The 57,671-nt window shown below is 69.3% G+C and carries 51 protein-coding genes and 2 pseudogenes (1 of these 53 running past the window's edge); 29 read left to right on the top strand and 24 right to left on the bottom strand.

The genetic code is table 11. From position 1 onward, the window contains the following. The 7 genes from IEZ04_RS24290 to IEZ04_RS24260 all read left to right on the top strand — a co-directional run. A protein-coding gene (locus IEZ04_RS24290; protein WP_189219180.1) for an SCO family protein crosses the window boundary here: on the top strand, window positions 1-252 show its 3' portion. The gene continues 444 nt to the left of window position 1, outside the view; 252 of the gene's 696 nt are visible here — the last part of the coding sequence; the start codon falls outside the window, past its left edge; it ends in the stop codon at window positions 250-252. Further along, window positions 249-809, top strand: a complete 561-nt coding sequence (locus IEZ04_RS24285; protein ID WP_189219066.1) for a copper chaperone PCu(A)C — start codon at window positions 249-251, stop codon at window positions 807-809. Before IEZ04_RS24290 ends, IEZ04_RS24285 begins: the two co-directional genes overlap by 4 nt. Window positions 810-841: 32 nt before the next feature. Then, window positions 842-2,773: a copper resistance CopC/CopD family protein gene (locus tag IEZ04_RS24280; protein WP_189219179.1), complete on the top strand. Its 1,932-nt coding sequence runs from the start codon at window positions 842-844 to the stop codon at window positions 2,771-2,773. Window positions 2,774-2,781: 8 nt separating this feature from the next. Then, window positions 2,782-4,080, top strand: a complete 1,299-nt coding sequence (efeB, locus tag IEZ04_RS24275) for an iron uptake transporter deferrochelatase/peroxidase subunit (protein WP_189219065.1) — start codon at window positions 2,782-2,784, stop codon at window positions 4,078-4,080. 61 nt (window positions 4,081-4,141) lie between these two features. Further along, window positions 4,142-5,077: a prephenate dehydratase gene (pheA, locus tag IEZ04_RS24270; RefSeq protein WP_189219064.1), complete on the top strand. Its 936-nt coding sequence runs from the start codon at window positions 4,142-4,144 to the stop codon at window positions 5,075-5,077. Window positions 5,078-5,682: 605 nt separating this feature from the next. Further along, a complete protein-coding gene (gene serS / locus IEZ04_RS24265) occupies window positions 5,683-6,960 on the top strand; it encodes a serine--tRNA ligase (protein ID WP_189219063.1) in 1,278 nt (425 codons plus the stop codon). Beyond that, window positions 6,957-7,784: an HAD family hydrolase gene (locus tag IEZ04_RS24260; protein ID WP_189219062.1), complete on the top strand. Its 828-nt coding sequence runs from the start codon at window positions 6,957-6,959 to the stop codon at window positions 7,782-7,784. The genes serS and IEZ04_RS24260 overlap by 4 nt, the downstream gene beginning before the upstream one ends. Window positions 7,785-8,245: 461 nt before the next feature. Here IEZ04_RS24260 and IEZ04_RS24255 read toward each other — a convergent pair whose 3' ends face one another. The 5 genes from IEZ04_RS24255 to IEZ04_RS24235 all read right to left on the bottom strand — a co-directional run bounded on the left by IEZ04_RS24255 (window position 8,246) and on the right by IEZ04_RS24235 (window position 12,222). Continuing rightward, window positions 8,246-8,518 (bottom strand): SGM_3592 family protein, encoded by a 273-nt coding sequence (locus IEZ04_RS24255; protein ID WP_373296357.1) that lies wholly within the window; start codon window positions 8,516-8,518, stop codon window positions 8,246-8,248. A 154-nt stretch (window positions 8,519-8,672) separates the two neighbouring features. Beyond that, window positions 8,673-9,392 (bottom strand): ABC transporter permease, encoded by a 720-nt coding sequence (locus tag IEZ04_RS24250; RefSeq protein ID WP_189219061.1) that lies wholly within the window; start codon window positions 9,390-9,392, stop codon window positions 8,673-8,675. A 10-nt stretch (window positions 9,393-9,402) separates the two neighbouring features. Then, window positions 9,403-10,314, bottom strand: coding sequence for an ABC transporter ATP-binding protein (locus IEZ04_RS24245; protein ID WP_189219060.1), 912 nt, complete (start codon window positions 10,312-10,314; stop codon window positions 9,403-9,405). Next, a complete protein-coding gene (locus tag IEZ04_RS24240; RefSeq protein ID WP_229821248.1) occupies window positions 10,311-11,252 on the bottom strand; it encodes an ABC transporter permease in 942 nt (313 codons plus the stop codon). Before IEZ04_RS24240 ends, IEZ04_RS24245 begins: the two co-directional genes overlap by 4 nt. After that, complete coding sequence (locus IEZ04_RS24235) at window positions 11,242-12,222, bottom strand: ABC transporter ATP-binding protein (protein ID WP_189219177.1); 981 nt, start codon at window positions 12,220-12,222, stop codon at window positions 11,242-11,244. Before IEZ04_RS24235 ends, IEZ04_RS24240 begins: the two co-directional genes overlap by 11 nt. 316 nt (window positions 12,223-12,538) lie before the next feature. Between IEZ04_RS24235 and IEZ04_RS24230 the strand changes: the two are divergent. The 4 genes and pseudogenes from IEZ04_RS24230 to IEZ04_RS24215 all read left to right on the top strand — a co-directional run. Next, a pseudogene (locus IEZ04_RS24230) lies at window positions 12,539-13,465 on the top strand (alpha/beta fold hydrolase); the annotation flags it as partial. Window positions 13,466-13,643: 178 nt separating this feature from the next. After that, window positions 13,644-14,192, top strand: coding sequence for an RNA 2'-phosphotransferase (locus IEZ04_RS24225; RefSeq protein ID WP_189219059.1), 549 nt, complete (start codon window positions 13,644-13,646; stop codon window positions 14,190-14,192). Window positions 14,193-14,225: 33 nt separating this feature from the next. Further along, complete coding sequence (locus IEZ04_RS24220) at window positions 14,226-15,128, top strand: LLM class flavin-dependent oxidoreductase (RefSeq protein WP_189219058.1); 903 nt, start codon at window positions 14,226-14,228, stop codon at window positions 15,126-15,128. A 116-nt stretch (window positions 15,129-15,244) separates the two neighbouring features. Next, the gene (locus IEZ04_RS24215) at window positions 15,245-16,132 is read left to right on the top strand and encodes an HAD family hydrolase (RefSeq protein ID WP_229821247.1); all 888 of its coding nucleotides are present in this window, start codon (window positions 15,245-15,247) and stop codon (window positions 16,130-16,132) included. Window positions 16,133-16,184: 52 nt separating this feature from the next. Here the strand turns inward: IEZ04_RS24215 and IEZ04_RS24210 are convergent, their stop codons facing one another. From IEZ04_RS24210 to hisC, 5 genes are all read right to left on the bottom strand, one after another. Beyond that, window positions 16,185-17,276 (bottom strand): M23 family metallopeptidase, encoded by a 1,092-nt coding sequence (locus IEZ04_RS24210; RefSeq protein WP_229821246.1) that lies wholly within the window; start codon window positions 17,274-17,276, stop codon window positions 16,185-16,187. A gap of 123 nt (window positions 17,277-17,399) precedes the next feature. Next, window positions 17,400-20,933, bottom strand: a complete 3,534-nt coding sequence (gene cydD / locus IEZ04_RS24205) for a thiol reductant ABC exporter subunit CydD (protein WP_189219056.1) — start codon at window positions 20,931-20,933, stop codon at window positions 17,400-17,402. A 111-nt stretch (window positions 20,934-21,044) separates the two neighbouring features. Then, window positions 21,045-22,049, bottom strand: a complete 1,005-nt coding sequence (gene cydB, locus IEZ04_RS24200) for a cytochrome d ubiquinol oxidase subunit II (protein WP_189219055.1) — start codon at window positions 22,047-22,049, stop codon at window positions 21,045-21,047. A 20-nt stretch (window positions 22,050-22,069) separates the two neighbouring features. Continuing rightward, window positions 22,070-23,578 carry a cytochrome ubiquinol oxidase subunit I gene (locus IEZ04_RS24195; protein ID WP_189219054.1) on the bottom strand — a complete coding sequence of 503 codons (1,509 nt, stop codon included), beginning with the start codon at window positions 23,576-23,578 and terminating at the stop codon, window positions 22,070-22,072. A gap of 379 nt (window positions 23,579-23,957) precedes the next feature. Beyond that, on the bottom strand, window positions 23,958-25,037 hold the full coding sequence (hisC, locus tag IEZ04_RS24190; RefSeq protein ID WP_189219053.1) for a histidinol-phosphate transaminase: 1,080 nt from the start codon (window positions 25,035-25,037) through the stop codon (window positions 23,958-23,960). A 417-nt stretch (window positions 25,038-25,454) separates the two neighbouring features. Here hisC and IEZ04_RS24185 point away from each other — a divergent pair, with 417 nt between their 5' ends. The 3 genes from IEZ04_RS24185 to IEZ04_RS24175 all read left to right on the top strand — a co-directional run bounded on the left by IEZ04_RS24185 (window position 25,455) and on the right by IEZ04_RS24175 (window position 28,967). Beyond that, window positions 25,455-26,567, top strand: a complete 1,113-nt coding sequence (locus IEZ04_RS24185; RefSeq protein ID WP_189219052.1) for a LacI family DNA-binding transcriptional regulator — start codon at window positions 25,455-25,457, stop codon at window positions 26,565-26,567. A gap of 239 nt (window positions 26,568-26,806) precedes the next feature. Continuing rightward, entirely contained in the window at window positions 26,807-27,901 is a 1,095-nt protein-coding gene (locus IEZ04_RS24180) for a metallophosphoesterase (protein ID WP_268245690.1), read from the top strand. Between the two features lie 193 nt (window positions 27,902-28,094). Next, window positions 28,095-28,967 (top strand): hypothetical protein, encoded by an 873-nt coding sequence (locus tag IEZ04_RS24175; RefSeq protein WP_189219050.1) that lies wholly within the window; start codon window positions 28,095-28,097, stop codon window positions 28,965-28,967. Between the two features lie 135 nt (window positions 28,968-29,102). Here the strand turns inward: IEZ04_RS24175 and thiC are convergent, their stop codons facing one another. Then, complete coding sequence (gene thiC, locus IEZ04_RS24170; RefSeq protein ID WP_229821245.1) at window positions 29,103-30,929, bottom strand: phosphomethylpyrimidine synthase ThiC; 1,827 nt, start codon at window positions 30,927-30,929, stop codon at window positions 29,103-29,105. Between the two features lie 220 nt (window positions 30,930-31,149). On the opposite strand from thiC, the gene IEZ04_RS24165 reads away from it, so the two are divergent. After that, on the top strand, window positions 31,150-32,712 hold the full coding sequence (locus IEZ04_RS24165; protein WP_189219049.1) for a YibE/F family protein: 1,563 nt from the start codon (window positions 31,150-31,152) through the stop codon (window positions 32,710-32,712). Between the two features lie 62 nt (window positions 32,713-32,774). On the opposite strand, the gene IEZ04_RS24160 is transcribed toward IEZ04_RS24165, so the two are convergent. From IEZ04_RS24160 to IEZ04_RS24145, 4 genes are all read right to left on the bottom strand, one after another. Next, window positions 32,775-33,212 (bottom strand): SsgA family sporulation/cell division regulator, encoded by a 438-nt coding sequence (locus tag IEZ04_RS24160; protein WP_189219048.1) that lies wholly within the window; start codon window positions 33,210-33,212, stop codon window positions 32,775-32,777. Window positions 33,213-33,307: 95 nt separating this feature from the next. Continuing rightward, a complete protein-coding gene (locus tag IEZ04_RS24155; RefSeq protein WP_229821244.1) occupies window positions 33,308-34,120 on the bottom strand; it encodes an IclR family transcriptional regulator in 813 nt (270 codons plus the stop codon). Between the two features lie 237 nt (window positions 34,121-34,357). Continuing rightward, window positions 34,358-34,567, bottom strand: a complete 210-nt coding sequence (locus IEZ04_RS24150) for a DUF5326 family protein (RefSeq protein ID WP_189219047.1) — start codon at window positions 34,565-34,567, stop codon at window positions 34,358-34,360. 159 nt (window positions 34,568-34,726) lie between these two features. After that, the gene (locus IEZ04_RS24145; protein WP_189219046.1) at window positions 34,727-35,044 is read right to left on the bottom strand and encodes a cupin domain-containing protein; all 318 of its coding nucleotides are present in this window, start codon (window positions 35,042-35,044) and stop codon (window positions 34,727-34,729) included. Between the two features lie 60 nt (window positions 35,045-35,104). Here IEZ04_RS24145 and IEZ04_RS24140 point away from each other — a divergent pair, with 60 nt between their 5' ends. The 5 genes from IEZ04_RS24140 (at window position 35,105) to IEZ04_RS24120 (ending at window position 38,803) form a co-directional block, all read left to right on the top strand. Continuing rightward, on the top strand, window positions 35,105-35,482 hold the full coding sequence (locus IEZ04_RS24140; protein ID WP_189219045.1) for a phage holin family protein: 378 nt from the start codon (window positions 35,105-35,107) through the stop codon (window positions 35,480-35,482). An 8-nt stretch (window positions 35,483-35,490) separates the two neighbouring features. Then, window positions 35,491-35,982: a low molecular weight protein-tyrosine-phosphatase gene (locus tag IEZ04_RS24135; RefSeq protein ID WP_189219044.1), complete on the top strand. Its 492-nt coding sequence runs from the start codon at window positions 35,491-35,493 to the stop codon at window positions 35,980-35,982. Beyond that, entirely contained in the window at window positions 35,979-37,118 is a 1,140-nt protein-coding gene (locus IEZ04_RS24130) for a cystathionine gamma-lyase (RefSeq protein ID WP_189219043.1), read from the top strand. The genes IEZ04_RS24135 and IEZ04_RS24130 overlap by 4 nt, the downstream gene beginning before the upstream one ends. A gap of 208 nt (window positions 37,119-37,326) precedes the next feature. Further along, complete coding sequence (locus IEZ04_RS24125; protein WP_189219042.1) at window positions 37,327-38,232, top strand: LysR family transcriptional regulator; 906 nt, start codon at window positions 37,327-37,329, stop codon at window positions 38,230-38,232. An 88-nt stretch (window positions 38,233-38,320) separates the two neighbouring features. Continuing rightward, window positions 38,321-38,803, top strand: coding sequence for an NUDIX domain-containing protein (locus IEZ04_RS24120; protein WP_189219041.1), 483 nt, complete (start codon window positions 38,321-38,323; stop codon window positions 38,801-38,803). A 15-nt stretch (window positions 38,804-38,818) separates the two neighbouring features. Here IEZ04_RS24120 and IEZ04_RS24115 read toward each other — a convergent pair whose 3' ends face one another. Beyond that, window positions 38,819-40,111: a globin domain-containing protein gene (locus IEZ04_RS24115; RefSeq protein WP_373296356.1), complete on the bottom strand. Its 1,293-nt coding sequence runs from the start codon at window positions 40,109-40,111 to the stop codon at window positions 38,819-38,821. Between the two features lie 167 nt (window positions 40,112-40,278). Between IEZ04_RS24115 and IEZ04_RS24110 the strand changes: the two genes are divergently transcribed. From IEZ04_RS24110 to IEZ04_RS24100, 3 genes are all read left to right on the top strand, one after another. Then, window positions 40,279-41,145: a GNAT family N-acetyltransferase gene (locus IEZ04_RS24110; RefSeq protein ID WP_189219040.1), complete on the top strand. Its 867-nt coding sequence runs from the start codon at window positions 40,279-40,281 to the stop codon at window positions 41,143-41,145. Window positions 41,146-41,268: 123 nt separating this feature from the next. After that, complete coding sequence (locus IEZ04_RS24105; RefSeq protein ID WP_189219039.1) at window positions 41,269-41,727, top strand: MarR family winged helix-turn-helix transcriptional regulator; 459 nt, start codon at window positions 41,269-41,271, stop codon at window positions 41,725-41,727. Between the two features lie 9 nt (window positions 41,728-41,736). Then, the gene (locus tag IEZ04_RS24100; protein WP_189219038.1) at window positions 41,737-42,189 is read left to right on the top strand and encodes a GNAT family N-acetyltransferase; all 453 of its coding nucleotides are present in this window, start codon (window positions 41,737-41,739) and stop codon (window positions 42,187-42,189) included. A 107-nt stretch (window positions 42,190-42,296) separates the two neighbouring features. On the opposite strand, the gene IEZ04_RS24095 is transcribed toward IEZ04_RS24100, so the two are convergent. Beyond that, entirely contained in the window at window positions 42,297-43,682 is a 1,386-nt protein-coding gene (locus tag IEZ04_RS24095; protein ID WP_189219037.1) for a serine hydrolase domain-containing protein, read from the bottom strand. A 100-nt stretch (window positions 43,683-43,782) separates the two neighbouring features. Then, entirely contained in the window at window positions 43,783-45,258 is a 1,476-nt protein-coding gene (gene dnaB / locus IEZ04_RS24090) for a replicative DNA helicase (RefSeq protein WP_189219036.1), read from the bottom strand. Between the two features lie 450 nt (window positions 45,259-45,708). Here dnaB and IEZ04_RS24085 point away from each other — a divergent pair, with 450 nt between their 5' ends. Beyond that, complete coding sequence (locus IEZ04_RS24085; protein ID WP_373296353.1) at window positions 45,709-47,055, top strand: MATE family efflux transporter; 1,347 nt, start codon at window positions 45,709-45,711, stop codon at window positions 47,053-47,055. Between the two features lie 146 nt (window positions 47,056-47,201). Here the strand turns inward: IEZ04_RS24085 and rplI are convergent, their stop codons facing one another. From rplI to rpsF, 4 genes are all read right to left on the bottom strand, one after another. Further along, window positions 47,202-47,648, bottom strand: a complete 447-nt coding sequence (gene rplI / locus IEZ04_RS24080) for a 50S ribosomal protein L9 (RefSeq protein ID WP_189219034.1) — start codon at window positions 47,646-47,648, stop codon at window positions 47,202-47,204. Window positions 47,649-47,666: 18 nt separating this feature from the next. Continuing rightward, entirely contained in the window at window positions 47,667-47,903 is a 237-nt protein-coding gene (gene rpsR / locus IEZ04_RS24075; protein WP_003949403.1) for a 30S ribosomal protein S18, read from the bottom strand. Between the two features lie 57 nt (window positions 47,904-47,960). Then, on the bottom strand, window positions 47,961-48,539 hold the full coding sequence (locus tag IEZ04_RS24070) for a single-stranded DNA-binding protein (RefSeq protein WP_189219033.1): 579 nt from the start codon (window positions 48,537-48,539) through the stop codon (window positions 47,961-47,963). 76 nt (window positions 48,540-48,615) lie between these two features. After that, window positions 48,616-48,906, bottom strand: coding sequence for a 30S ribosomal protein S6 (rpsF, locus tag IEZ04_RS24065; RefSeq protein WP_100827172.1), 291 nt, complete (start codon window positions 48,904-48,906; stop codon window positions 48,616-48,618). A gap of 263 nt (window positions 48,907-49,169) precedes the next feature. Between rpsF and IEZ04_RS24060 the strand changes: the two genes are divergently transcribed. From IEZ04_RS24060 to IEZ04_RS24050, 3 genes are all read left to right on the top strand, one after another. Next, on the top strand, window positions 49,170-49,484 hold the full coding sequence (locus tag IEZ04_RS24060) for a hypothetical protein (protein ID WP_189219032.1): 315 nt from the start codon (window positions 49,170-49,172) through the stop codon (window positions 49,482-49,484). A gap of 199 nt (window positions 49,485-49,683) precedes the next feature. Beyond that, a complete protein-coding gene (femX, locus tag IEZ04_RS24055; RefSeq protein ID WP_189219031.1) occupies window positions 49,684-50,805 on the top strand; it encodes a peptidoglycan bridge formation glycyltransferase FemX in 1,122 nt (373 codons plus the stop codon). A gap of 96 nt (window positions 50,806-50,901) precedes the next feature. Next, window positions 50,902-51,933, top strand: a complete 1,032-nt coding sequence (locus tag IEZ04_RS24050; protein ID WP_189219030.1) for an alanine racemase — start codon at window positions 50,902-50,904, stop codon at window positions 51,931-51,933. A 196-nt stretch (window positions 51,934-52,129) separates the two neighbouring features. On the opposite strand, the gene IEZ04_RS24045 is transcribed toward IEZ04_RS24050, so the two are convergent. Next, window positions 52,130-53,644 carry a glycosyltransferase family 87 protein gene (locus IEZ04_RS24045; RefSeq protein WP_189219029.1) on the bottom strand — a complete coding sequence of 505 codons (1,515 nt, stop codon included), beginning with the start codon at window positions 53,642-53,644 and terminating at the stop codon, window positions 52,130-52,132. Window positions 53,645-53,762: 118 nt separating this feature from the next. Continuing rightward, window positions 53,763-56,429, bottom strand: coding sequence for a transglycosylase domain-containing protein (locus IEZ04_RS24040; protein ID WP_189219028.1), 2,667 nt, complete (start codon window positions 56,427-56,429; stop codon window positions 53,763-53,765). 373 nt (window positions 56,430-56,802) lie between these two features. On the opposite strand from IEZ04_RS24040, the gene IEZ04_RS24035 reads away from it, so the two are divergent. Together IEZ04_RS24035 and IEZ04_RS24030 are read left to right on the top strand one after the other, a co-directional pair. Next, the gene (locus tag IEZ04_RS24035) at window positions 56,803-57,486 is read left to right on the top strand and encodes a PadR family transcriptional regulator (RefSeq protein ID WP_189219027.1); all 684 of its coding nucleotides are present in this window, start codon (window positions 56,803-56,805) and stop codon (window positions 57,484-57,486) included. 43 nt (window positions 57,487-57,529) lie between these two features. Beyond that, a pseudogene (locus IEZ04_RS24030) lies at window positions 57,530-57,671 on the top strand (inositol-3-phosphate synthase); the annotation flags it as partial.

Here is a 57,671-nt window from a genome sequence, read left to right as displayed (position 1 = left end):
AAGGGCATCGACCCCGATGTCATCGGCCTGACCGGCGACTTCGAGACGATCCAGGCCGGCGCCCGCACCCTCGGCATCACCATCGACCCGCCGACCAAGGACGCGGACGGCAAGGTCACCTCCATGCACGGCACCCAGGTCATCGCGTTCTCGCCGAAGACCGACGGGGGCTATGTGCTGTACGGGGAGGACGCGACCGTCGAGGATTACACCCAGGACCTGCCCAAGCTCCTCGAGGGGGCGAACCCGTGAGGCGTCGTGCGCTGACCCTGGGCGCCCTGCTCCTGTCGGCCGGCCTCACCCTGACGGGCTGCGGCGGGGACGGCGGGAACGGCGGCGAGGACCAGGGCGACGGGCTGCGGGTGCACTCCGCCTACATGCCCCAGCCGGTCACCGACTCGATGGCGGCCGGCTATCTGGTCATCGAGAACGACGGCGACCGGCCCGACACCCTCGAGTCCGCCTCCAGCGACCTCGCCGAGGACGTCACCATCCACAAGACGTCCGGGCAGACGATGGAGAGCGCAGGCGGCGAGGACCGCGAGATCCCCGCCCACGGCACGCTCGTCTTCGAGAGCGGCGGGATGCACCTGATGTTCGAGAAGCTCAAGCACAAGCCGGCGGAGGGCGAGACCGTGTCCGTGGAACTGCGCTTCGCCGAGGCCGGTTCCGTCACGGTCGAGATGCCGGTGGAGTCCGCCACGTACCGGCCGACGTCGCAGGAGACGTCGGACGGCATGTCCCACGACATGTCGCACGACATGTCGCACGACATGTCGAACGAGATGTCATCGTCGTCGCACCACTGAGGGAGGGAACACCGTTGAGGCCGTCGAGTGCCGTGCGGCAGACCGCCGCTGCTCGCCTCCGGGCGCTGTTGCTGTTGTTCGCCGCCGTGACCGGCGGCCTTCTCGCCGGCGCCGGGCCGGTCTCCGCGCACGCCGCGCTGACCGGCAGCGATCCCCAGCAGGGCGCGGTGGTCGACACGGCGCCGGCCCAGGTGTCGCTCACCTTCTCCGAGGCCGTCGCGCTGTCCGACGGCTCGGTGCGGGTGTACGACCCCAAGGGCGAGCAGGTCGACACCGGTACGACCACCGACCTGGGCGGCAACACGTACGCCGTGAAACTGCACGCGGGGCTCCCCGACGGCACCTTCACCGTCACCTACCAGGTGGTCTCGGCGGACAGCCATCCCGTCTCGGGAGCCTTCACGTTCTCCGTCGGCGCGCCCTCCGAGACCACGGTCACGGTCTCCGGGCAGGAGGCGGGCGGCGGCCTCGTCGGCGGGCTCTACGACGTCGCCCGCTACGCCGCGTACGCCGGTTTCATCCTCCTCGTGGGCGGTGCGGCCTTCGTGCTGGCCTGCTGGCCGCGCGGCGCCGGGGTGCGGCCCGTGCAGCGGCTGGTGGTGGGCGGGTGGCTCACCCTGACCGCGGCCACACTCGCGACGCTCCTCATGCGGGGCTCGTACACCGGCTCGGGGAAGGTCGGTGACATCTTCGACCTGAGCCTGCTGAGCGACGTGCTGCAGACCAAGACGGGCGCGGCCCTGGTCTCCCGGCTGCTGCTCCTCGCTGCGGCGGCACTGTTCATAGCGGTGCTGTTCGGAGCGTACGTACGGCAGGACGCGGACGCGGCGGACGACGACGCCGACTCGCGTGCCGGGGGCGACGAGGGCAGCACCGGGAAGCGGGACCTCACCTTCGGCCTCGCGATCGGCGGGGGCGTCGTGGCGGCGGGACTGGCCGCGAGCTGGGCCATGGCCGAGCACGCCTCGACCGGCATCCAGGCGGGTGTCGCGATGCCCGTGGACATGGTCCACCTGCTCGCCGTCGCCGCCTGGCTGGGCGGCCTGGCCGCACTGCTCGTGGCCCTGTTCCGGGCGCCCGCGGACGCGCCGGTCGAGGCCCGTGCGGTGCGGCGCTTCTCCCGCGTCGCGTTCGGCAGCGTGCTGGTGCTGACCGTGACCGGGCTCTACCAGTCCTGGCGACAGGTCGGCTCCTGGTCGGCGTTGACCGGCACGTCGTACGGACAGCTGCTCCTCGTGAAGGTCGGGCTCGTAGTGGTGCTCGTGGGCATCGCCGGGATCTCGCGCCGCTGGACCGCCCGGCTGGCCGACGCTCCCGCCGCTCCGGCCGAACAGGAGGCGCCGCCCGTCATCACGACGGTGGCCTCGGCCTCGGGTGACCCCCGGCGCGCCGCGCAGCTCGCCCGGCAGCAGGCCGCCATGTCCGCCGCGCGCGAGAAACGGATCAGGAACGCCGACGCCGGCCGTACGGGACTGCGCCGGTCCGTGCTCGCCGAGGCGGGCGTGGCCGTCGTCCTGCTGGCCGTGACGACCGTGCTGACGACGACCGAGCCCGGGCGCACGGAGGAGGAGGCGCAGGCGGCCACGTCCTCGGCACAGCAGTCCGACGGGTCCGGAGAAGCCGGGGTCCTCTCCTTGGACATGCCGTTCGACACGGGAGGCCAGAACGGCAAGGGGGTCGTACGCGTCGATCTCGACCCGGCCCGTGTCGGCGGCAACGACATGCACGTCTATGTACAGCGCCCCGACGGCAAGGCCTTCGACATCCCGGAGGTGAAGATCGCCTTCACGCTGGAGGAGAAGGAGATCGGTCCCCTGCCCGTGGTCCCCGACCACATCACCACCGGTCACTGGTCGGCGAGCGGAGTGCAGATCCCGATGGCGGGCGACTGGGAGGTCGCGGTCACCGTGCGGACGTCCGACATCGACCAGGTGACCGTCAACAAGAACGCGAAGATCGGCTGAACCACACCATGCCTGAACAGCCCACACCCGAGCCCGCGAACGACGTCCAGGACACCTCGCCGGGAGGAACCGAAGGCGCCCCCCGTCGGAGAGGCATCTCGCGACGGCGACTGCTCGGGACCGCCGGGGCGTCGGGGCTCGCGCTGGGTGCGGCGGGCGGGGCCGCCGGGTATGCGGCCGCGCCCTCGCCCGACACAGCGACGCCGCTCTCCTCGCTCGGCGCCGAGCGTGTGCAGTTTCACGTGAAACACCAGCCCGGCATCACCACGCCGCTCCAGGCCGTCGGACACCTCGTCGCGTTCGACCTGGTGGCAGGTGCCGGCCGCAGGGAGGCGGCCGCGCTCCTGCGGCGCTGGTCGGACACCGCTCGTCGGCTGATGGCGGGCGAGGCCGCCGCCCAGGGCGACACGGACGTGGCCCGCGACGCGGGGCCGTCGTCCCTGACGGTCACCTTCGGCTTCGGCCACAGTTTCTTCTCGCGTACCGGACTGGAGAGGCAGCGCCCGGACGCCCTGGATCCGCTGCCCGACTTCTCCTCCGACCGGCTCGACAAGAAACGCAGCGACGGTGACCTGTGGGTGCAGATCGGCGCCAACGACTCCCTCGTCGCCTTCCACGCCCTGCGTGCTATCCAGAAGGACGCGGGCAGCGCGGCCCGGGTGCGCTGGCAGATGAGCGGCTTCAATCGTTCTCCGGGAGCCACCGACCGTCCGATGACGACCCGCAACCTCATGGGCCAGATCGACGGCACCCGCAACCCGAAGCCGTCCGAGAGCGACTTCGAGGAGCGGATCTTCGTACCGGCGTCCGGTGACCCCGCATGGATGGCCAACGGTTCCTATGCCGTCGTACGCCGCATCCGAATGCTCCTCGACGACTGGGAGGACCTCTCGCTCAAGGAGCAGGAGGACGTCATCGGGCGGAAGAAGTCTGACGGCGCACCCCTCACCGGCGGCGGCGAGACCACAGAACCGGACCTGGAGAAGACCGGTGCGGACGGGAAGCTGATCGTTCCGATCAACGCGCATGCCCGGATCACCCGCCCCGACCAGAACGGCGGCGCGGCCATGCTCCGCCGCTCCTTCTCCTTCCACGACGGCTTCGGCTCGGACGGGGTGCCCGACGCGGGTCTGCTCTTCGTCTGCTGGCAGGCCGACCCCCTGCGCGGCTTCGTCCCGGTGCAGCGCAAACTCGACCGGGGCGACGCCCTGTCGGCCTTCATCCGCCATGAGGCGAGCGGCCTCTTCGCGGTACCGGGTGGCGCGGCGGAGGGAGAGTACGTGGGGCAGCGGTTGCTGGAGGGGTGAGGGGCGCCCGCGAAGGCGCGAAGCGGGCACCGGGCTCCGGGCGGCCCATTAGGGTGAGGCCATGCCAGCCAGCTACGTGTACCTCGGCCCCGAGGGCACCTTCACCGAGGTCGCCCTGCGCACGCTGCCGGAGGCCGCGACCCGGGAACTTGTCCCCGTGGTGTCCGTGCCCGCCGCGCTCGACGCCGTCCGCACCGGTGAGGCCGAGGCCGCGTTCGTACCGATCGAGAACTCCGTCGAGGGCGGCATTACCACCACCCTCGACGAACTGGTTGCCGGCGCCCCTCTGATGATCTACCGGGAGGTACTCCTCTCGATCACGTTCGCCCTGCTGGTCCGGCCCGGCACCGCGATGTCCGACATCAAGACGGTCACCGCGCACCCGGCCGCCCAGCCGCAGGTGCGCAACTGGATGAAGGCCAACCTGCCGCCCGACACCGTCTGGGAGTCGGCCGCCTCGAACGCGGACGGCGCCCGGCTGGTGCAGGAGGGACGGTACGACGCGGCCTTCGCGGGAGAGTTCGCGGCCGCCATCTATGGCCTGGAGGCCCTGGAGACCGGGATCCACGACGCCGAGAACGCCCAGACCCGGTTCGTACTCGTCGGCAGGCCCGCCCGGCCGGCGGCGCGCACGGGTGCGGACAAGACGTCGGTGGTCATCTGGCAGCGCGACGACCACCCCGGTGGGCTGCGCGACCTGCTGGGCGAGTTCGCCGTGCGGGGCGTCAACCTGATGCTGCTCCAGTCACGTCCGACCGGCCAGGGCATCGGCAACTACTGCTTCGCGATCGACGCCGAGGGCCATATCTCCGACCGGCGCGTGGCCGAGGCGCTGATGGGGCTCAAGCGGGTCTGCCTGGAGGTGCGCTACCTGGGCTCGTACCCGCGCGCGGACGCCGCCGAGAAGGGAGCGCCGGCCCCGTCGAAGGGAACGTCCGACGCGGAGTTCGTCGCCGCGGCCGACTGGGTGGCCCGCTGCCAGGACGGCCGCTTCTAGCGGTTCGGTACTTCCAGCGGTCCGGTGCCTCGCGCTTGTCGAGCACCAGTCCTACCTGGTGATATTCGCTTTCCACAGAAGTTATCCACAGGTGCCCTTCTCGATCTGGGGACAAGTCGACAACAAGATGCCACTCCATTGAAAAATCACCCCTCGGGCATCAAGTGCGTTCATGTTCCCTCCGATCACCCTTCGTCCACTCGTTTCCCTTCGGCAATCCTTTGGGGCGACTCGTTTCCGTCGAAAGGGGACGTACTGGTGGTTTGACCCGGGAATCCTGCACTCCACTCCTCCCCCGGAAGTGATCTCCGCCAAGTCCACAGATCTTTCGCACAGCCTGTGGATAACTTGCCGGGGCTGTGGATTGCTGTGGACAGCCGGACCTCCAAATGGCGTGTCCCGCAAGGAAGTCGGGTCAACACGAGGAGGCGGCACCGCACCCCTTCAGGGGAGTGCATGGCCCGCTCCTTGACCTGCTCCCCCTGCCTTTCGCCCTCGATCCGACCTCGGCCCTCAGAACCGACTTCTCCCGGCAGAAGCCGATGAAAGTGACGTGAAGAAATATCGGGTCGAGGGCCCGATCCGGGCACCGGTAGCCTTGTGGGGTGATTGACCTTCGCCTGCTCCGTGAGGACCCTGACCGTGTGCGCGCGTCCCAGCGCGCCCGTGGAGAGGACGTCGCGCTCGTCGACTCCCTCCTGTCTGCCGACGAGCGGCGCAGGTCGTCCGGCGTCCGCTTCGACGAGCTCCGCGCCGAGCAGAAGTCGCTCGGCAAGCTGATCCCCAAGGCGTCGGGCGACGAGAAGGCGGAGCTGCTGCAGAAGGCGAGCCGGCTGGCCGCCGACGTCAAGGCCGCCGACGCCGAGCGGGACGCCGCCGCGGCCGAGACCCAGGAGCTCCTGCTCCAGCTGGGCAACCTCGTCCACCCCGACGTGCCCGTCGGTGGCGAGGAGGACTTCGTCACGCTGGAGACGCACGGCGAGATCCGTGACTTCGCGGCCGAGGGCTTCGAGCCCAAGGACCACCTGGAGCTGGGCCAGACCCTCGGCGCGATCGACGTGGAGCGCGGTGCAAAGGTCTCCGGGTCGCGTTTCTACTTCCTGACCGGCGTGGGCGCCCTTCTGGAGCTCGCCCTGGTGAACGCGGCGATCGCGCAGGCCACCGCGGCCGGCTTCACGCCGATGCTGACCCCGGCGCTGGTCCGGCCGCAGTCGATGGCCGGCACCGGCTTCCTCGGCCAGGCCGCGCAGGACGTCTACCACCTCGACAAGGACGACCTCTACCTGGTCGGCACCTCCGAGGTGGCCCTCGCCGCGTACCACATGGACGAGATCATCGACGCCGACCGTCTGCCGCTGCGTTACGCGGGCTTCTCGCCGTGCTTCCGCCGCGAGGCCGGCTCGCACGGCAAGGACACCAAGGGCATCTTCCGCGTCCACCAGTTCGACAAGGTCGAGATGTTCTCGTACGTCGCCCCGGAGGACTCGCAGGAGGAGCACAAGCGCCTGCTGGAGTGGGAGAAGCAGTGGCTGACCTCGCTGGAGCTGCCGTTCCGGGTGATCGACGTGGCCACCGGTGACCTGGGCTCCTCGGCCTCGCGCAAGTTCGACTGCGAGGCGTGGATCCCGACCCAGGGCAAGTACCGCGAGCTGACGTCCACCTCGGACTGCACGGAGTTCCAGTCCCGCCGCCTGCAGATCCGCGTGCGCGACGGCAAGCAGGTCCGGCCCCTGGCCACGCTGAACGGCACGCTGTGCGCCGTACCCCGCACGATCGTCGCCATCCTGGAGAACCACCAGCAGGCGGACGGTTCCGTGCGCGTGCCCGAGGTGCTGCGCCCGTACCTGGGCGGTCGCGAGGTCCTGGAGCCGGTGGCCAAGTGACCGAGGCCGCCACGCCGCCCCTCCCGTACCGGCTCATCGCCACGGACCTCGACGGAACGCTTCTGCGTTCCGACGGCACCGTCTCGGAGCGCACCCGTGCCGCGCTCGCCGCCATGACGGCGGCGGGCGCCGCGCACATCGTGGTCACCGGGCGGGGCGTCCCCTGGACGAAACCCATACTCCAGGACCTCGGGTACCAGGGCCTCGCGGTGTGCGGCCAGGGCGCACAGGTGTACCACGCCGGGGAGAACCGCCTGCTGACCTCGGTGACCCTGGACCGTCAGCTGGCGACGCTCGCCCTGGCCAAGATCGAGGCGGAGGTCGGCCCGCTGCTGCTGGCCGTGAGCCGCGACGGTCTGGACGGAGAGGTGCTGGCGGCCCCCGGTTACCGCGTCCACGACGGCCCGCTGCCGTACCAGCCGATCACGGACGCCGAGGACATCTGGTCGGCGCCGCTGAACAAGGTGTACATCCAGCACCCCGCCCTCTCCGACGACGAGCTCGCCGACGTGTCCCGGCAGGTCGCGGGTGGCCTCGTCGGTGTGGTGATGGCCGGCGAGGGCATAGTCGAAATCCTTCCCCTCGGGCTGACCAAGGCCACGGGCCTGTCCCTGGCCGCGCGCCGCCTCGGCCACCGTGCTCCCGACACCATCGCCTTCGGCGACATGCCGAACGACGTCCCCATGTTCGCCTGGGCCGCGCACGGCGTGGCCATGGCCAATGCCCACAGGGAACTCAAGGACGTGGCCGACGAGGTGACGTCCTCGAACGACGAGGACGGCATCGCGGTGGTACTGGAACGGATGCTGGACCGGACGGCATAGCAGCACGTCCGGCCGACACCGCACCGTCGCGGCTCGGCGGGCCGAGAGCAAGCCGAGCCGCGACGGCGGCGACCGGGTGGGCGGCCCGCGCGGGAACGCGCGCTCGAAGCGGCCGCCCCGGACAGCGCCCTGTGCCAGGTCGGCTCGACGGAGAGGCGACGCTCCGGAGCCCAGCACGAGCTGTTCCACGGGGAACCTGTCGCACGTCGGCGACGAGCTTCCCTCCCAGCACGCGACACCGGACCGAATCCGGCGTCCGGGGACAGATCCACTGTGCCCGGGATCACAGTCGAACGCCACCGCATTTCCGTGCGCGGAGGACCGGACCGCATGCCGCGGATGTGCGGATGGACGGCACGACGCGCACCACCGGCACACCGAGGACAACCGGCAGGGTGCGACGCGCCGCGCACGGCCGGGGCACGGCGCGGCGCGGCACCGCGCACGGCGGCCCGCTACGGCTACCGTCGCCGCCGCTTCCGTCTGCGGGCCTTGCTGAAGAACCAGCCCGCGGGCGGCTCGTCGGACCGCCAGGGCTGGGGCTCGGGTGCCTGGCTCCGCCAGCGGGCCGTGAGCATCCGCGCCCGTCCGGACGGCTCGGACGCCTCCGCGGACCGTATGAAGTCCTCGTCCAGCACGACGTCGTCCCAGGTGTCACCTGTCCCGCCACCGCCCCCGGAGGACTCGGAGGACGAGACCCCGCGGGCATCGTTCTTCGGCTCCTCGGATGCCACTTCCATCCCTCCCATCCGTACATCCCTTTTGCCCAGTGTGGCCGGACCCGCGTGAAGTCACCGTCAGAACCAGGAGGGCCTACGAGGCGACTCCGCCCACGTCTCTCCGCCCGGACACCGCGCGCGTGGAGTCACCCGGCGCCGCGAGCCGCCGTCACTCCTCTCCTGCCAGCGTCAGCCGCCTCAGCTTCTGGCCGGCGTACCAGGTCGCTCCCGCGGTGACCACCAGCAGCAGGACCACCGCGGTCGGCAGGCCCACGTCCGAGGTGACGAGGTCGCCGCCCGCGACCTCCTGGGCGACCGCGAGGGCCCACTGCTGGACGCTGAGCGTGCGCGCGCCGGACACCAGGGAGCCGAAGAGCGCCTCCCAGACCAGCGCGTACACCAGGCCGAAGACGACGGCGTGCCGGGTCACCGTCCCCAGGAGCAGGAAGATCGCGGCGTACGCGATCGACGCGACCAGCGCCGCCACCGTGTAGGCGACCGCTATCTGCTGGCCGTTGCCGTTCAGGAGCAGGCCCGCGACAAGGGTCGGCACCGCCGAGAAGACCATGGTCACGGCGATCGCCACGATCAGTTTGGTGAAGATGATCGTCGGCCGTTTCACCGGCTTGGACAGCAGGTACACCACCGAGCCGTCGTCGATCTCGGGCCCGATCGCCCCGGTGCCCGCGATGACTCCGATGATGGGCACCATCGTGGCGAGCGCGAACCCGCCGAGCACGTCCGCGGCCACCTGGTCGTCGGCGCCACCGAAGCCGCGCACGGCCAGCGAGAGCACGATCAGCAGGACGGGCAGCGCGCCCAGGATGAGGGCCCGACGGCGGCCGAGCAGGCCCCGGTAGGTGAGCCGGGCGACTGTGGGGTCGTACATCTTCGGCCTCCTACGCCGCGACCAGATACGAGAAGACGGACTCGAGGGACTCGTCCGACGGCGAGACCGTCAGCAGGCGGATGCCCTTGTCCCGGGCCACCCGCGGCAGCAGGGCCGTGAACCGGCCGAAGTCCACCGCCTGGATGTGCAGCGCGCCCTCGGCGACGTCCACCTCGATGCCCGCCGTCGACGGGTCCGCGATCAGCGCGGCCGCGAGCGCGCGGTCGTCGCTGGAGCGTACGAGGTAGCGGTGCGGACGGTCGGTCATCAGCCGGCGGATGCGCCGGAAGTCGCCGCTCGCCGCGTGCCGCCCGGCGACTATCACCTCGATGTGGGCGGCGAGCTGCTCGACCTCTTCCAGGATGTGGGAGGAGAACAGCACTGTGCGGCCCTCGTCCCCCATACGCCGCAGCAGATCCATGAGCTGCATCCGCTGGCGCGGGTCCATCCCGTTGAAAGGCTCGTCGAGCAGCAGCAGGGACGGCTCGTGGACCAGCGCGGAGGCCATCTTCACGCGCTGGCGCATGCCCTTGGAGTACGTGGCCACCTTGCGGTCCTGCGCGTACTCCATCTCGACCGTGGCGAGCGCCCTCTGCGCGGCCCTCTCGCCGAGGCCGTGCAGCTCGGCGTTGGCGAGGACGAACTCGTAGCCGGTGAGGAAGTCGTACATCGCCTCGCGCTCGGGCACGATGCCGATGTGCCGGTAGATCTGCTCGTTCCCCCACACCGCTCGGCCGTCGAGTGTGACGGTGCCCGTGGAGGGAGCGAGGAAGCCGCCCATCATGTTGATCAGCGTGGACTTTCCGGCGCCGTTCGGGCCGAGCAGGCCGGTCACACCGGGACCGATGGTCATCGTGATGTCGTTGACGGCGACCACGTTGCCGAACCAGCGCGACACGTGGTCGATGGAGAGCTCGGTCACAGTCCGACCTTCCGGTAGCGGCGCATCAGCAGGCCGTAGCAGCCGGCGATGGCACCGAGAGTGACGAGGACGAAGACGACGCCCTGACCGCTCGAAGGACCGAAGCCTCCGGGGAAGGCGGAACCCGCGCCGAGGAACGCGGTCTGCACCCCGTCTATGAGGGTGATGGGCGAGAACAGGCCGAGCCACGGGACGGCTCCCGTGCTGTCCTGGGCGAAGGCGATGCCCTGGAGGGTCGACACCGCCCCGTAGGAGATGGTCAGCGCCGCGATGACGGCCGCGACACCGAAGCCGCGGCGCGGCGTGACCGCCGCGATCACCAGGCCGATACCGGCGAACAGGAGCGACAGCAGTGCCACGGAGACCAGTCCCTGTGCGAATCCCTTGGTCTGATCGGTGAAGTCCAGCTCGGCCAGCAGCGCGCCCACGTACAGCACGAGCAGCGGTGCGGCCGTCAGGACGAACAGGGCCGACGCCAGCGCCGCGTACTTCGCGCGCACGTAGTCGACGGTCTCGATGGGGCGCGAGAAGTACAGCGGAACCGTCTTGAAGCGCAGGTCCCGCGAGACGGACTGCGGTGCCTGAGCGGCGACGTACAGGCCGATGACGGCCTGCATGACGATCGCGTAGCGCGTGTAGTCCACGGGCAGGTCGCCCGCCTTGGTGGCGACCGCGACCGCCACCATGATTCCGGCGGGCAGGCACATCACCACGAAGAGCAGCATCGGCAGGACTTTGGACTTCGCCGAGCGTCCCAGCCCGTACGCCCCGCGCAGGGACTGCGAGTAGAGGGAGCGGCGGGCGTAGGCACGGCCCAGGCGGGGGCCGTCGTAGCCGCGGTAGCCGATGTTGTGGATGCGGGTCTGCTCGCCCGCGCGCGGGTCGCGTTCCGCGCCCGCGCGCGTCGCGGCCGGTGCCGCGGGCCGCTCAACCGTCATGGCCGGCCGTCTCCTTCCGTGCGTCCTGGGTGCTCGCCTGCTCGTCGCTGTCCTTGAAGACCTCGGCTATCTGGTGTCTCCGCTGTTCCATGCGGATCAGGCCGAGACCCAGGTCGGCGACCGTGTCGCGCACCAGGTCGTACGTCTCCTCGCCCTGTGAGGTGAGCAGCAGGATGTGACCGGCGCCGGGCAGTCCACCGCCTGTGTGAGTGTCCATGCCGCGCGCGTGGAGCGCGTCGCGCAGGGCCCGCGTGCCGTCGGGGTGCTCGTCGGTGTCCGTGACCTCGACGGCGAGGGTGGTCGTGGTCTGGGTGAAGTCCCGGGTGGAGCTGGAACGCAGCAGCTTGCCACCGTCGATCACGACCACGTGGTCGCAGGTGCGCTCCAGTTCGCCCAGGAGGTGCGAGGTGACCAGGACGGAGATGCCGAAGTCGGTGTGGATGCGGCGGATCAGACCGAGCATCTCGTCCCGGCCCACCGGGTCGAGTCCGTTGGTCGGCTCGTCCAGGAAGACCAGCCGCGGGTCGTGGACCAGCGCCTGGGCCAGCTTGACGCGCTGCTTCATACCGGTCGAGTAGCCGCCGATGGGGCGGTAGCGCTCCTCGTACAGGCCGACGTGACGCAACGTGTCCGCAGTGCGCTCGCGGGCCGCGGTCGGCGGGAGCCCCGACATGCGCGCCATGTGCACGACGAACTCGGTGGCCGAGACGTCGGGCGGCAGGCAGTCGTGCTCGGGCATGTAGCCGACCAGCTCGCGGATGGCGCCACCCTCGCTGGCGACGTCGAGTCCGAGCACGTCGGCGCGGCCCTCGGTGGCGGGGGACAGACCCAGCAGGATCTTGATCAGTGTGGACTTGCCGGCTCCGTTGGCCCCGACGAGTCCGGTCACACCGGGTCCGACGTCCACGGAGAGCCGGTCAAGCGCGGTCACCTTGGGGAACCGCTTGCTCAGGCTTTCGGTCGCGATCACAGTCACGTCGTCAACGCTAGTGTCGCGGACCACAGCGGTCGTCACCCCGCAGAGCTGTTCGCGTATCAGCCTCGAGTATTACGGGCCCGTAAGGGTCCACCCGCGGTCGCACCGTCCGGGTGCGGGCCGACCGAGAACGGACCTGGTCGTCACTCACGCGCATGACGCGAACCAACAGATCACCCACACACTTCACGCGCCTTTGACTTGTCCACAGGCTCACGGCATGCCGGTTGACGCGGCTGTCCGCCCTTGCCAGATTCGTCGGAGTCACGCCGCCGACACGGACGGCTGCCGGAGCGAGCGGGGGGTGCGTATGGACGAGAGGGAACAGGTCACGAAGGAACGGGCCGAGGGATGGCCCGACGGTGCGCGGGAGCGCCGGGTGCGCACGGGCGGCGTCGAGCTGTGCGTCGTGGAACTCGGTGATCCGGAGCGGCCCACCGTCGTCCTCGTGCACGGTTACCCCGATTCCAAGGAGGTGTGGTCCGAGGTCGCGCGTCGGCTCGTCGACCGCTTCCACGTGGTCCTGTACGACGTCCGGGGCCACGGCGGATCGACGGCGCCGCGACCGTTGCGCGGCGGGTTCACCCTGGAGAAGCTGACGGACGACTTCCTGGCGGTCGCGGACGCCGTCAGTCCCGGCCGGCCGGTGCACCTGGTGGGGCACGACTGGGGTTCGGTGCAGGGGTGGGAGTTCGTGACGGTCGGGCGCACCGAGGGGCGCGTCGCGTCCTTCACCTCCGTCTCCGGGCCGTGCCTCGACCACTTCGGGCACTGGCTCAGACACCGGGTGAGGCGGCCCACCCCGCGCGCGGCGGCCCAGCTCCTCGGCCAGGGCGCAAGGTCTTGGTACATCTACCTGCTGCACACGCCGGTGCTGCCCGAGCTCGCCTGGCGCGGCCCCCTCGGCAGACGCTGGCCCGCAATGCTCCGGCGGGCCGAGCGACTGCCCGCGGACGGTTACCCGACACCGTCCCTGAGCAGGGACGCCTCGCACGGCACATGGCTGTACCGGGACAACTTCCGGGCACGGCTGGCCAGGCCCCGAGAGGACGCGTACGCACATGTGCCGGTGCAGCTCGTCACGCCCCTGGAGGACGCGTTCCTGTCGGAGGAGCTGTACGACGGGCTGGAGTCGTGGGCCCCTCGGCTGATCCGCCGGACGCTTCCCGCGAAGCACTGGGTTCCGAGAACCCACCCCGACCAGCTGGCCACCTGGATCACCGAGTTCGTGACGGCGGTCTAGGCCGAAGGCCCTGGCCGCCCGATGCACCGAGGCGCTGTGAACAACCCCTCCCTGAGCGTTGGTTGTCCACAGGTTTGGCCAACTCGCTTGTGGATAACTCCACTTAGCTGTGAATTAAACATCACGCACAAAATCATGTGCGTGACCCGCGTCTCTCCGTCACGCTGACGGAATGGACGAACAACGCCTCGTCACGGTGTCGAAGTACCTGGCGAGACACCTACGACACCAGCCCGGACGCATCGGGCTCACGCTCGACGTCGGCGGCTGGGCCGACATCGACTCGCTCGTCGAGGCGGCCGCGGCGCACGGCTTCCGTTTCACCAGGGCGGACCTCGACCACGTGGTCGCCGTCAATGACAAGCGGCGCTTCGCCGTGGAGGGCAACCGGATCCGAGCCAGCCAGGGGCATACCGTGGAGGTGGACCTGGGCCTGTCCCCTGCGGTTCCGCCACCGTACCTGTACCACGGAACCGTGGCCCGCCAGCTGCCCGGGATCCGGGCGGAGGGACTGCGCCCGATGAGCCGCCACGCCGTGCACCTCTCGCCCGACCGTGAGACTGCCACTCGCGTCGGGGCCCGGCGCGGCCGTCCCGTCGTGCTCTCCGTGGACTCCGGTGCCATGCACCGGGCCGGCCATGTGTTTCGCGTCAGTGCCAACGGGGTGTGGCTGACGGACGCCCTACCGGCCGATCACCTGCGGTTTCCCGAGCCGAACTGATCTCCCGCCCGCCGCCCGCTTAGGCTCTCAGTCATGAGTCTGCGCCTGAGCACCGTCATCCTCCCGTACCTCCGGTGGCACGAGGGCGGGCGCGCGGCGTGGCAGCGCGCCGAGCAGCTCGGCTTCCACACGGCCTTCACATACGACCACCTGTCGTGGCGCAGCTTCCGCGACGGCCCCTGGTTCGGAGCGGTCCCCACCCTGACGGCCGCGGCCGCCGTGACCGAGCGGATGCGGCTGGGCACGCTCGTGACCTCGCCGAACTTCCGGCACCCGGTCACGCTCGCCAAAGAGCTGATCTCTCTTGACGACATCTCCGGCGGCCGCCTCACTCTGGGCATAGGCGCCGGCGGCACCGGCTTCGACGCCACCGCGCTCGGCCAGGAACCGTGGACTCCGCGCGAGCGGGCCGACCGTTTCGCCGAGTTCGTGCCGCTGCTCGACCGGCTGCTGACCGAGGACGCGGTGTCGTACGAGGGCGACTTCTACTCCGCGCACGAGGCACGCAACGTCCCGGGCTGCGTCCAGCGGCCCAGACTGCCCTTCGCGGTGGCCGCCACCGGCCCACGGGGGCTCAGGCTGGCAGCCCGGTACGGACAGGCGTGGGTGACCACCGGGGACCCCCGGCTGTACGAGACGGGCACCCCCGAACAGTCGGTGCGGGCGCTGCGCGGACAGATGGAGAAGCTGGCGGACGCATGCGCCGAGATCGGCCGGGACGTGGGCGGGACGGACAAGATCCTGCTCACCGGTTTCACGCCGGACCGCGACCGTCCGCTCCGTTCGCTCGACGCGTTCGTGGACTTCGCCGGACGTCACCGAGAACTGGGGTTCACGGACATCGTTCTGCACTGGCCCATCCCCGACTCGGTCTTCGCCGCGGACGAGAAGGTCTTCGAGCGAATCGCCCTGGAGGCGCCCGCGCAGCTGGGATGAGCGCGATCCGCGGGCGGAGGGAGGCGCGCCGGGGCATCGACGACGAAAGCCGTGCCGCACCTCTCGCTGTGCGCACCCTCGTACGCCAGTGCGGGCATATGCGGGAGAATAAGCCCGTGACCTCCGCGACGAGACAGCCCGAGACCCCGGCCCCGACCGTCCCGCCCCGCCTGATCGCGACCGACCTCGACGGGACCCTGCTGCGCGACGACAAGTCGGTGTCGCCGCGCACGGTCGCCGCCCTCGCGGCCGCCGAGGACGCGGGCATCGAGGTCTTCTTCGTCACCGGCCGCCCGGCCCGCTGGATGGACGTGGTCAGTGACCACGTCCACGGCCACGGCCTGGCGATCTGCGGGAACGGCGCCGCCGTGGTCGACCTGCACGGCGGGCCGGGCGCCCACCGTTTCGTCAAGGTCCGGGAGCTGGCGCGGGAGAACGCACTCGACGCGATACGGCTGCTGCGCGAAGCCGCGCCCGGCACCGTGTACGCGATCGAGCAGACGTACGGCTTTCACCAGGAACCGGAGTACCCGAAGCTGCACCTGGAGGTACCCGACGCCCTCGCGCCCGCGGAGAAGCTCCTGGCCCCGGACGGGGCCACCGTCGGCGAGCCGCTGCTCAAGATCCTCGCCTATCACCCGCGCATCGACCCCGACGACTTCCTCGCCACCGCCCGCATCGCCGTCGGTGACCGCGCCACCATCACCCGCTCCAGCCCCAGCGCCCTGCTGGAGATCAGCGGTCCCGGTGTCTCCAAGGCCAGCACGCTCGCGCTGTGCTGCGCCGAGCGCGGCATCTCCCACGAAGAGGTCGTCGCCTTCGGTGACATGCCGAACGACCTGGAGATGCTCACCTGGGCGGGCCGCTCGTACGCCATGGGCAACGCACATCCCGACGTGATCGCCGCGGCCTCGGGCCGGACCGTCGCCAACAACGACGACGGAGTGGCGGTCGTGATAGAGCGCCTGGTGGAGGAACGTCGGCAGCAGGCAGGGCGGCTGTAGCGGCAGTCCCCGACCGGGACCGGCCTGCCGCTCAGTCCCGAGGGAGTTCCGGCTAGAGCTCCACACCGTGTCGCAGCAGCCACGGCACCGGATCGATCCCCGACCCCGACTCCGCCGTGATGCGCACCTCGAAATGCAGGTGGGGGCCGGTCGAGTTGCCCGTGGTGCCCGACTGTCCGATCCACTGCCCGGCCGCCACCCGCTGACCCTGCTCGACGTTGACCGCGGCGAGGTGGGCGTACTGCGTGTAGTAGCCGCCCGTGTGCCGGAGCACGATCTCGATGCCGAAGGGCCCGCCGCAGGAGACCCGCACGACCCGTCCCGCGCCGACGGCCCGCACCGGGGTGCCGATGGGCACCGCGAAGTCCTGCCCGGTGTGCCGGTGCGCCCATCGCCTTCCCCCGCTGCCGAAGCCCGCGGAGAGCTCGTACGCCGACACGGGCGCGACCCATGCCCGCACCGACCCGCTCCCGGGCCGGTCGAGGGGGACGGCTCCGCGGCACGCGCCCGCCGCCGCCGACGCGTCAGCCTGCTCCTGCAACAGCCACCGCGCCTCCTCGAGTTTCGTCTCGACGGATCGTCTGACCTCGGCGAGTTCGGCGGTGCGCCGGTCCAGACTCTCCCTGCGTGCCCGTGCCCTCGCCTCGTCGGCCGCGAGCCTCGTCTCCGCGCGGTGGCTCCTGTCGACCGCGTTGTCGACGACGTGCTCCGCCCGCCGCGCCGCCCGGTGACCGCGCAGCAGCCCCTCCGGGTCTCCGGAGAGAAGCATCCGCGCGGTGTACGGCAGTCCGCCGCCCTGGCGGTAGTGGGCGCGCGCCAGCCGGCCTAGGTCCTCGTGGAGCACGGCGATCCGCGTCCGCTCCCGCGACAGCAGCCTCTCCAGCCGCCGCACCGCCACGCGCTGTGCCTCCGCCTCCAGCCGCCCCTCCTCGTACCGCTGTGCCGCCGCGGCCGCGTCCTCGTACAACCGCGCCACCCGCGCGCCGGCCTCGACGCCGCCGGACAGTCCCGTGCCTCCACCGCCGTCGGCCGCCACCGGCCGTGCCGTGCACGCCGCGGACATGATCACCAGAAGGAGGACGAGCAGTGCACGACGGCGACCACGAGAACGCATACCGGCGAGCGACGGACGACGTGAGCGCATGTCAGCGATCGTGTCGTGCGGACCGCCCCGAGGCCCGTTCATGTCGTACGTGCGGGGGATCCGGTGCCACGGACGGATTAATCCCCGGCGCCGACGCGTACGCCGGCGCCGGGACATGGGTCGTCAGCGTACGGACGCGCCGGCCAGCAGCTCTCCGGCCGCCTCGCGGGCGGCCATGTCCCGTAGTGGTCCCTCCACCGCCACCAGTTCCGTGTACGGACCCCGCTGGACGATCCGTCCACCGGCGAGCACGACGACCTCGTCCACGGCCTCCAGTCCGGCCAGCCTGTGCGTGATCAGCAGGGTCGTACGGCCCTCGGTCGCGGCCAGCAGATCCGCGGTGAGGGCGTCGGCGGTCGGCAGGTCGAGGTGTTCGGCGGGCTCATCGAGGACCAGGACCGGGAAGTCGGCGAGCAGCGCGCGGGCGAGAGCGAGGCGCTGCCGCTGACCGCCGGACAGCCGGGCCCCGTGCTCACCGACGAGCGTCGCGAGTCCGTCCGGCAGACCGTCGGCCCAGTCGAGCAGCCGCGCCCGCGCGAGCGCGTCCCGGAGGTCGGCCTCGGTGGCGTCCCGCCGTGCCAGGAGCAGGTTCTCCCGCACGGAGCTGTCGAAGAGGTAGGCATCCTGGGCGCACAGTCCGACGTGCCGCCGGACGGCGTCGCCGTCGAGCGCGTACGCGTCCACGCCGCCCAGGGTGTACGCCCCCTGCCGGGCGTCCAGGAACCGCAGCAGCACCTGCGCCAGCGTGGTCTTGCCCGCTCCCGAGGTGCCCACGACGGCGATCCGGCGGCCTTCCTCAAGGGTGAGGTCCACCCCGGCGAGGGCGTCGCGGTCCTGTTCGCCGTACCGGGCGGCGAGGCCGCGGAGAACGAGGGGGAAGGGCGACACCGGGGCGGGCCGGGGGTCCTCCGGTTCGCGTACGGGGTCGGGGGCGTCCAGCACCTCGTACACCCGCTCCGCGCTCTTGCGCACCCGCTGCCGGAACTGCGCGGCGAGCGGCAGTCCCGTCACGGCCTCGAAGGCGGCCAGCGGGGTGAGGACGACGACGGCCATCGCCAGCCCGCCGAGGCGGCCGTCGGCCACCGCCTGGACGCCCACGAGTGCGGCGCCCACCACGGTGAGACCCGTGACGAGCGCGGTGAGCCCGTCGCCGAGTGCGGTCGCCGTCGCGGCCCGGGCAGCGATCCCGGTCAGTGCGGTGTCGGCCCGCCGCGCTTCGGCGAGCCGCGCGGGCAGGGCGCCCGCCACCGTCAGTTCGGCGGTCCCGGTGAGCAGGTCCGCCGTGCGGACGGCCAACGCCCCGCGGGCGGGAGCGAGCCTGCGCTCGGCGCGCCGGGCCACGGCTCCGCTCACCAGCGGGACACCGGCTCCGGCGGTCAGCAGTCCGGCGGCGAGTACCGCGCCGGCCTCGGGCAGCAGCCACGCGGTGAACCCCACCGAGGCGGCCGAGACCATGACCGCCGCACCGGCCGGCAGCAGCCACCGCACCCAGTAGTCCTGCAGTGCGTCCACGTCGGCGACGAGCCGCGAGAGCAGGTCGCCGCGCCGGGCGCGCCGCAGGCCCGCGGGCGCCAGCCGCTCCAGCCGCCGGTAGACGGCGACCCGGGTGTCGGCCAGCATCCGCAGCACCGCGTCGTGCGAGACCAGCCGCTCCGCGTACCGGAACACGGCCCGCCCGATGCCGAACGCCCGCGTCGCGGTCACGGCGACCATCAGGTACAGCACGGGCGGCTGCTGGGAAGCCCGCGAGATGAGCCACGCGGAGGTCGCCATGAGCCCCACGGCGCTCCCCAGGGCGAGACTGCCGAGCAGCAGCGCGAGGGCGAGCCGACCACGCCGGGGGCCGGCCATGGCGCGCACCCGGGTCAGTACGGACACCCGCCGGCCGGACGGCGCCTCCCGCCCACGAACCGCCTCTGCAGCCTCGCGGTTCCGCGGGTCCCCCCGGTCCTCCTCCGAGAGCCGCCGGTCCTCGTCACCGGCCCGCACGCTCCCGGCCGACGCGGCACCGGATGTCGTCACGGGGGTCGCGGGCTCCAGGTGGACCACTCGATCGGCCACCTCCAGCAGAGCCGGCCGGTGGACCACCAGCAGGACGGTCCGCCCGGCCGCGAGCCGACGCACCGCGTCCACGATCTCCGCCTCGGTCTCCCCGTCCAGCGAGGCCGTCGGCTCGTCGAGCAGCAGCACGGGCCGATCCGCGAGGAACGCCCGTGCCAGGGCGATCCGCTGACGCTGACCGGCCGACAGACCGGCGCCGTCCTCGCCCAGCAGCGTGTCCGGCCCGTCGGGCAGCGCCTCGACGAACGCCAGCGCTCCCGCGTCGGCCAGCGCCCCGCGTACCGCCGCCTCGTCCGCGTCGGGCCGTGCCAGGCGTACGTTCTCGGCGATGGTTCCGGCGTACAGATGGGGCCGCTGCGGCACCCAGGCCACACGCGCGTGCCAGGCGTCCCGGTCGAGGGAGGCGAGATCGGTGCCCCCGACCCGTATCCGCCCCGCGGTGGGCTCCACGAACCCCAGCAGCACGTTCAGCAACGTGGACTTGCCCACGCCGCTCGGCCCCACGAGCGCCACTGTCTCCCCGGACCGTACCGCGAGGGACGCGTCGGAGACGGCGTCGTGCGCCCACCCGGGGTACCGGACGGTCACGTCCTCGAAGCGGATCTCCCCCTCCGGCACGGGCTGCGAGCCCGATGCCGGTACGGGCGTCTCCAGTACTTCGAAGATCTCCTCGGCCGCCGCGAGGCCCTCGGCCGCAGCGTGGAACTGGGCTCCCACCTGCCTGAGTGGCAGATACGCCTCGGGCGCGAGAACGAGGATGACCAGGCCGATGTACAGGTCCATGTCCCCGTGCACGAGCCGCATGCCGATCGTCACCGCGACCAGCGCGACGGAGATCGTGGCGAGCAGCTCCAGCGCGAACGACGACAGGAACGCGATGCGCAGCGTGCGCATGGTCGCTCGCCTGTACTCGCCGGTGATCCGCTTGATGGACTCGGCCTGGGCCTTGGCCCTGCCGAACACCTTCAGCGTCGGCAGCCCGGCGACCACGTCCAGGAAGTGGCCCGACAGACGCGACAGCATCCGCCACTGGCGGTCCATCTGCGAGCGCGTGGCCCAGCCGATGAGCACCATGAAGATGGGGATGAGCGGCAGCGTGCCGACGATGATGGCCGCGGACACCCAGTCCTCGGTGACGATGCGCGCGAGCACCGCCACGGGCACGACGATCGCGAGCCCCAACTGCGGCAGATAGCGCGAGAAGTAGTCGTCGAGCGCGTCCACGCCGCGCGTGGCGAGGGCGATGAGCGAACCCGTGCGCTGTCCGCTCAGCCAGCCCGGACCGAGCGCCGCGGCGCGCTCCAGCACCCGGACGCGCAGCTCCGACTTCACCGCCGCGCTTGCCCGGTGGGCGGCCAGTTCCGTCGTCCAGGAGACCAGCGCCCGACCGCAAGCCACAGCCAGCAGCAACAACAGGGGAGTGCGAAGCTCACCGACCGACATCCCGTGCTGGAAGGCGCCGACCACCACTTCGGCTATGAGCATCGCTTGGGCGATGACGAGCAGAGCACCGACGGCACCGAGGCCGACGACCGCACCCAGGAAGAGGCGGGTGGCCCTGGCGTAACGAAGGAGGCGTGGGTCGATCGGTTTCACGTGAAACACACTCTTCTCTCAGCGGGCGTGTTCCACGTGAAACACACCCCTCGTCCCGGGGAGCCGTGTTTCACGTGAAACGCCACGCGGAGACACAGCTCCCTGTCGGACTCAGTGCGCGGCCTCGGCGAGGTGATGCGTGCCGATCCGCTTGCGGAACACCCAGTACGTCCACCCTTGGTAGAGCAGGACGACCGGTGTGGCGATGCCCGCACACCAGGTCATGATCTTCAGGGTGTAGGGGCTCGACGAGGCGTTGGTCACCGTGAGGTTCCAGTCCTCGTGCAGCGACGACGGCATGACGTTCGGGAAGAGCGTCAGGAACAGCATCGCGACCGCCGCCACGACGGTGAGCCCCGACAGCACGAACGCCCAGCCCTCACGCCCTGTCTGGGCCACACCCACCGCGGCGACGAGCGCGACCACCGCCACGACCAACGCGGGCAGCGAGGCACCGTTGCCCTTGTCGGCCTGCGTCCACAGCAGGAAGACGAGGGACAGCACGGCGGTCACGAGTCCCACCCGCAGCGACATCTTCCGTGCCCGCTCCCGGATCTCACCCACGGTCTTGAGCCCGACGAACACCGTTCCGTGGAAGGTGAACAGCGACAGCGTCACCAGGCCGCCCAGCAGGGCGTACGGGTTGAACAGGTCGCCGATGCCGCCGACGTACTCCAGCTCGGAGTCGATCTTCACTCCGCGCACGATGTTGCCGAAGATCAGGCCCCACACGAACGCGGTGATCAGCGAAGTCCAGAAGATCGCGGCTTCCCAGTTGCGCTGCCACCTCTCTCCGGACCGCTTCACCCGGTACTCGAAGGCGACCCCGCGCACGATGAGGCAGACCAGGACGACCAGCAGCGGCAGGTAGAAGCCGGAGAAGAGCGTGGCGTACCACTCGGGGAAGGCCGCGAACGTAGCGCCGCCCGCCGTGACGAGCCACACCTCGTTGCCGTCCCAGACGGGGCCGATGGTGTTGATCAGCACCCGCTTCTCCGGCCGGTTGCGGGCCAGCAGCCTGGTGAGGACACCGACCCCGAAGTCGAAGCCCTCCAGGAAGAAGTAGCCGATCCACAGGAAGGCGATGAGGACGAACCAGACGTCGTGCAGTTCCATGACTGTGCAGCTCCCTCGGCCTAATACGAGAAGGCCATCGGCTTGTCGGCGTCACGGACGTCGCCGCCGATCTTCGTGGGCGGGTTGAGGTCGGCCTCGGTGAGCTCCGGCGGTCCGGCCTTGACGTACTTCACGAGCAGCTTGACCTCGACGACGGCGAGGATCGCGTACAGGGTGGTGAACACGGCCATCGAGGTGATGACCTCGCCCTGCGAGACACCCGGGGAGACCGCGGCGCTGGTGCGGAGCACGCCGTAGACGACCCACGGCTGCCGGCCCATCTCGGTGAAGATCCAGCCCCAGGCGTTGGCGATCAGCGGGAAGCCCATGGTGAGGACCGCGACACGCCAGAACCACTTGGTCAGCGTCGGCCCGAGCACCTTCTTGGGCAGCAGCGACAGGTGCGGCACCTCGTCTTCGCCCACCCTCAGGTGTTCCGGCAGCAGGAACTTCTTGCGGGTCAGCCACAGGCCGAGAAGCCCCAGGGTGAAGGACGCCATACCGAAGCCGATCATCCAGCGGAAGCCCCAGTAGGCGACGGGGATGTTCGGTCGGTAGTCACCGGGCCCGTACTTCTCCTGAGCGGCCTCGTTGAGCTCGTTGATGCCGGGCACGTACGACTCGAAGTCGTTCTTCGCCAGGAAGGACAGCAGGCCGGGGATCTCGATGGCGACCTTGTTGTGGCCCTCGTCGACGTCACCGACGGCGAAGACCGAGAAGGGTGCGGGCCCCTCGCCGTCCCACAACGCCTCGGCAGCGGCCATCTTCATCGGCTGCTGCTCGTACATGACCTTGCCGAGCGTGTCTCCACTGATCGCGGTGAGCAGACCGCCGACGACCACGGTGACCAGGCCGAGTCGCAGCGACGTCTTCATCACCGGGACGTGCTTCTTGCGCTTGAGGTGGAACGCGGCGATGCCGACCATGAAGGCGCCACCGGTGAGGAAGGCCGCCGTGAGGCTGTGGAAGACCTGGGTCAGGGCGGTGTCCTGGGTCAGCACCCGCCAGAAGTCGGTGAGCTCCGCGCGCCCCTTCTCCTCGTTGATCCGGTACCCGACGGGGTGCTGCATCCAGGAGTTGGCCGCCAGGATGAAGTACGCCGAGAGGATGGTGCCGATCGACACCATCCAGATGCAGGCGAGGTGGATCTTCTTCGGCAGCTTGTCCCAGCCGAAGATCCACAGGCCGATGAACGTCGACTCGAAGAAGAAGGCGATCAGGGCCTCGAAGGCCAGCGGGGCACCGAAGACGTCGCCGACGAAGCGCGAGTAGTCCGACCAGTTCATGCCGAACTGGAACTCCTGCACCAGGCCGGTGACGACGCCCATCGCGATGTTGATCAGGAAAAGCTTGCCCCAGAACTTGGTGGCCTTGAGGTACTTCTCCTTGCCGGTCCGGACCCAGGCGGTCTGCAGGCCGGCCGTGAGCGCGGCGAGCGAGATCGTGAGCGGGACGAAGAGGAAGTGGTAGACGGTGGTGATGCCGAACTGCCATCGCGCCAGAGTCTCCGGCGCCAGGGCGATGTCCACGGCTTCTCCTTACCTGCGTGGTCATGGCGGCAGCTTTGCCCCCGTTCGTCACGCACATCACGAGACAGACGGGCCCAGCTTGTGAACGCGTTCACATTCACAAGCAATTATGACGCACATGCCCGCGAATCTCGAAAGGGGGTCCCTCCCGCTGTCAACCACCTGGGCGGAGACGCGATCGCACACGTCACGTTGAACGGCAGCACGGCAGCACGACAGCACGACAGCACGACAGCACGACAGCACGGCGAAACGGTGCCTGCGGCTTGCCGTTCGGCGCGCTCGAAGATCGCCCGGCTGTCCGGTGCCCCGGTCGTCTCCCGACCGCCGGCGCCCGGCCGACCCGCTCCCGGTCGGCCGGATCATCCGTCCGCCCGTGTCAGAGGGCCTTGCGGAACACCTCCGACACCTTCAGGAAGACGTCGTTGGCCTCGCTCTCGCCGATCGTCACGCGGACGCCCTCACCGAGGAAGGGCCGTACGACGACACCGTGCTCCTCGCACGCGGCCGAGAAGTCGGCGGTGCGTTCCCCCAGCCGCAGCCACACGAAGTTCGCGTGGGTCTCGGGAACCGTCCAGCCCTGGGCCCGCAGGCCCTCCACGACCCGGGTGCGCTCGCACACCAGCGAGCCGACCCGGCCCAGCAGCTCGTCCTCCGCCCGCAGGGAGGCGATCGCCGCCTCTTGCGCGAGCTGGCTCACACCGAACGGCACCGCCGTCTTGCGCAGGGCCGCCGCCACCGGCTCATGGGCGATCGCGAAGCCCACACGGAGCCCGGCGAGACCGTACGCCTTGGAGAAGGTGCGCAACACGCAGACGTTCGGCCGCTGGCGGTAGAGCTCGACGCCGTCGGGAACCTCCAGGTCGCGGATGAACTCCCGGTACGCCTCGTCCAGGACGACCAGTACATCGCCCGGCACCCGGTCGAGGAAGCGTTCCAGCTCGGTCCGGCGCACCACGGTTCCCGTGGGGTTGTTGGGGTTGCAGACGAAGACCAGTCGCGTACGGTCGGTGATCGCTTCCGCCATCGCGTCCAGGTCGTGCACATCACCCGGGGTCAACGGCACCTCCACCGGTGTTGCCCCGCTGATCCGCGTGATGATCGGGTACGCCTCGAAGGACCGCCAGGCGTAGACCACCTCGTCGCCGGGTCCGGAGGTCGCCTGGATCAGCTGCTGGGCCACCCCGACCGAGCCGGTGCCCGTGGACAGGTGGGAGAGCGGTACCCCGAAGCGTTCGGACAGCTCGTTCACCAGGCCCGTGCACGCCATGTCCGGGTAGCGGTTGAAGGACGAGGCCGCCGCGGTCACGCTCTCCAGCACGCCGGGCAGGGGCGGGTACGGGTTCTCGTTGGAGGACAGCTTGTACGCATCGGGGCCGCCCACCGCGGCGGGCCTGCCCGGCTTGTAGGTGGGGATCCCCTCCAGCTCCGCTCGCAGCCTGGGGCTCATCTCGCTCACCGCGGTCCTCCTCATCGACACCCAATGCTTCTCACTTTATGAGGATTCGGCTGTCCTGCGAATGGCCCGGAGGCGACCGCGTGCGGCATGGCGGTCCTATCGCCTGAGCCACGCCTGTCTCAGAGGCACCAGCGAGACGAAGGGATAGAGGGTAGGGGGGCGCGCCACGCAATACAGCGCGCGCCGGTGGCTCACGCCGTGGCGCGCATCCCTCGTGAAGGTGAGTTGAGACCTCTTCGCAACACGGTCCACCAGGCAGGCCTACGGGCACCCACACGTCAGGTCGCGACGTTGGATCGTTCAAGGCTCGTGAAATCTGAGGTGCTCGGCGGCACTGGACCTTGCAGAAACGTGCCTGTCAACGACTGCATATGCGTCCGCACCACCCCACCACATGAGCCCTACTATCGGCTCGCCATGACAGCAGCAGGGAAGCACCAGGTGAGCCGGGCGGAGACTCCCCGCCGAGGCAACCGGCCGGGCCGGGCGGGCATCAGAGACGTCGCCGCCGCCGCCGGTGTCTCCATCACGACCGTCTCCGACGCCCTCAACGGCAAGGGCCGGCTTCCAGACGCCACCCGACGCCATGTCCGTGAGGTCGCCGACCGGCTGGGCTACCGCCCGTCGGCGGCGGCCCGAACCCTCCGTACGGGGAAGTCCGGGCTGATCGGCCTGACCGTCACGACGTACGGGGATGAACCTTTCACCTTCACCGAGTTCGCATACTTCGCGGAGATGGCACGGGCCGCCACCTCGGCCGCGCTCGCCCGGGGCTACGCCCTGGTCATCCTCCCCGCGACCTCACGCCACGACGTCTGGTCGAACGTCGCGCTGGACGGCACCGTGGTCATCGACCCGTCCGATCACGACCCGGTGGTCAGCGAGCTGGTCCGGCAGGGGCTGCCGGTCGTCTCCGACGGCCGCCCGGCCGGCACGCTCCCGGTCACCGCCTGGGTCGACAACGACCACGAGGCCGCCGTCCTCGGCATCCTCGATCACCTGGCCGACGCGGGCGCCCGCCGGATCGGCCTGCTGACCGGCACGACGACGGACACGTACACGCACCTGTCCACCAGCGCGTACCTGCACTGGTGCCAGCGGATCGGACAGGATCCGGTGTACGAGGCCTACCCGGCGCACGACCCCTGTGCCGGAGCCGTGGCCGCCGACCGGTTGCTGGCCCGGCCGGACCGCCCGGACGCCGTCTACGGCCTGTTCGATCCCAACGGCACCGACCTGCTGGCCGCGGCCCGGCGGTACGGCCTACGCGTGCCGGACGACCTGCTGCTCGTCTGCTGCAGCGAGTCCACCGTCTACGCGAACACCGAGCCGCCCATCACCACCCTCTCCCTGAAGCCGCGCCGGATCGGCACGGCGGTGGTCCAGCTCCTGATCGACGCCATCGAGGGGGTCGAGTCGGACCAGCCGGTCGAGCAGGTGATACCGACGGAGCTGATCGTGCGCACCTCCTCCGAGCGCCGGCCGCCGCGTACGACCGTCAGTCCGCCGCGATCGCCCGAACGAAGCTGAGCGAGCGGGGAGCCCCCGGCGTCCCTGCACGCCTTCGTACATGCCCACGTCAATGAATTGGGCGGGTCGGTCCCGCCCAATTCTGGATAAAACACCGCTGAACAATGGCCTCGCGCCATTTCACCACCCCTGGGTCATCACATGGCGCGATCCGCATTCCTATGATGGGCGCACGACACCGCGGGCCGCTGCGACCAGGCAGTCCGATGCGGTGCAGATGCGGCGCGATGGTGGCGATGGTGGTGGAGGGGTCGATGACTCAGGGGGCCGGTCAGGGACCCGAGGTGCGGACGCCGACGGTGCGCGACTTCCGTGTACCCGCGTACGTGCACGAGGCCGGTCCTTACGCTCACGGCACGCAGCCCGGCGAGGTCGCCAGACCTCTCGACGAGACCCAGGGCCACCCGGAGGGCTACACGCCCACCGAGCGGGACCTGCCAGTGATCAGCCGACAGGACACGGTCCTGGTGTCCGTGGACCCCGAGGCGGTGGCGGCGGGGCAGCCCACCACCGGACCGGGCCCCCTGTACGTCGTCGGGGACGTGCACGGCTACCTCGATCAGCTGGTCGCCGCGCTCCAGGAGAAGGGGCTCGTCGACGCGGCGGGCAACTGGTCCGCGGGCACCGCGCGGTTGTGGTTCCTGGGCGACTTCACCGACCGCGGACCGGACGGTATCGGCGTCATCGACCTGGTGATGCGGCTGTCCGCCGAGGCCGCGGCGGCCGGCGGCTACTGCAAGGCGCTCATGGGCAACCACGAGCTGCTGCTGCTGGGCGCCAAGCGCTTCGGCGACACGCCCGTGAACTCGGGCGCGGGCACGGCCACCTTCCAGGCGGCCTGGCTGCTCAACGGCGGGCAGAAGACCGACATGGAGCGCCTGCAGGACCACCATCTGCAGTGGATGGCCCGGCTCGACGCCATGGAGCAGGTCGACGGCCACCTGCTGGTGCACTCCGACACCACCGCCTACCTCGACTACGGCGACTCCATCGAGGCCGTCAACGACACCGTCCGCGAGACCATCACTCGGAACGACGCGGACGAGGTCTGGGACCTGTTCCGCAAGTTCACCAAGCGCTTCTCCTTCCGCGACGAGGGCGGCGCCGACGCCGTGCGCTCACTGCTCGATGTGTACGGCGGCTCGCGTATCGTGCACGGCCACAGCCCTATCCCGTACCTCCTGGGAGAGGTCGGCTCGGAAGAGGGCGAGGACGGCACGGGCCCGGTGGTCGAGGGACCGCACATTTATGCGGACGGTCTGGCCATCGCGATGGACGGTGGAGTGACCATGGCCGGAAAGCTGCTGGTCCAGCAGCTCCCGCTGGCCGGCTGACGCTCCACCCTGGGGCCCGTCTCCACAGCGACGCGTCAAGCAGCCGCCTCGCGCCCTGTCCAATTTCCGTAAATCCCCTGTCACCGCGCGCCGTCACCGCTCTACCATCGAACTATCCGTAGCAGGCTCCCCTCCGTTTCTGCCCGACGGCTCGTCAGCATGCCGAGCCACAAGCCCTACGGAGCATCGGGGGATGCACATGAACAGCGTTCCGCAGGACCTGCTGAGTGAGGACCGCCAGGAGTACGAGCGGATTCTCAGCGAGGCGCTGCGCACCGCACCGAACCGTCCGGAACTCGCCGCTGTCGGCCAGCGGCTGAACCCGGAACAACTGCGCACGATGGCGCTCAACGCGACCGCCCTCATCACGGCCGCGGCGGCGGCTGAATACCAGCACTACGTGAAGGTCCGCGAGGAACTGCGCCACCCGGCGCAGTCCGCCCCGGCACCGTCCCGCGAGAGCGCGTCCGGTCCGGCGGAGCCGGACGGCACCGCGGTGGGGTTCGCGGCCACCATGGGAGAGGTCACGGAGGCGGCGGGGGCAGGTGCCGGGGCCGTCGTGGCCGTCCTGGCTCCCGTTCTCGCCGGAACCGCCGCGGCGATCTTCCTGCTCGTGGGCTATGTCCTGCGGCTGCTGGATCCCGGGCCGGGGGTCGCGCAGACCCTGCTCACCACCGGCTGGGTATTCGGCGCGATCACCGCGGCCGCGATCCTGGTGGCCGCGGTCGGCCTCCTCCTCACCGCCCTGCGCAACGGGGCCACCTCCTCGGACGGGCGGAGGGAGTTGCGCGAGGAGGTGGAGCGGGCCGGGGAGGCTTGGCGTGAAGCCCTGCTGGAGCGCGGCATCATGCCCTTCCTCCGCGATGCCCTCGCCGACCCGGGCGCGGCCGCCGTGAGCCGTCCGGTCCCGTCGCCCGCACCGGGTCGCATGCCGCATCTCGGCTACCACCGTCCGGGTTTCAGCAGCCCGGAGGGCGGCGGCTCGGGCAAGGGCACCCGTCCCAGCTTCAGCAGCCCGGACTTCACGAGCCCGGACTTCGGGGGGCCGGAGCACCGGCCGGAGTGACTCCGGGGAGGAGCCACCGCCATGCCGGAGCAATGCTCCGGCCCCGGCGCCCGCCCCGGAGTGCCACTCCGCTCCCGCGCAGTGCCGCACGACCCACGAGTCGCCCCATGAGCCCACCGGCGACCGGACCGGAGATCAGTCCGCCAGCGGCAGATAGACCCGGTTCCCCGAGGCCGCGAACTCCCTGGACTTCTGGGCCATGCCCTCCTCGATCTCGGCCCGTGATCCGCCGTGCTCGCGGCGGATGTCCTGGGAGATCTTCATCGAGCAGAACTTCGGGCCGCACATGGAACAGAAGTGAGCAGTCTTGGCGGGTTCCGCCGGAAGCGTCTCGTCGTGGAACTCCCGAGCCGTGTCGGGATCGAGAGCCAGGTTGAACTGGTCCTCCCAGCGGAACTCGAAGCGGGCGTCCGACAACGCGTCGTCCCACTCCTGTGCGCCCGGATGTCCCTTGGCGAGGTCCGCCGCATGGGCCGCGATCTTGTAGGTGATGACGCCCGTCTTGACGTCGTCACGGTTGGGCAGGCCCAAGTGCTCCTTGGGCGTGACGTAGCAGAGCATCGCCGTGCCCCACCACGCGATCATCGCGGCACCGATGCCAGAGGTGATGTGGTCGTACGCCGGCGCGACGTCGGTGGTCAGCGGGCCGAGCGTATAGAACGGGGCTTCATCGCAGATCTCCTGCTGAAGGTCGATGTTCTCCTTGATCTTGTGCATCGGGACGTGTCCCGGGCCCTCGATCATGGTCTGTACGTGGAAACGCTTGGCGATCGTGTTCAGTTCACCGAGCGTCCGCAGTTCCGCGAACTGCGCCTCGTCGTTGGCGTCCGCGATCGATCCGGGCCGCAGGCCGTCACCGAGCGAGTACGTGACGTCGTACGAGGCGAGGATCTCGCACAGTTCCTCGAAGTTCTCGTACAGGAACGACTCCTTGTGGTGCGCCAGACACCAGGCAGCCATGATCGAGCCGCCACGCGAGACGATGCCGGTCTTCCGGTTCGCGGTCAGCGGCACGTACGGCAGACGTACACCCGCGTGGACCGTCATGTAGTCGACGCCCTGCTCGGCCTGCTCGATGACCGTGTCCTTGTAGATCTCCCAGGTGAGCTCCTCCGCCTTGCCGTCGACCTTCTCCAGTGCCTGGTACAGCGGCACGGTGCCGATCGGGACCGGGGAGTTGCGCAGCACCCACTCGCGCGTGGTGTGAATGTTGCGGCCCGTGGACAGATCCATGACCGTGTCGGCGCCCCAGCGGGTCGCCCAGGTCATCTTCTCGACCTCCTCCTCGATGGAGGAGGTGACGGCGGAGTTGCCGATGTTGGCGTTCACCTTCACCAGGAATCGCTTCCCGATGATCATCGGTTCGATCTCCGGGTGATTGACGTTGGCCGGCAGCACGGCCCGGCCTGCGGCGATCTCCTCCCGCACCACCTCGGGCGACACGTTCTCCCGGATTGCCACGAACTCCATCTCGGGCGTGATCTCCCCGCGCCGCGCGTAGGCGAGCTGCGTCACGGCCCGGCCGCCCCGGCTCCGACGTGGCTGACGGGGGCGTCCAGGGAACACCGCGTCGAGGTTGCGCAGCCCGCCGCGCGGGGAGGTGTGCTTGATGCCGTCGTCCTCGGGCCGGACGGGACGGCCCGCGTACTCCTCGGTGTCGCCGCGGGCGACGATCCAGTTCTCGCGCAGAGGGGGGAGGCCCCTGCGCACATCGGTGTCGACCGCCGGATCGGTGTACGGGCCGGAGGTGTCGTACAGGGTGACCGACTGCCCGTTGGTGAGATGCACCTGACGGACCGGCACTCGAAGATCGGGGCGGCTTCCCCCGACATACGCCTTGTGCCAGCCGATGGACGTTCCCGCCTCGCCGTTCGAGGACCCGGGCGTCGGTGCCGGTGTTCCGGCGTCCTCGGCTCCGTCCGTCTGGCTGAAGGCAGGCGTGCGTGCGTCCTTGTTGGTCATGAGACCTACTCCCTACGCCGGCATTACCCGGTAACAGGTTCGGCGGTCGACGCAGCGATTTCCGTCACGCGATGTTCCACGTGAAACATCGCGTCTGCGGAGGTCAGCGCCCTCTCAGCCCGGTGCTCCGAGCTCCCGCGTGTGCAAAGGTGCCTCCACGCTAGCGTCATATGTGGCGCGGTGAACAGTGGACCTCTGTCGTTCTTGCGATGATCGGTCGGTGACGACGACGCATCAGCCCACGTTCCCATCGCCGGACAACTCGCACGGACGCGGCCCCGGCAACGGTCGCGGGCATGGTCCCGGCCACGGCTCCGGAGGGGGTGGCGGAGGAGGCCGCAATCCGGGCGACCGCGGTCCCGGGGACGGGCACGGTCCCGGGGACGGGCACGGTCCCGGGGACGGGCACGGTCCCGGGGACGGGCACGGTCCCGGGGACGGGCACGGTCCTCATGACGGGCGAGGCCATGGTCCCCCGCCCGGCAGCGGCCATGGGCACTCCCACAGCCACGCCCACGGCCCCGCTGCTCCCGTCTCCCAGCATCTGCGCAAGGTGATCGCCGCGGTGCTGATCCCCTTCGCCACCGCGGTGCTGGTGGGCCTGGTCGTGCTCTGGCCCGGTGGCGCACCTCCGCACGAGCGCACCGGAGTGGGCTTCGACCGGCAGACCGAGCAGGCCACGGTCACCAAGGTCGTGGGGGTGGACTGTCAGTCCGTGAACGCCTCGGGCGTGCCTCCCACCGGGGACACCTCGACCGCCGAGGGCTCCTCCGCGCAGCAGCAGGCGGCCGGCGAGTGCAAGCAGGCGACCATCCGGGTCGACACCGGCGAGGACAAGGGCCGGACCTTCACGGAGATCGTCCAGCCGGACCAGTCACGGCAGCTGAACCAGGGCCAGGAAGTCGTGGTGGCCTACGAACCGTCCGCGCCCGAGGACCTCCAGTACTCGGTCGCCGATGTGAACCGAAAGGTTCCCCTGGCCCTGCTCGCCGGTGTCTTCGCGGTCGCGGTCGTGGTGGTGGGCCGGATGCGCGGTGTCATGGCACTGATCGCACTCGCCGTGAGCTTTCTGGTACTGACCTTCTTCATCCTGCCGGCCATCCTGCAGGGGTCCAATCCGCTGGTCGTGGCGGTCGTCGGGTCGAGCTCCATCATGCTGATCGCGCTGTACACCTGCCACGGCCTGTCCGCCCGTACGTCGGTGGCCGTGCTCGGCACGCTGATCTCACTCCTGCTGATCGGTGTACTGGGCTCGCTGTTCATCGGCTGGGCCGCGCTGACCGGCAACACGGACGACAACACCGGTCTGATCCACGGGCTGTACCCGGACATCGACATGAGCGGTCTGCTGCTCGCCGGCGTCATCATCGGATCCCTGGGTGTACTCGACGATGTGACCGTGACGCAGACGTCGGCCGTCTGGGAGCTTCACGAGGCCAACCCGTCGCTGGGCCGGCGCGGCTTGTACCGCGCGGGCATCCGCATCGGGCGCGATCACATCGCGTCGGTCGTCAACACCCTCGTGCTCGCGTACGCGGGCGCCGCTCTGCCGCTGTTGCTGCTCTTCTCGATCGCGCAGAGCAGCGTCGGCACGGTCGCCAACAGTGAGCTGGTCGCCGAAGAGATCGTCCGCACCCTCGTCGGCTCGATCGGTCTGGTCGCCTCGGTGCCGGTGACCACGGTTCTGGCCGCGCTGGTGGTCTCGGCCGACCGGCCCGGTACGCGGGCGGGAGCGGCCGCGGCGCCGGCCCGTGCGGGAAGGGGGCGCCGCCGCAAGCGCTGAGGTTCTGGAAGACTGCCCGGCACGCGCGCAGAAGCGTTACGGCATATGCGCGCACGCCCGGATCAGCCTGTGCTGCGTTCCTCGGCCAGGATGCGGTCCAGTGCCTCGTCCAGGTAGGTGTCGAAGTCGGCGAGGCTGTGCTCCTGCCCGAGCGGCACCAACTTGTCCGTGCGGTCGAGGAACGCCACGAGCGGTGCCGTCCCGGACCTGAAGAGCGCCTGGTCACAACCCACCTGCAGACGGATCAGCACCTCGCCGAACGCTTCGCTGTCGGCGGGCGCGATGTGCACGTCGCCGTCTCCCGACGGCCGCACCACGCCGTCGACCAGTAGCTCCCGCCCGAAGGCCCATGTCACCGGAGCGTCACCGGGCAGGTGGAAGGTCAGCCGCACGGCGTAGGGGTCGCAGGTCTCGTACCGCAGTTCCACCGGGATACGGAAGGAGAGCTCCTCCGCCACGAGGAAACTCATCATGACCTCTGCCTGTACTGACTCACGCATCGTCTACCCCAGTTGCCGTCGTCTGGCCAGGAAACAGCCCCTGACACTGCTGGAAGTTTGCTGAACGTGCACGCGAGATCACAAGGAGTGATTTTTCAGATACTGATAGAGAGGGCGAGTGACCCTGGAAGCCGTCCCACCTCGTCCTGCAACTTCCGTACCGCGGGCAGCAGCCGATCGGCCTGATGCAGGGGCACGGAGACGGCCATGGTCGCGGTGGTGGTGCCGAAGGTGACGGGGACGGCGGCGCACACCGTGCCGAACACATGCTCCTGCTGCTCGACCACCCGTTCCCTTCGCTCCGCCTTGTCCGGGCGGCGCGGCAACGAGTGGTCGTCACACACCGTGGGCGGAGTCTCCGTGGGCACGAGACACCGGTCGGGCTGGTCCCGCTTGATCTCCTCACAGAGCTGGGAGAGCAGACACTGACCGATCGCGTGGGTGTCCCCGGCCTCGCGGTGGCCGTCCCGTTCCTCCGCCGTCGGCCGGACCGGACCGTCCGCGATGGACATGATCTCGATCTCGCCCTCGTCGTAGACCGCTACGTGGACAGGAGCGCCGATGGCGTCCCGCCAGTGAGCCAGCGCCTCGCTCATCGTGATGCGACGTTTCTGCTGTGTGCTTCTGCTCCTCAGCCGCTCCGCCGCCTCCCCCAGGAAGAACAGCCCCTTGTCCCGGTGCAGATAGCCCTCGTGCGTCAGGGTACGCAGCAGGTGGTATGCCGTGGGCAGGGCGAGTCCGGCGTCGCGGGCCAGCTGTTTGGCGGGGGCTCCGTGTTCCCTCTCGGCCACGGCCTCCAGCAGCCGCACCGCCCGCTGCACGGAGCCGATCAGCGTGGTGGAGGACGGCTCCGCGGGGACTGACGGCGCCTTGTCGGGTGGTTCGGGGGTGGGGTCGACCGTAGCCAAGGGGCACTCCGAGAACGCGAGTAGGGCCGCCCGTACGGGGGAGCACGGGTGGGGATGTGCGCCGCCCGCGGGGTCACCCCCGCGATACGAGTTCCGGACTCTAACTGCCCGTCACCACACACCGACGGCGCCACCGGGGAACTTCCCTCCCCCGGGGGAACCTCGCGTTCCTGTTATCGCCCCGCCCGTTTGGCCGCTCTCCCTCGTAAGAGTCACCCCGAGTCGTCCGCTGACGACTCACCAGTCGCTGCGCGACGATCCCGCCCTGCACCTTCGTACGACGTAGATCAGGCCGCCGACCAGTGCGACGAAGACCAGCACCTTGAAGAGCAGTGCCACCACGAAGTGCAGCACGCTCAATATCAGTCCGCCGAACACGACCAGGGCGATGGCCGGCACCGCGATCCACTTCACCCACCACGGCAATCCCGCGAAGATCTCCCGCATCGCCCTCGTCCTCACTCTCGTGCCCGTCGCCCCATGTCCCGGGGCCGTCGCCGGGCTTGCTGTTCCGCCTTCGATGCTAGGGCTGCGACGGGGGCGCCAGGAGGCATCGCGCCCCTTGTCCGTCCCTGATCGTTCCCCTAGGGAACCCCGAGGCGGGTCTCAGCTCTCCGGCGGAGAGAACACCACCAGGACCCGCAGGTCCTCGGTGATGTGGTGGAACTTGTGGGCGACCCCGGCGGGCACGTACACGACGCTGCCGCGCGCGACCTGGGTGGTCTCCATACCGACCGTGATCGCCGCGCGGCCGCTCACGACGAAGTACACCTCGTCCTGCTCGTGCGGCTTCTGCGGGTCGAGTGTGCCCGCGTCGAGCGCGTACAGGCCGACCGACATGTTCCGCTCACGCAGGAACTGCAGGTAGGCGCCGTCGTTGGCGGCACGCTCCGCCTCCAGTTCATCCAGCCGGAATGCCTTCATGACCCTTCTCCGCCCTCGCCCCAGTGCTCGTACCCGATCGCTTCTGCCACGATCAGACACATGATGAATTTCGTAGTCAAGACGATCGCCAATGCGGGCGCCCTGGCGGTCGCCGTCTGGCTGCTCGACAAGATCACACTGACTGGCGACAGCACGGGGCGGAAGGTCGGCACCCTGCTGCTGGTCGCGGTGGTGTTCGGCCTGGTGAACGCGGTGGTCAAGCCGTTGGTGCAGATTCTCACGTTCCCGCTGTTCATCCTCACGCTCGGCCTGATCACACTGGTGGTCAACGCCCTGATGCTGCTGCTCACCTCATGGCTCGCCGACAAGCTCGACCTGAGCTTCCATGTGGAGGGCTTCTGGACGGCCGTCCTCGGAGCTCTGATCATCTCGATCGTCTCCTGGGCACTGTCGGTCGTCCTGCCCGACACGGACTGAGCGCCGCCATGACCTACCGCATCTGCTTCGTCTGCACCGGCAACATATGCCGGTCCCCGATGGCCGAGTCCGTCTTCCGCGCCCGTCTCGAAGAGGCCGGACTGGACGGACTGGTCGAGATCGACAGCGCCGGTACGGACGGCTGGCACGAGGGCGAGGGCGCCGATCCGCGCACCGTCGCCGTCCTGGCGGCGTACGGCTATGACAGCGATCACACCGCCCGGCGGTTCCGACCCGCCTGGTTCGCCCGCCTCGACCTCGTGATCGCCCTCGACGCCGGCCACCTCGGAACACTGCGCGGCCTCGCGCCCACCGCGGAGGACGCGGCGAAGGTACGGCTCCTGCGCTCGTACGACCCCGCCGCGGGCGACGACCTCGACGTACCGGATCCGTACTACGGGGGCTCGGACGGTTTCGAGGAGTGTCTTGAGATGGTGGAGGCGGCGAGCAGTGGCCTGCTCGCCGCGGTACGCGAGCACGTGAAGGGACAGGCGGCATGAGCGACAAGAGCACGGACTTCGGGGACGGCACACGCGCCGTACGGGCCGGGTTGCCCGAACCCGTGAAGTACGAGCCGACCCTTCCGGGCCCGGTCTTCGCCGCCCACTTCCACCTGCCGGGCGAGCCCACGGGGCCGTACACCTACGGTCGCGACGAGAACCCCACCTGGACCCTCCTGGAGCGCGCCATCGGCGAGCTGGAGGCTCCAGGACGGGACGACGTCGAGACGCTGGTCTTCCCCTCCGGCATGGCCGCCATCTCCGCCGTCCTCTTCTCGCAGGTGCGCACCGGTGACGTCGTGGTCCTGCCGAACGACGGGTACCAGGCGCTGCCGCTGGTCCGCCGGCAGCTGGAGGAGTACGGCATCGAGGTGCGCACCGCGCCGACGGGGGGCGACGCCCAGCTGGAGGTCCTCGACGGCGCGAGCCTGCTGTGGATCGAGACACCGTCGAACCCGGGCCTGGACGTGTGCGACGTGCGGCGGCTGGCCGAGGAGGCGCACGCGCGCGGGTGTCTCGTCGCCGTCGACAACACCCTGGCGACTCCGCTCGGGCAGCGCCCCCTGGATCTCGGGGCGGACTTCGCCGTGGCGAGCGGCACCAAGCAGCTGACCGGGCACGGGGACGTCCTGCTGGGGTACGTGGCGTCCCGGAACGCCGCCCTGATGGCCTCGGTACGGCGCTGGCGCAAGATCGTCGGCGCCATCGCGGGACCCATGGAGGCCTGGCTCGCCCACCGCTCGCTCGCCACGCTGCAGCTGCGTGCCGACCGGCAGAACGCCAACGCGCTGGCCCTCGCCGAGGCGCTGAGAGGGCGGCCGGAAGTGACCGGGCTGCGTTACCCCGGGCTTGCCGACGACCCCTCGCATGAGATCGCCTCGCGCCAGATGCGGCGTTTCGGGTGCGTGGTGTCCTTCTCCCTCCCCACGCGCGCGCATGCCGACCGGTTCCTGGAGGCGCTGCGTCTCGTGGACGACGCGACGAGCTTCGGCGGCGTGAGGTCCACGGCCGAGCGGCGCGGACGGTGGGGCGGGGACGCGGTCGCGGAGGGCTTCGTCCGCTTCTCGTGCGGCGCCGAGGACACCGATGACCTGGTGGCGGATGTCCTGCGCGCACTCGACGAGTCGGCGGACTGAACACACTCGCGCTTCCCGGAACTCCGGGAGAATCGACGGACGGTCCGAGCCTCCCCCCTCGTGGCTCGGACCGTCCCGGTCCTGGGCGCCAAGAACCGCGCCAACAAGGCTAGTTGACTCTGTGTCAGTGTCCAATCACAGTAGCGACAGAGACTCATCGACATATTTATAGTTGGGCGCTCGGGGCTGACGGGAGGGGAGGGAGGCCATGGACCTGGCTCTGCTGCGCACGTTCGTGACCGTGCATCGAGCCGGCTCCTTCACCCGTGCCGCCGCCCTGCTGGGTCTCTCGCAGCCGGCCGTCACGTCGCAGATCCGGACCTTGGAACGGCAGCTGGGCCGCCCACTGTTCCTGCGCCAGGCCCGAGGCGTGACCCCCACCACGATCGGCGACGAGCTTGCGCACAAGGCGGCTCCTCATCTCGACGCCCTGGTCGAGATCGCGGAGACAGGACTGGACGAGGATTCCTCCGCACGGACGCTGCACCTGGCCGGGCCGCCCGAGTTCACCGCGGAACGTGCCCTGCCCGCGCTCACCGAACTGACCCGGGAGAACGGGCAGGGCTTCGCCTTGCGAGCCTCCTTCGGGAACGCCGAGGAAGCACTGGAGGGGCTCGCCGCGGGGCATCACGATCTGGCCATCACCACAGCCCGTCCACGCGGCGCTCTGCTCACCGCGACTCCTCTGTGCGACGAGGAACACATGCTGGTCGCCGCTCCGCACTGGGCCTCCAGCATCAGCACGACCAGGCTGCGTCGCAAAGGCGCTCACGCCCTGGAGCGTCTTCCCGTCATCGAGGTGCATGAGTCGCTTCCCTTCGTCACCCGCTACTGGGCTTCCGTCTTCGACTCCCGTCCCGCCGCGTCCGGCACCGTCATCGTCCCCGATCTCCGTGCGGTCCTCGCCTGCGCAACCGCCGGCGCGGGCATCGCCGTGCTGCCTCGCTATCTGTGCGTCTCCGCGCTGGAGCGCGGGGATGTGCTGCCGCTGCTGGAACCTGCGGTGCCTCCCCTGCGCACGTACTTTCTGGCGGTGCGCACCGGTACGCTCGCCATGCCCCACATCGCGCGGGCCCATGAGCGGCTGCTCCGTACCGCCTCGGGCTGGTCCTGACAGCGGGTCCGCCGCCACGGGGAGTTCCGTGATGTTTCACGTGGAACTGCGAGGTTTCACAGGGAAGCAGCCGGGCCACATTTCTCCCATGACCGTCCGACCCGTGGTCAAGCGCACCGCCCGCGCCATCCTGCTCGATGGTGACGATCTCATTCTGATCAAGCGGACCAAACCCGGCGTCGATCCCTACTGGGTCACCCCGGGCGGTGGCGTCGAACCGGAGGACACGACCGTCGTCGATGCGCTGCACCGCGAGGTGCACGAGGAACTCGGCGCCAAGATCGTCGATGTGGTGCCCTGCTTCGTGGACACCGTCGAGCACATCGGTGACGACGAGGGTGCGACCGGTGTGAAGGTGCAGCACTTCTTCGTCTGTCGGCTCGAGTCCATGGACACGTCCCAGCGGCACGGTCCCGAGGTGGACACACCGCAGGGTGAGTACGAGATCGTCCGCGTGCCCTTCACCCGCGTCGGCATCGCCTCCGTACACCTGGTCCCGCTGTCACTGCGCCACTACCTCGACGGCAACATCGAGGGCGTGCGCGCGATGCACGCTCCCGACCTGGGCTGACAACGCTGTGACGGTTCAGTAACCGGCTGCCACCAGCTCTTCCACCGAGTCGTGCCTTATGCGCTCGGAGGGGACACCGACGGCCAGCAAAGCGTCCACACCGCTGCGGATCATGCCGGGCGGACCCGACAGATACGCCTCATGCTCGTTCCATGGGCCGTACTCACGGATGACGCCAGGGAGTTGGACGCTGCCGTACCTGTCCACGACCGGGCGGACGTCAAGCCACGAGTGCCGCTGTTGCATCCGCAGCAGCGTTTCCAAGTCGTACAGATCGACACTCGTACGGGCTCCGTAGAAGACCTCGACCAGGCGCCGCACGCCGTGTTCGGCGACGTCCTCCAGGAGGGCCTTGATCGGCGCTATGCCCGTACCGCCGCCGAGGCACAGCAGCGCGCTGTCGGTGGTGTGGTCGACCGTCATGGAGCCGGTCGGCGGGCCGAGCCGGATGACGTCACCGGGACGGGCGCGATGCGCCAGAGCGTTGGACACCCAGCCCGCCGGTATGGCCCTCACATGGAAGGTGAGCAGACCGTCCGCCCGAGGCGCCGAGGCGAACGAGTAGTGCCGCCAGATCCGCGGCCACCAAGGTGTCTCCACCATCGTGTACTGCCCGGCGACGAAGGGGTACGGCTGGTCCGGGCGGACGGTGAGAACGGCGACGTCGGGAGTTCTCAGTTCATGCGAGACGATCTCGGCCATCCACCAGGGCGGAGCATGCTCCTCGTCCGTGGCCGCCGCGTCGATCATCACTTGAGAGATCGTCGTGTACGCCCGGACCCAGGCCGCTTCCATCTCGTCGTTCCAGACGGATCCGGTATACCGCGTCAGTGCTCCGATGAGGCACTCTCCGACGGCCGGGTAGTGCTCAGGACGCGTGCCGTACTTGCGGTGCCCCCGGCCGAGGTGCTGCAGGTAATCGACGAGGACAGACGTGTCGTCGATGTGCTCGGCCGCGGTCAGCAGCGCTGCGAGCAGACGGTCCCGTTGGGTGTTCATCGCCGGCGGGAAGAGCGCACGCAGTTCGGGATGCCGCACGAAGAGCAGGGCGTAGAAGTGTGAGGTCACCTCGTCGGCGATCGGCAAGATCGTGGTCATGGTCCGCCGAATGAGTACGGCGTCCGGTGAGGGCGTGGCCACAGCGTCCATCCCGTGCCTGACCTCACACATCTTTTGGTCGTTCTGCACCCTTCCCCCATCGGAAGTCGCCGACCTTCCCCCAGACGACGTTTTTCTTCCCGCTTGGCCCCAGTCGACCGAGCGGCCATATTCAACCGGGACTCCCGGCCTGTACGGACAAGTAGGCAAAAGTGTGAGATGTGACGCAGTAAGCACATCACGACGCGTCCAATCGCTGTTCCACGTGAAACGACCGATCGCTCGGCCGCTCCTCGGCGTGCGGCACGACGAAAAGGACCTACCTTCCACACCAAATCGGTGGACGCGAGGGCAGCAGGTCGGACAACCTGACCTTCGTGCCGACTGCTTCCCTCGACGCTCTCCCCATTCGCCCCCTGACGCCCCACGACCTCAGTGCCTGCGCCGACTTGTCCGAGGACCGGGGCTGGCCTCGCGAAGAACACAAGTGGAGGCTGCTCCTCACCGCCGGAAGGGGCTACGGCATCGATGACCCTCGGGGTGGTCTCGTCTGCGCCTGCGTCGTCACGGCCTACGGCCCGGTGGATCGCCCCGGCCTCGCAGCGATCGGCATGGTGCTGGTGGCCGAGCGGTACGCCCGCCAAGGCGTCGGCCGCCGTCTGATGCGGCACGTGGTCGGGGACTTCGCGGCGATTCCGTTGACCCTGCACGCGACACCGCATGGCCGTCCTCTCTACGAGGAGCTCGGGTTCAAGGTCACCGGACGGACCGAGATGGTCATCGGGCCGTTCTCACCCGGCGGTCCGGAGCCCACGGCCGCCACGCGTCCGGCCGGTGCCGAAGACATGACCACCATCCTCCGGCTCGATGAGGAAATCTTCGGGACGGATCGCACTCATGTGATCACCCGCCTCCCAGCCTTCGCCGACCAGTTGCGTGTCGCCGAGGAGAACGGCCGGATCATCGGATACGCAGCCGCCTGGCCGAACACGGACACGGATGTTGTCGGCCCGCTGATCGCCCGTGACACCGAAACGGCGAAGGCACTGATCGCTTCGTTGGCCGCTCACACCGACCGTCCTCTGCGTACCGACATCGACGTGCGCCATGAGGAGCTACTGGCGTGGGTGAAGCAGCGCGGCCTGTCCTCCGTGGCATTCAACTCGGTGATGACTCACGGGATCGCGGAGTTGCCCGGCGACTGGACCCGTAGGTTCGCGCCCCTGACGGTGGCCGCAGGCTGAGGGCGCCTGGGTCGCTTCCCGAGCACCGGGTCAATCATTGCAAGGGCGTATTAACAGCGAGTGCTGGCTTTTGCTTCGGTGTTCTACCCTTGAAGGCAACCGCCTCGGGACGGAGGAACACGCATGACAGCGACGGATCCCGCGCTCACCGCTCTCTCCCAGGGCTGGTACGCCCTTTCACTGCTGCACGGCAGGATCGAGGCCCACATAGAGCGCACCCTGCAGACCAAGCACGACCTGAGCGTGCGCGAGTACTCCCTGCTCGACGTGCTCAGCCGACAGCACGACGGCGACGGGGGCCATCTGCAGATGAAGCAGGTGGCCGACGCGGTCGTCCTCAGCCAGAGCGCCACCACCCGGCTGGTCACCCGGCTCGAGAACCGTGGACTCCTCGAGCGCTATCTGTGCCCCACGGATCGGCGCGGCATCTACACGAACGTCACCGAAGCCGGCCTCGAGCTGCTCGCGGAAGCGCGCCCCACCAACGACACCGCCCTGCGTGAGGCACTCGACAAGGCCGCCGAAGATGCGGAGCTCGCCCCCCTGGTCCGTGCCGTGGAGTCACTGCACGCGGCCGTTTAGATTGCCGCCATGAGCGATATCCAGATACGCCGGGCCGTGGCCGACGACGTTCCCGTCATCGTGGCGATGCTCGCCGACGATCCGCTCGGCGCGCAGCGGGAGTCACTGGGAGACCTGACGCCCTACCTCTCGGCCTTCGAGCGTCTCGACGGCGACCCGAATCAGCACCTGGTTGTCGCGGTGCGCGAAAAGCATGTCGTCGGTACCCTCCAGCTCACGATCATCCCCGGACTGTCCCGCAGGGGCGCCACGCGCTCGATCATCGAAGGCGTTCGCATCCATGCCGACGCACGCCGTAGTGGCCTCGGTACGCAGCTCATCCAGTGGGCGATCGACGAGTCCCGACGCCAGGGGTGTCAGCTGGTGCAGCTGACCTCCGACGCCACCCGCACCGATGCCCAGCGCTTCTACAAGCGGCTGGGCTTCGTGGCCTCCCACGTGGGGTTCAAGTTGCCGCTCTGAGCGAGCGTGGACCACTGCCTGTGCCCGAGGGTGCTGTTTCACGTGGAACAGCACCCTCGGCGCGTACGAACGCCACTCGGCCTGGGAGCCGCCCCGTACGACGGCCCTCACGCGAAGCCGCGCCATCCCTCCGCATCCACTCCGCCCGGCACCTGAGCCGTCTGGTCGTACGGCTGACGCGTGAAGACGAACGATCCGAGGTCGAGATGGTCGACCTGCCCGTCAGGCCGTCGCACGGTCCGCAGTGACTCCCCGGCGAAGTAGTCGTCGAGCCCGGTCCACGTGCCGTCTCCGTTCGCCCGGAAACGCGAGCGGCGGGAGCCGTCCGCCAAGGGCCTCAGCGAGACCCCTCCCTCGGCTTCGAGCCGTAGCGCGAAGGCGTGCGTCCCCCAGTACCACTGGCCCGCCAGCTCCAGCACCGCACGGTCCACCTCGGGCAACGGCCGCCACGGCTCGGGGATCCTGGGCTCGGCCTCCGCCACAATGCGTACCAGGTCCGCAGCGGTGGCCGATACCAGTGGTCCTGAGGTGCAGTTGGCCAGTACGACGGCCGCCACGTCGTCCTCGACGCTGATCGTGAGGCCCGCCAGGAAGCCGGGCAGGGACCCCGCGTGCCCGACCAGGAACCGCCCGTCCCGGTGCTGGAGCTGCATGCCGAGCCCGTACGCCGATCCCGCGGCCACCTCTCCGGTCTCGGCCGGCGCGGCGGGCGTCCGCATCTCGCGAACGGACTCCGCGCTCAGCACCCGGTCGTCCCCCCGGGCGAGGAACACCGCGAAACGCGCGAGGTCGCTCGTGGTGGACCAGAGCTGGCCCGCGGGCGCCATGCGCCCCAGGTCCTCGGTGGGTTCCGGAAGCATCACGTCCGCCCACGGGTGCACGGCCCAGCCCGCCGCGTGCGGCTCCCGGGGGTGCACGCTCGTACGGTGCAGTCCCAGGGGCTGGAGCACCTCACGGCTCAGCACGTCCTCCCACGACGCGCCGCGGAGCTCCTCGACGAGCGCGCCCAGGAGCGTGTAGCCGGGGTTGGAGTAGTGGAATCGGCGGCCGATGGGATGCCGATGGGGCTGGTCGCCCAGCACATCGGCGAGTTCCGGCCGTAGCGAGCCGGGAGTGCGCTCCCACCAGGGCGCCGGGGACTCCGCCGCCAGACCGCCGGTGTGCGCCAGGAGCTCTGCGACCGTCGCCTCTCCCGCGCCCGTACCCGGCAGATGCTTCTCCAGCTGGTCACCGAGGTCCAGCAGTCCCTCGTCACGGAGGCGCAGTACGAGAACAGCGGTGAACGTCTTGGTGATCGACCCGATCCGGTACTGCACGTTCTCATCGGGTTCGTACCCGTCCAACGCACTGCGCGCTCCGGACCAGACGGTGTCGCCGCCCCGGACGACGGTCGCGACGAGCGACGGTGCGCGTCCTTCGGCCTGGGCCACGGCGATGCGGTGCAGCAGAGCCCTGCGTGTACCTGGAAGCAGCTCTCCCTGAGATGTCGTCATGGACCCAGTCCATCCGGTCAGGCGCCCTGCGTCGAGCGTATTTTCCCGGATGCGGAGCGGATCGGTCCGATCGCCGTTCCCTACGACCGCTGCCCGGCGATCAGGTCTGGGCCATGTCGACGAACCGCGAGTAGTGCCCCTGGAAGGCGACCGTGATGGTGGCCGTCGGGCCGTTACGGTGCTTGCCCACGATGATGTCCGCCTCGCCCGCGCGCGGCGACTCCTTCTCGTACGCGTCCTCGCGGTGCAGCAGGATCACCATGTCCGCGTCCTGCTCGATCGAGCCGGACTCTCGCAGGTCGGAGACCATGGGCTTCTTGTCCGTGCGCTGTTCGGGACCTCGGTTGAGCTGGGACAGAGCGATCACCGGCAGCTCCAGCTCCTTGGCCAGCAGCTTCAGGTTCCGGGACATGTCGGAGACCTCCTGCTGCCGGCTCTCGGACCGCTTGCCGCCCGACTGCATGAGCTGCAGATAGTCGATGACCACCAGCTTGAGGTCGTTGCGCTGTTTCAGACGGCGGCACTTGGCGCGGATCTCCATCATCGACAGATTCGGGGAGTCGTCGATGTAGAGCGGCGCGGCCGAGACGTCGGGCATACGGCGGGCCAGCCGGGTCCAGTCCTCATCGGTCATCGTGCCGGACCGCATGTGGTGCAGGGCGACACGGGCCTCGGCCGACAACAGCCGCATCGCGATCTCGTTGCGGCCCATCTCGAGCGAGAAGATGACGCTGGGCAGATTGTGCTTGATGGAAGCTGCCCGCGCGAAGTCCAGCGCCAGTGTGGACTTACCCATGGCGGGACGGGCCGCGATAATGATCATCTGGCCGGGGTGCAGTCCGTTGGTGAGCTGGTCGAGGTCGGTGAAGCCGGTCGGTACGCCGGTCATCTCGCCCGACCGCGAGCCGATCGCCTCGATCTCGTCGAGCGCGCCCTCCATGATGTCACCGAGCGGCAGATAGTCCTCTGTGGTGCGCTGCTCGGTGACCGCGAAGATCTCCGCCTGAGCTCTGTTGACGATTTCGTCGACGTCGTCGTCGCCCGCGTATCCCATCTGCGTGATGCGCGTACCGGCCTCGACGAGACGTCGCAGGACCGCGCGCTCGTGGACGATCTCGGCGTAGTACTCGGCGTTCGCCGCCGTCGGGACGGTCTGGACGAGGGTGTGCAGATAAGCGGCCCCGCCGACCTTGGTGATCTCACCACGCTTGGTGAGTTCGGCCGCGATGGTGATGGGGTCGGCCGGCTCCCCCTTCGCGTAGACGTCGAGAATCGCCTGGTAGATCGTTTCGTGAGCCGGCTTGTAGAAGTCCTGGCCCTTGAGGATCTCCACGACGTCCGCGATGGCGTCCTTCGACAGGAGCATGCCGCCCAGCACGGACTGCTCCGCGTTGAGATCCTGCGGAGGAACACGTTCGAAGGACGACCCCGCGCTTTCCCAGGCATCACCGTCCCGGCCGCGCTCATGCTGCTCGTCGCGTCCCCGTCCGTCGTTCCCGCGCCGGCGGGAGGCGGGCAGACGGTCGCCGGGTCCGCTGTCGGCCCACGGCTCGTCCAATGGCTCGGAAATGCTCACCGGGCCACCTCCTCCCGTCCGCCGTGCGGACCTAGCCGTGCCTCTCTTTGATACGGCACGGCACTGACATATGAGAGACCCAACTCCGCTTCAGCCGCGTCGGATTTGTGCGACTTCCAAGGGCCGAGGACGGGTCGGGCGCCGGACCACGGTAGGCCGCTCGGCAGCGTCAGCCAATCTGGTTATCCACAGGCCATGTGGACGACCGCCCCGATGCTGTGGAGAACCCCGCGAAACCTGTGCACGAGACAGTGGACAGCCCTGTGAACAAGCCCCCGACCGCCTGGAACAAACGCTTTTGACCTGCTGTTTTCCCATCCACGGGCTGTGCAGAAGAAAAACTTCGCCGACTGGGCCAAGATCCTCTCGAACGGCCCACCGCGACACGCCCGGAGATATGCCTCGTAAGGGTCACCAATCAGGTGTACGCCTTACCTGTGGAAGATTAGATTGGTGGTCATGACACAGGCTCCCACCGCATCCAGAGCCGTCCGGCGTCGGCACGACAGAGAGATCGTCACGCTGGCGGTTCCGGCCTTCGGCGCGCTCGTCGCCGAGCCTCTCTTCCTCCTGGCCGACACCGCCATCGTCGGCCACCTCGGCACCGCGCAACTCGCCGGCCTCGGCGTCGCCTCCGCCCTGCTGACCACCGCCGTGAGCGTCTTCGTCTTTCTGGCGTACGCCACCACGGCCGCCGTCTCCCGTCGCGTGGGGGCCGGGGATCTACGTGCCGCCATTCGCCAGGGCATGGACGGCATCTGGCTGGCGCTGCTGCTCGGCGCCGCCGTCATCGCCGTCGTCCTGCCGACCGCGCCCACGTTGGTGAGCCTGTTCGGTGCCTCGGACACCGCGGCCCCGTACGCGACGACCTATCTGCGCATCTCCGCACTGGGCATCCCGGCGATGCTCGTCGTGCTCGCCGTCACTGGCGTGCTGCGCGGACTCCAGGACACGAAGACACCGTTGTACGTCGCCGGCGGGGGCTTCGTGGCCAACGCCGCTCTCAACGCGGGCCTGGTGTACGGCGCCGACCTCGGCATCGCCGGTTCTGCCTGGGGCACCGTCATCGCCCAGTACGGAATGGTCGCCGTCTACCTCTGGGTCGTGATCCGCGGAGCACGCCGCCACGGCGCTTCCCTCCGCCCCGATGCCACCGGGATCCGGGCCTCTGCCAGGGCCGGGGCACCACTCCTGGTGCGTACGCTGTCGCTACGAGCGATTCTGATGATCGCCACCGCGGTCGCCGCGAGGCTCGGGGACGCGGACGTCGCCGCCCACCAGATCATTCTGTCCCTGTGGAGCCTGCTGGCTTTCGCGCTCGACGCGATCGCCATAGCCGGGCAGGCCATCATCGGCCGGTATCTCGGGGCGGGCGACGCCCAGGGGGCTCGCGACGTCTGCCGCCGCATGGTGCAGTGGGGTATCGCCACCGGGATCGCGCTGGGACTCCTCGTCATCGTCAGCCGTCCCGTGTTCGTGCCCCTCTTCACAAGTGATCCGCTCGTCCAGGACACAGCGCTGCCCGCTCTCCTCGTCGTGGCGCTCTCCCAGCCGATCTCCGGAGTCGTATTCGTCCTCGACGGTGTTCTGATGGGTGCCGGTGACGGTCCCTACCTCGCTTGGGCCATGCTGCTGACGCTGGCCGTGTTCACGCCCGTAGCACTACTCGTGCCGACCCTCGGTGGTGGGCTGACCGCTCTCTGGGGGGCGATGACCCTCATGATGGCGACACGCCTGCTCACCTTGTGGCAGCGTTCCCGCTCGGGCCGCTGGATCGTCACGGGTGCGACCCGCTGATCGGAGATTTCAGATCATCGAGTGCGGTTTCACGTGAAACGTCGCCTGGGTTTCGAGTGCCCCACCTGTCCGTAGCACCCGGGACAGGGAGAAGGGCCGCATCCCGAGGGATGCGGCCCTTCTCTCAGTTCTGCCGAACGCGACGGTCAGGCCGCGACAACCTCGATGTTGACCTTGGCGGCCACCTCGGGGTGCAGACGCACGGACGTCTCGTGGGCGCCCAGCGTCTTGATCGGCGTGCCCAGCTCGATGCGGCGCTTGTCGACCTCGGGGCCACCGGACGCCTTGATCGCCGAAGCGATGTCGGCCGGGGTGACGGAACCGAAGAGACGGCCGGCGTCGCCGGAGCGGACGGCCAGGCGAACCTTGACGCCCTCGAGCTGGGCCTTCACCTGGTTGGCCTGCTCGATGGTCTGGATCTCGTGGATCTTGCGAGCACGACGGATCTGCTCGACGTCCTTCTCGCCGCCCTTGGTCCAGCGGATGGCGAACTTCCGCGGGATCAGGTAGTTGCGAGCGTAACCGTCCTTGACGTCGACGACGTCGCCCGCGGCACCGAGGCCGGAGACCTCGTGGGTGAGGATGATCTTCATGAGTCGGTCACCCTTCCCTTAGCGCGCGGTGGAGGTGTAGGGCAGCAGCGCCATCTCACGGCTGTTCTTCACGGCCGTGGCGACGTCACGCTGGTGCTGCGTGCAGTTGCCGGTCACGCGGCGGGCACGGATCTTGCCGCGGTCGGAAATGAACTTCCGCAGCATGTTCGTGTCCTTGTAGTCCACGTACGTGACCTTGTCCTTGCAGAAAGCGCAGACCTTTTTCTTCGGCTTGCGCACAGGCGGCTTCGCCATGGTGTTTCTCCTGTGTGATCAAGAAGTGTGGGTGCGCCCCACCCCCGGCCCGGAGGCCTAGAAGGGGGGCTCGTCCGAGTAGCCGCCGCCACCGCCGGAGCCGCCGGAACCGCCGCCCCAGCCGCCACCGCCCTGGCCGCCGGCGGGAGCGCCGGTCGCCCAGGGGTCGTCGGCCGGAGCGCCGCCGCCCTGCTGGCCGCCACCGGGGCCACCGCCCCAGCCGCCGCCACCCTGGCCGCCACCGCCGCCGTATCCGCCCTGGCCACCGCGGCCGGAGGTCTTGGTGACCTTGGCCGTGGCGTTGCGCAGGCTGGCGCCGACCTCGTCGACGTCGAGCTCGTAGACCGTGCGCTTGACGCCCTCACGATCCTCGTAGGACCGCTGCTTCAGCCGGCCCTGCACGATGACGCGCATGCCTCGCTGGAGCGACTCGGCGACGTTCTCCGCCGCCTGGCGCCAGACCGAGCAGGTCAGGAAGAGGCTCTCGCCGTCCTTCCACTCGTTCGTCTGGCGGTCGAAGGTGCGGGGCGTGGACGCGACACGGAACTTCGCGACCGCCGCACCGGAAGGGGTGAAGCGCAGCTCGGGATCATCGACAAGATTGCCGACGACCGTGATGACGGTCTCGCCTGCCATGGGGAACCTCTCGGCGGGTTTGCTGCTGGCTGCTTGTGCTGCTACTCGAATCCCGGAGTCAGCCGAGCTGGAGAGCTCAGTGAGTCTCGGGACGGAGGACCTTGGTCCGGAGGACCGACTCGTTCAGGTTCATCTGGCGGTCGAGCTCCTTGACGACCGCAGGCTCGGCCTGCAGGTCGATGACCGAGTAGATCCCCTCGGGCTTCTTCTTGATCTCGTACGCGAGACGACGACGGCCCCAGGTGTCGACCTTCTCCACCTTGCCGTTGCCCTCACGGACGACGGACAGGAAGTTCTCGATCAGGGGGGCGACGGAGCGCTCCTCCAGATCGGGGTCGAGGATGACCATCACCTCGTAGTGACGCATGTGGAACCCACCTCCTCTGGACTCAGCGGCCACGGTCGTTCCGTGGCAGGAGGGTTGTTATGCGTACGCAACGGTATCGGCCACCACTGACAATCGGGGGTCCCGGTCGGGAAACCCGGCCATAGCCTGGGCAGACACCGGTGCAGACGGTACAGGGTACCCGCACACCCGCTTCCGGTTGAAATCCGGCGGCAGTGACCGACAATCGGTACACATCGGGTGTGTGCGGCGCTACGATGCTCCGCCTTCCGCAGGAGGTGCCCATGACACAGACAATGCGACCCCGCATGGCAGGCTCCCTGTTCGCCACCGATCACCGGTCCCATCCAGTGCAGAACACCCTGCTGGCCGTGACGCTCGTGCTCGGTGTGCTCTCCCTCGTCACGGCCGGGTTCCACCACCTGCACCTGGTCAGCTCCTGGGCCGGACTGGTAGGGATCTTCACCGGCGCCTACGGGCAGTACATCTCGGAGACGACCCGTGAGCGCTTCGGCCTGATCCTGGGACTCGGCGCCTCGGGTATCGGGTTCTTCCTCGGCATGGCCCACGGTGGCCTCTTCGGGGGCATCGCCGGCTGACCGGTGTCGGCCGGGCGACGGATCGCCCGCCGCCGTCCGGACACACGTTCGCGATGCCCTTCCTGCGCCCCGGTCCCGTACCGGGTGGGGCGCAGGTTGCCCACGCCCAAACGGGGGGCGCGCAGGGCGCAGTAGGCTTCGGCGCGAGAGCCGGAGCCCCTGTACCCATGGGGACACACCAGCCCGAGGAGCGCCCCGAATGAGCCTGACCCTGAGGACCATCAGCCGAGAGCAGCATCTGGCGTACATCCAGAGCCTGCCGTCGGCGAGCCACATGCAGGTCCCGGCCTGGGCAGATGTCAAGGCGGAGTGGCGCTCCGAGAGCCTCGGCTGGTTCGACGGCAGAACCGGTGAACTGGTCGGCGTGGGCCTGGTCCTCTACCGCCAGCTGCCCAAGATCAAGCGTTATCTCGCTTATCTGCCCGAGGGTCCGGTCATCAACTGGTACGCGCCGAACCTCGTCGAGTGGCTCGAGCCGATGCTCGCGCACCTCAAGCAGCAGGGTGCCTTCTCCGTGAAGATGGGCCCGCCGGTGATCATCCGGCGCTGGGAGGCCACGTCCATCAAGAAGGGCATCCAGGACCCGGACGTGAAGCGTCTGCGGGACATCGAGGCCGACTTCATCGAGCCGCGTGCCTTCGAGGTGGCCGACAAACTGCGCCGCATGGGGTGGCAGCAGGGCGAGGACGGCGGCGCCGGCTTCGGCGACGTGCAGCCCCGTTACGTCTACCAGGTGCCGCTGGCCAACCGGTCCCTGGAAGAGGTCCACAAGAACTTCAACCAGCTGTGGCGCCGCAACATCAAGAAGGCCGAGAAGGCGGGCGTCGAGGTGGTCCAGGGTGGCTACCACGACCTGGAGGAGTGGCAGCGGCTGTACGAGATCACCGCCGTCCGCGACCGTTTCCGGCCCCGCCCGCTGTCGTACTTCCAGCGCATGTGGACGGCCCTCAACACCGAGGACCCCAACCGCATGCGGCTGTACTTCGCCCGGCACAACGGGGTGAACCTCTCGGCGGCGACGATGCTGGTGGTCGGCGGCCACGTCTGGTACTCGTACGGCGCCTCGGACAACATCGGGCGCGAGGTGCGGCCCTCGAACGCGATGCAGTGGCGGATGCTGCGCGACGCCTACGCCCTCGGCGCAACCGTCTACGACCTGCGCGGCATCTCCGACTCGCTGGACGAGACCGACCACCTCTTCGGCCTGATCCAGTTCAAGGTGGGTACGGGCGGACAGGCGGCCGAGTACCTCGGCGAGTGGGACTTCCCGCTCAACAAGCTGCTGCACAAGGCGCTGGACATCTACATGTCGCGCCGCTGATCCGGCCGCCCGGCCGCGCCGCTCCGGCGGATGCACCACAATTCCGTTTCATCCACTGATACACCGCAAGCCACGAGAAAGGTTCCGGGACCGGCCATGGCGCTCACGCTCTACGTCGACACCGCGCGCTGGCGGGCACACCACAAGCACGTGCAGGAGCAGTTCCCGGGCCTCGTGCCCGTCTGCAAGGGCAACGGCTACGGCTTCGGCCACGAGCGGCTGGCGGAGGAGGCCACGCGCCTCGGTACGGACGTCCTCGCCGTCGGCACGACGTACGAAGCCGCGCGGATCAAGGACTACTTCAGTGGTGACCTGCTGGTACTCACGCCGTTCAGGAGGGGCGAGGAGCCCGTCCCGCTGCCCGACCGCGTCATTCGCTCGGTCTCGTCCATCGACGGCGTGTACGGCCTCGTGGGCGCCCGTGTGGTGATCGAGGTCATGTCCTCGATGAAGCGGCACGGCGTGAGCGAGCAGGACCTGCCCCAGCTCCACGCCGCCATAGAGAACGTCCGGCTGGAGGGCTTCGCCATCCATCTGCCGCTGGACCGTACCGACGGCTCGGACGCCGTCGAGGAGGTCATCGGCTGGATGGACCGGCTTCGCGCGGCCCGGCTCCCGCTGCACACCATGTTCGTGAGCCACCTCAAGGCCGAGGAACTCGTCCGGTTGCAGCAGCAGTTCCCGCAGACCCGCTTCCGCGCCCGTATCGGCACCCGGTTGTGGCTCGGGGACCACGAAGCGACCGAGTACCGCGGGGCCGTCCTGGACGTCACCCGCGTGGCCAAGGGCGACCGCTTCGGTTACCGGCAGCAGAAGGCGGCCTCGGACGGCTTCCTGGTGGTCGTGGCGGGCGGTACGTCGCACGGTGTGGGCCTGGAGGCTCCCAAGGCGCTGCACGGCGTCATGCCGCGCGCCAAGGGCGTCGCCCGCGCGGGTCTCGCCACGGTGAACCGCAACCTCGCCCCGTTCGTCTGGGGCGGCAAGCAGCGCTGGTTCGCCGAGCCTCCGCACATGCAGGTGTCGATTCTGTTCGTGCCCGCGGACGCCCCGGAACCGCAGGTGGGCGACGAACTCGTCGCTCATCTGCGACACACCACGACCCAGTTCGACCGGATCGTCGATCACTGAACTGCGCGGGGCGTGAGCGCCCCCAGGAGCCTTTCAGAGGACAACAGCAGCGGCCCGGACGCCTGGCGGGCGTCCGGCTCCCGAGATGGCCACGCAGAGGGCCGTACACGGACTTCGTGTACGGCCCTCTGCGGCATCCGGGTACCGTCCGTGTCCCGGGCCCCCGTTGTGTCCCGGCACCCCCCAGCGTGTTCGCTCAAGGCGAACGGTGCTCTGGATCCCGGTTGCCCCACTCGACAGGCGGTCCGCCGGGGTGCGTCTCCTGCGGCACGGGATGCGGTACGGCCGCCCGGCCCAGCACGAAGACGTCCTTCGCCCCGTCCAGCACTCCGCCCGCCGGATCGTCGTCGCCGGCCCTCCGGACCACGTCCCGCTCCGGCATGTAGATGTCGCGCACGACGACCGCACACAGGTAGAGCGTCCCCACAAGGTGCAGGACGACCGCGAGGTGGTAGCCCTCGACCGGCAGTCCCTTGTGGGCGTCCCCGCTGGTCGTGTACGCGAGGTACATCCAGATACCGAGGAAGTACATGACCTCGCACGCCTGCCAGACCAGGAAGTCCCGCCAGCGCGGCCGGGCCAGCGCGGCGAGCGGGACGAGCCACAGCACGTACTGCGGCGAGTAGACCTTGTTGGTGAGGATGAAGGCCGCGACGATCAGAAAGGCGAGCTGGGCGAAGCGCGGCCGGCGTGGCGCGGTGAACGTCATCGCGGCGATGCCCGCACAGGCCAGCACCATCATGATCATCGCGTAGGCGTTGGCCGTCTCCGGAGTGATCTGGATGTTCATCCGCTGTGAGATCACCAGGAAGACGGAGCCGAAGTCGACGCCGCGCTCACGGCTGAAGCCGTAGAACTTCGCCCATCCCTCCGGTGCGAGCAGCATCACCGGGAGGTTCACGATCAGCCAGGCTCCCACCGCGCCCGACAGGGCGGTGCCGAACTCCCGCCACCTACCAGCCCGCCAGCACAGCACCAACAGCGGACCGAGCACCAGGAACGGGTAGAACTTGGCCGCCGTGGCGAGTCCGATCAGGACGCCGAAGGCGAGAGGACGCTCCCGGGACCACATCAGCAGAGCCGCGGCCAGCAGTGCCACGGCGAGCAGGTCCCAGTTGATCGTGGCCGTCAGCGCGAAGGCGGGCGCGAGAGCGACCAGGAGGCCGTCCCAGGGGCGCCGCCGCTGGGTGCGCACGGTGCACACGGCGATGACCGCCGCGCACGCCATCAGCATCCCCGCGTTGACCATCCAGTACCACTGCTCCTGGTCCTGGATGCTGCCGCTGCCGGGGGTGAGCCAGGAGGCGACTTCCATGAAGACGCCGGTCAGCACCGGGTACTCCAGGTACTCCATATCGCCGGGCAGCTTGTCGAAGTACGGCACGAGCCCGTCGGCGAAGCCGCGTCCCTGGTAAAGGTGCGGAATGTCCGAGTAGCAGGCGTGCGTGTACTGGGAACTGGCTCCGAAGAACCAGGCGCCGTCGTAGCAGGGCAGTTTCTGCACCATGCCGAGGGCGAACATGCCGATCGCGACGAGCGCGATCACCCGTACGGGAGTCCACCAGGACGTCCCGAGCAGTGCGCGCCGCCCGACGGGGCCGCCGATCAGCTCACTGCCGGAAGCCGCGATCTCGTCCTCCCTCGTCGGCCGCACGAGGTCCGGCTCGTCCACGCTCACTTGCGTCGTGTCTGCACTGGGCATGCGGCACATCCTGCCGTACGCACCTGGGCACAGGCCGAGGGCCGCCGCACCCAGGCGGGTGCGGCGGCCCTCGTTTCACGTGGAACGCCCCACGATGGCCGTTTCACGTGAAACAGCCTCAACCGTGTCAGTCTTCGTTGCCTTTTCCATTGGTCCCGGCGAAGAAACCACCACCGCTGTCATTGCCTTGTGAGTCGCTCTCGCTCTGCGATGCCGAGGGGGACGCCTCGTCATCCGGATCGCCGCTCTCATTGCCGCCGTTGTCGTTTCCGATCGTGCCTCCACACGTGGGATCGAACGGGTTGTTGCAGGTCTGGCTCGGCGACGTGCTGGGCTCGGGATCTTCGCTCTCGGTCGGCGTCGGGCTCGGCTCAGGGCTCTCTTCCTCCTCCTCGGTCTCGGTCACCGTCGGAGTCGGGATCGGGTCCGGTTCGTCGTTGATGACCTCACCGATGGGCTCGGGCGTCGGGAAGTCGATGACTTCCTTGCCCTTGAGCGCCTGCTCCATGTAGTCGTGCCAGATCTCCGCCGGGAACGAGGCACCGTGGATGGAGTCCTCGTTTCCGGTGCCGTACATCTCCAGGAACTCGCGGTTCTTGTTGTTCTCGTCGTCGTCCATCCGGTACATGCCGATGGCGGTCGACAACTGCGGGGTGTACCCGACGAACCAGGCGGACTTGTTGCCGTCGGTGGTGCCGGTCTTGCCGGCCACCTCACGACCGGGCAGTGCGGCGCTGGTACCCGTACCGTCGTCGACCACGGTCTTCAGGACGTCGGTGACGTTGTCGGCGACCTTGGCCTCGAAGACGTTCTCCTTCTCCGCGACACTGTCGTGCGAGAACACGACACCGTCCCGGTCGGTCACCTCCGACACCGAGTGGAGGTCGTACCTCGTGCCACTGGCCGCGAAGGTGGCGTACGCACCGGCCAGACGGATGGCGCTGGGATCGGACGTACCGATCGAGAAGGACGGGTAGTCGGCGCTGGCCAGGCTGCTCTCGAGGATGCCCGCGTCCACGGCGGCCTCCTTGACCTTGTCCAGGCCGACGTCCATGCCGAGCTGGACGAAGGCGGAGTTGGCCGAGATCCTCATCGCCTCGCGGAGGGTGATGTCGTACTTCGGCGGCTCGCCGTACGACTCGTCACCGTCGTTGACCTGCAGCCACTCCTTGCCCTCCTCGTTGTGCCAGACGTTCCCGTCGTACGTGTTGATCTTCAGCTTGTTCTTGCCGCTGTACAGGCTCTCCGGGGAGGCGATGGTGCGCTCGTCCTGAGCCTGGACGGGGTCGCCGTCGGGATCGCGGACGCCCCACTTCATGGCTGCCGCCAGGACGAACGGCTTGAACGTCGAACCCACCTGCGCACCGGTCTGGTCCGCGTTGTTGGTGAAGTGCTCGGTCGCGTCGACACCGCCGTAGATCGCCTTGATCGCACCCGACGCCGGATCCACCGACGCGCCACCGAACTCCACGTGGGTGTCCGTCTCCGGGCGCTTCTCGGGATCGATGTTCTCCTTCTGCACCTTCGTGACGGCCGCTTCGAGCTGATCGACCATCTTCTTGTCGAAGGTGGTGTGGATCTCGTAGCCGCCCTGCTGCAGCTGCTCAGCGGTGATGTCGGTGTTGTTGATGATGTAAGCCTGGGCGAGATCGACGAGGTAACCGATCTGGCCGCTCAGCTGAGTGTTCGACCGCGGGCTCTGCACCTCGGGGAACTCCGTGAACTTGTCCCGCTCGGCCTGTTCGATACGCCCGTCCGCGACCATTTCGTCGAGGATCCACTTCCAGCGCTTCTCGGCCCGCATCCGGTTGTCCTGAGGAGTGGCGGCCGGGTCGATCGACGTGGCGCCGGCCGGGTCGTAGTAGGTCGCTCCCTTCAGCACCGATGCCAGGAAGGCGCACTCGCTCGCATTCAGCTCGGCGGCCTTCTTGCCGAAGTACGCGCGGGAGGCTGCCTGGAGGCCGTAGGCGCCCCGGCCGTAGTAGGCGGTGTTCAGGTAACCCGCCATGACCTTCTCCTTGGAGACCTGCTGGCCCACCTTGATGGAGATGAAGAGCTCTTTGAACTTCCGGGACAGGGTCTGCGACTGGTCGTTCAGCATCGCGTTCTTCACGTACTGCTGAGTGATGGTCGAGCCGCCCTGTGTCTGACCACCCGTGGCCATGTTCAGCAGGGCGCGCCCGATGCCCCTGGGGTCGATGCCGCTGTCCTCCAGGAACGTCTTGTTCTCGGCCGACATGACCGCGAACCGCATCGCTTCGGGGATCTCTTCGTACGGGATGATCTGGCGGTTTATCTCGCCACCGGTGGCGACCATCTGGCTGCCGTCGGCCCAGTAGTAGACGTTGTTCTGCGCCTCCGCGGCCTTCGCCGGGTCGGGTACGCCCACCACGGCGTACCCGATGCCCGCCACCGCCACCATGCTCCCGAAGAAGCCGATGAACAGTCCGGTGACCAGCCGCCACGACGGCATCCAGCGCGCGACGCCGTACTTGCCCGCGCGCGGGTAGTCGATGAACCGTTTACGGGCCGACGGGGCAGCGCGCCCCCGGCCGCGTCCCGGGCCCTCGGCCGCTCTGCGGCGGCCGCCGCCCGATCCTCTCTGCGCCGCCCGGCGGGCCTCGGCACGGCCCCCGTACGGGCGCTCGTCACCCTCCGGACCATAGGAGCCGGAGGGAGATCCGGTGGCGCCTCGCGGAGCCGCGCGGCGGCCGGAGGGCGCCGACTGGCCGCGTCGGGCGGCCGCACGTCCGCCTCCCTGCGACGGCGGCGGTTTGCGACGGTGCTCGCTCATCGAACGACTACTCCTCGGGCAGGCGCACCCGTGCGCGCCTCGAAACGGCAGCTGCTTTCCGGTCCCCCCGGAGTACGGATGCGGTCATCCCCGCATTCACCCGTACTGCACCAGGGACGACGACGCCCCCGGGCATCACTCGGTTCCCGGTGGTTTGCATGGCGCACAGACTACGCACCGGCGAAACCGACCGAGCACCGAACTTCATCCCAAAACAGGCAAGTTGCGTCCCACGAAACGGTGATGTGATCCCGTTCACCGTGCCCCCTCTTGTCGCTGATGGAGGGGCGTTCTATCGTGCTGATGTATCGAGTCGATACATCAGCACGACATAAAGACGTCTCGGTGAGGCCGTGGCAGAGAGGAGGCGACCATGAGCCGGCGTTCCGGCATCCTCGAGTTCGCCGTACTCGGACTGCTCCGTGAGGCCCCGATGCACGGCTATGAGCTGCGCAAACGACTCAATACGTCACTGGGTGTGTTCCGTGCCTTCAGCTACGGGACGCTGTACCCCTGCCTCAAGGCGCTCGTCGCGAACGGCTGGTTGGTCGAGGAATCGGGAGGAGCCCAGCAGGAGCCTCCCGCCGCTCCGCTCACGGGCCGCCGCGCCAAGATCGTCTACCGGCTGACGGCGGAAGGTAAGGAGCACTTCGAGGAACTGCTCTCACAGACGGGACCCGACGCGTACGAGGACGAGCACTTCGCCGCTCGTTTCGCCTTCTTCGGGCAGACCTCCCGCGATGTGCGCATGCGCGTCCTGGAGGGGCGCCGCAGCCGCCTGGAGGAGCGCCTGGAGAAGATGCGCGCCTCGCTCGCGCGTACCCGGGAGCGCCTCGACGACTACACCCTCGAGCTCCAGCGCCACGGGATGGAGTCCGTGGAGCGCGAAGTGCGCTGGCTGAACGAGCTCATCGAGAGCGAGCGGGCGGGACGGGACCTCAAGGGTTCCGTCACCGGGGAGACCGCTTCGCAGGACACCACATCTGGAGCGTCGGGCGGCCTGCCGCGGCGGGGAGAGGACTCCCCGCCGGATACGCCCGACGACACCGCCTCGTGAGGTCCGCTCAGGACCTCACTCGTACACACAGGGAGCAGCCGGAATGGGTTCGGTTCGCGTAGCCGTCGTCGGCGTGGGCAACTGCGCCGCGTCGCTGGTGCAGGGGGTCGAGTACTACAAGGACGCCGACCCGGCGTCCAAGGTGCCCGGCCTCATGCACGTGCAGTTCGGTGACTACCACGTCC

Origin of the sequence: Streptomyces ruber (assembly GCF_014648075.1) — a bacterium.
GTDB classification, from domain to species: domain Bacteria; phylum Actinomycetota; class Actinomycetes; order Streptomycetales; family Streptomycetaceae; genus Streptomyces; species Streptomyces ruber.
Note: the sequence above shows the minus strand (reverse complement) of the source record. Positions and strands in the feature narration are given on the sequence as shown.

Bases quoted from the DNA above. Each gene is read 5' to 3' on its own strand.
- efeB (WP_189219065.1), top strand. From the start codon at position 2,782: ATGCCTGAACAGCCCACACCCGAGCCCGCGAACGACGTCCAGGACACC.
- pheA (WP_189219064.1), top strand. From the start codon at position 4,142: ATGCCAGCCAGCTACGTGTACCTCGGCCCCGAGGGCACCTTCACCGAG.
- IEZ04_RS24250 (WP_189219061.1), bottom strand. From the start codon at position 9,392: ATGTACGACCCCACAGTCGCCCGGCTCACCTACCGGGGCCTGCTCGGC.
- IEZ04_RS24240 (WP_229821248.1), bottom strand. From the start codon at position 11,252: ATGACGGTTGAGCGGCCCGCGGCACCGGCCGCGACGCGCGCGGGCGCG.
- IEZ04_RS24225 (WP_189219059.1), top strand. From the start codon at position 13,644: ATGGACGAACAACGCCTCGTCACGGTGTCGAAGTACCTGGCGAGACAC.
- IEZ04_RS24220 (WP_189219058.1), top strand. From the start codon at position 14,226: ATGAGTCTGCGCCTGAGCACCGTCATCCTCCCGTACCTCCGGTGGCAC.
- IEZ04_RS24210 (WP_229821246.1), bottom strand. From the start codon at position 17,276: ATGCGCTCACGTCGTCCGTCGCTCGCCGGTATGCGTTCTCGTGGTCGC.
- cydB (WP_189219055.1), bottom strand. From the start codon at position 22,049: ATGGAACTGCACGACGTCTGGTTCGTCCTCATCGCCTTCCTGTGGATC.
- IEZ04_RS24185 (WP_189219052.1), top strand. From the start codon at position 25,455: ATGACAGCAGCAGGGAAGCACCAGGTGAGCCGGGCGGAGACTCCCCGC.
- IEZ04_RS24175 (WP_189219050.1), top strand. From the start codon at position 28,095: ATGCACATGAACAGCGTTCCGCAGGACCTGCTGAGTGAGGACCGCCAG.
- thiC (WP_229821245.1), bottom strand. From the start codon at position 30,929: ATGACCAACAAGGACGCACGCACGCCTGCCTTCAGCCAGACGGACGGA.
- IEZ04_RS24160 (WP_189219048.1), bottom strand. From the start codon at position 33,212: ATGCGTGAGTCAGTACAGGCAGAGGTCATGATGAGTTTCCTCGTGGCG.
- IEZ04_RS24150 (WP_189219047.1), bottom strand. From the start codon at position 34,567: ATGCGGGAGATCTTCGCGGGATTGCCGTGGTGGGTGAAGTGGATCGCG.
- IEZ04_RS24145 (WP_189219046.1), bottom strand. From the start codon at position 35,044: ATGAAGGCATTCCGGCTGGATGAACTGGAGGCGGAGCGTGCCGCCAAC.
- IEZ04_RS24140 (WP_189219045.1), top strand. From the start codon at position 35,105: ATGATGAATTTCGTAGTCAAGACGATCGCCAATGCGGGCGCCCTGGCG.
- IEZ04_RS24135 (WP_189219044.1), top strand. From the start codon at position 35,491: ATGACCTACCGCATCTGCTTCGTCTGCACCGGCAACATATGCCGGTCC.
- IEZ04_RS24130 (WP_189219043.1), top strand. From the start codon at position 35,979: ATGAGCGACAAGAGCACGGACTTCGGGGACGGCACACGCGCCGTACGG.
- IEZ04_RS24125 (WP_189219042.1), top strand. From the start codon at position 37,327: ATGGACCTGGCTCTGCTGCGCACGTTCGTGACCGTGCATCGAGCCGGC.
- IEZ04_RS24120 (WP_189219041.1), top strand. From the start codon at position 38,321: ATGACCGTCCGACCCGTGGTCAAGCGCACCGCCCGCGCCATCCTGCTC.
- IEZ04_RS24105 (WP_189219039.1), top strand. From the start codon at position 41,269: ATGACAGCGACGGATCCCGCGCTCACCGCTCTCTCCCAGGGCTGGTAC.
- IEZ04_RS24100 (WP_189219038.1), top strand. From the start codon at position 41,737: ATGAGCGATATCCAGATACGCCGGGCCGTGGCCGACGACGTTCCCGTC.
- IEZ04_RS24095 (WP_189219037.1), bottom strand. From the start codon at position 43,682: ATGACGACATCTCAGGGAGAGCTGCTTCCAGGTACACGCAGGGCTCTG.
- rplI (WP_189219034.1), bottom strand. From the start codon at position 47,648: ATGAAGATCATCCTCACCCACGAGGTCTCCGGCCTCGGTGCCGCGGGC.
- rpsR (WP_003949403.1), bottom strand. From the start codon at position 47,903: ATGGCGAAGCCGCCTGTGCGCAAGCCGAAGAAAAAGGTCTGCGCTTTC.
- IEZ04_RS24070 (WP_189219033.1), bottom strand. From the start codon at position 48,539: ATGGCAGGCGAGACCGTCATCACGGTCGTCGGCAATCTTGTCGATGAT.
- rpsF (WP_100827172.1), bottom strand. From the start codon at position 48,906: ATGCGTCACTACGAGGTGATGGTCATCCTCGACCCCGATCTGGAGGAG.
- IEZ04_RS24060 (WP_189219032.1), top strand. From the start codon at position 49,170: ATGACACAGACAATGCGACCCCGCATGGCAGGCTCCCTGTTCGCCACC.
- femX (WP_189219031.1), top strand. From the start codon at position 49,684: ATGAGCCTGACCCTGAGGACCATCAGCCGAGAGCAGCATCTGGCGTAC.
- IEZ04_RS24050 (WP_189219030.1), top strand. From the start codon at position 50,902: ATGGCGCTCACGCTCTACGTCGACACCGCGCGCTGGCGGGCACACCAC.
- IEZ04_RS24045 (WP_189219029.1), bottom strand. From the start codon at position 53,644: ATGTGCCGCATGCCCAGTGCAGACACGACGCAAGTGAGCGTGGACGAG.
- IEZ04_RS24040 (WP_189219028.1), bottom strand. From the start codon at position 56,429: ATGAGCGAGCACCGTCGCAAACCGCCGCCGTCGCAGGGAGGCGGACGT.
- IEZ04_RS24035 (WP_189219027.1), top strand. From the start codon at position 56,803: ATGAGCCGGCGTTCCGGCATCCTCGAGTTCGCCGTACTCGGACTGCTC.